The sequence below is a fragment of the Streptomyces sp. NPDC058375 genome (assembly GCF_042723425.1).
Classification (GTDB): Bacteria; Actinomycetota; Actinomycetes; order Streptomycetales; family Streptomycetaceae; genus Streptomyces; species Streptomyces durocortorensis.
Window position 1 is genome coordinate 1 of record NZ_JBHXJG010000026.1, and the last position, 45,663, is coordinate 45,663.

The following is a 45,663-nucleotide window of genomic DNA, read 5'->3' on the forward strand; positions in this document are numbered from 1 at the left end:
CTCCCGGGCGGCGGCCTCGCGTGCGGCCTGCTCGGGGTGGCGGCGACGCCAGTAGGGGTTGTCGTGCGGCAGACCGCCGGTCACCCGTGCGTCCCGCGCCGGAACGTCCCGCGCCGGAACGGCCCGTGCCGGAACGGCCCGTGCCGGAACAGCCCGTGCCGGAACAGCCCGTACCGGAGCGTCCCGCGCCCCGGCCGGGCCTCGGTCCGGGCAGGCTTCCCGGGCCCCCGGGCCGCTTCCGGTCGGCAGGGCGCGCCAGGAGTGCCGATGCCTCGCCCGGCGGCGGTCCGGCTGGATGCCCCGGCCATGGACGAGCTGCTCACGGCGGTGCTCGACCGGTACGGGCTTCCGGTCGCCTGGGAGGAGGTGATGATGCCGGCGCCGCACGCGGTGGGGCGCCCGTGGGAAACGGCGGGGGAGCAGTACATCGAGGTCGAGCACCTGTTGTCGTGGCACGTCTCCGGCGCACTCCGCGGCGCCTCGGCCGACCGGCCGCCCGCCCCCGGCGCGGGCCTCGCCCTGCTGGCCCGTGCGCCCGGCGAGACCCATACGCCGGCTTTGGAGGCACTCGCCGCGACCCTCGCCCAACCAGCCCTGCCTGTCCGCATGTTCGGCGCTGCCGTGCCCGCCGGGGCGCTGGAGGACGCGGTACGGCGGACCGGCCCCGCCGCAGTCGTGCTCCGGGCGCAGTCGCGCGGCACGGCGAGCCGCGCGCTCGTGGACCGGCTGGACGCGATCGAGTGGGGTGTACGGGGCGCGCGCAGGCGTCCCGTCGTCCGCGTCGCCGGACCCGGCTGGGCCGGACGGCAGCCGCCGGGGGCCCGGCAGCTGACCGGGCCGGCCCACGCGGTGGGCACCCTGGCCACGCTCCAGGGATGTCCGGCGGACGCTCCAGGGGCGTCCGCCGGCCCCGGCCCGCCCGACGCTCCCTGGGTCCGCCGTCAGCGCAGGAAGTCCGCCAGTCCCGTCAGGAGCCGCTCCACGTCGTCCGTGTCGTTGTACGCGGACAGCCCGACGCGCAGGCCGCCGCTCTCGCCGAGCCCGAGGTGCCGGGAGGCCTCCAGGGCGTAGAAGGACCCGGCGGGCGCGTGCACCCCGGAACGGGCGAGGGCGCGGTAGGCGGCCGCCGCGTCCCGGCCCTCGAAGGTGAGCAGCAGGGTGGGGGTGCGCTCGGCGGCCCGCGAGCGCACGGTCACCCCGCCCAGTTCGCGTACCGCCTTCTCGATGGACTCCCGCAGCGCGCTCTCGTGGGTGTCGATCGCCGCGTACGCCGACAGGAGCCGCTCGCGGCGCCCGCCGCGCTCGTCCGCCGTGTCCGTGCCGGAACCCAGGCCCGCGATGAAGTCCACCGCCGCACGTGTGCCCGCCATCGACTCGTAGGGCAGTGTGCCGAGTTCGAAGCGCTCCGGTACGGCGTCGGTGGACGGCGCCAGCTTGTCCGGGCGGAGGGTGTCGAGCAGTTCCGGCCGGGCGGCGAGCACCCCGTGGTGGGGGCCGAAGAACTTGTACGGGGAGCAGACGAAGAAGTCCGCCCCGAGCCGCTCCAGGTCGACCGCGCGGTGCGAGGTGAGATGGACCCCGTCCACGTACAGCAGCGCGCCGGCCCGGTGGGCGAGAGCGGCGATGGCCGGGACGTCGGGCCGGGTGCCGATCAGGTTGGAGGCGCCGGTCACCGCGACCAGCCGGGTCCGCCCGCTGATGTGCGCGCCGACGGCCTCCGGGGGCAGCTCGCCGGTCGCCGGATCGAAGTCGGCCCACCGCACCACTGCCCCCGCCCGCTCGGCCGCCTGCACCCACGGGCGGATGTTGGCATCGTGGTCCAGCCGGCTGACCACCACCTCGTCCCCCGGGCTCCAGGTCCTGGCGAGGGTGCGCGAGAAGTCGTAGGTGAGCTGGGTGGCGCTCCGGCCGAACACGATCCCGCCCGGGTCCGCGCCCAGCAGGTCCGCCATCGCCTGCCGGAATCCGTGGACGATCTCCTCCGCGTTCACCTCCCCGGGCAGGGCGGCGCCCCGGATCGACAGGGGCCGGCTCATCGCCTCGCCGATCGCCGCCACGACGGAGGCCGGGGTCTGTGTGCCGCCCGGACCGTCGAAATGCGCCGTACCGGACCGCAGGGCGGGGAACTGTGCGCGCACCACGCCGACGTCGTACGACAAGGAGTCTCCTCGATTCACTGCTCGGCTCGCCGGATTGCCGGATCTCGCCGTGATCATCGCAGGGCGGTGTCCGCCGGCGGAAGGTGTCCTGGGCCTGCGTCCCCCGCAGGTGCTTTCGGGGAGCACGCGGACACCCTGCTTACGCGCGGGCGCACGGCTCCCCGCCCGGACGTGCGCCCGAGCGCAGGAAATAGCCTCCCGGCGTATGGGGATACGCCGTCCCGCGGCATCGGGATGATCCTACGAAGAAATTGCTCGCACAAATGATCTCACCCCGGTTGTGCGATTTACCCCGCACCTCATTTGTCGCCCATGGATAAAAGCGTCGGACGATTTCTGCGAGTCGAGCGGGATTAAAGCCGTGCGATCGGGAAATAGATGATCTGGGCCGATGGGATCGGGGGAATCGGTTCACGCCACGGCCGGATTCCGTCGAAGCCGGGTGTCTGAGAGGTATCAGTGCGGGGCCATGGCCGCCCCAGGGTTCACCGAGATCCCCAGACCCTTCTGGCCTGCGCTGATGTGGAAAAGTTGGCCTCAATCTCCCGGTTGCGTTTCCTTGTGGGGGTCACATATGGACGAGCGTGCGAGCGCCGCTCATGGCGAAATTCATTCGGCCGACTATTCGGTTTCCGGGAAGAGGGCGGGAGGGAATTACCCTGCCCGCATTCTTCGTGCCGCCGCCTACCCTGTTCTCCTCCTCGCGGTCGTGTGCGTGGGCGTGTTCGCGTTGCGGCTGCGGTGGGATCCGGCATGGGTCAGCCCGCTTTTCCTGGTCGGCGCCATCGCCTATCTGGCTCTCCTGGAGCGGCTGATTCCGTACGACCGGAACTGGCATCCCGGAAAGGACGAATGGCGCTGGTACGGCATCTGGTTCCTGCTCACCATGGCCGGAAGCGGACTGGCACAACTGCTGGTCGTACTGGCAGTCGGCCTGATCTCGCCGCAGGAGCCGACGTATCACCTCGGGATCGAGATCCCGGGCGCCCTGTTGGCCGGATCACTCGTCAGCTACCTCGTGCACCGACTGGGCCACCGCAACGCCCTGCTCTGGCGGCTCCACGGGGTGCATCACGTACCGGAGAAGGTCAACGTCGCCAACAACGGGGTCAACCACGTGCTGGACATCGTGCTGGCGCAGAGCCTCGTCCAGCTGACCCTGGCCCTCGTCGGCTTCTCCCGTCCGGCCGTGCTGGTGGTCGGACTCTTCGTCGCCGCACAGGGCTACTTCGTCCACGCCAACATCGACGTCCGGATCGGCCCGCTCAACCATCTGCTGGCCGGCCCCGAGCAGCACCGGCTGCACCACAGCACCGAACTGTCCGAAGCCGGCCACTACGGCTCCGACCTGTCGTGCTGGGACCACCTCTTCGGCACCTTCACCTGGCGTCCCGGCCGCGAACCCGCCGCTGTGGGCCTCAGCGACCCAACGACCTTCCCCGCCACCGGCGAGATCCTCGCCGCTCTCCTGCACCCCTGGCGACGCGGACCGGCACCGGGCCCCCGGCCGGATTGACCGCCGCCCCCTGACGCTCCACCACCACTTGAGGAGTTCGAATGGCCGACGCGAACAACCGGGAGTTACGGAACAAGGTGGCGATCATCGGGATGGGCTGCCGCCTGCCCGGCGGCGCCTCGGACCACCGCACGTTCTGGCGGAACCTGGTGGAGGGCAAGGACTGCATCACGCCCACCCCGCCCGACCGGTACGACGTCCGTACGCTCGGCAGCCGGTTCCGCGACAAACCCGGGCGCCTCGTCGGCGGCCGCGGCGGATACATCGACGGCTTCGACGAGTTCGACCCCGCGTTTTTCGGCATCAGCCCGCGCGAGGCCGACCACATGGACCCGCAGCAGCGCAAGCTCCTCGAAGTGGCCTGGGAGGCACTGGAGGACGGTGGCCAGCGGCCCGCCGACCTCGCCGGCGGCAACGTCGCCGTCTACGTCGGCGCGTTCACCCTGGACTACAAGATCCTGCAGTTCGCCGACCTGGGCTTCACCTCGCTGGCCGCCCACACCGCGACCGGGACCATGATGACGATGGTGTCGAACCGCATCTCGTACTGCTTCGACTTCCGCGGCCCCAGCCTGTCCGTCGACACCGCGTGCAGCTCCTCCCTGGTCGCCGTCCACCTCGCGTGCCAGGCGCTGCGCCACGGGGAGACCGACCTCGCGCTGGCCGGCGGCACCCTGCTGCACATGGCCCCGCAGTACACCGTCGCCGAGACGAAGGGCGGGTTCCTGTCGCCCGGGGGCCGCTCCCGTACGTTCGACGCCGCCGCCGACGGTTACGTACGGGCCGAAGGCGTCGGCCTGGTCGCGCTGAAGCGGCTGGAGGACGCCGTACGGGACGGGGACCGCATCCACGCGGTGATCCTGGGCAGCGGCGTCAATCAGGACGGCCACACCAACGGCATCACCGTGCCCAACCCCGACGCCCAGGTCGACCTCATCCGCCGGGTCTGCGCCGAGGCGGGCATCACCCCCGGCGACCTCCAGTACATGGAGGCACACGGCACCTCGACCCCGGTCGGCGACCCGATCGAGGCGAACGCCCTGGCCCGTGCGCTCGCCATCGGACGGGCCCCGGGCGCCCGCGCCTACGTCGGCTCGGTCAAGACGAACATCGGCCACACCGAATCCGCCGCCGGGATCGCCGGGCTGATCAAGACCGTCCTGAGCCTCGAACGCCGCACGATCCCGCCCCACATCAACCTGGAGAACCTCAACCCCGCCATCGACCCGGCGACCCTGCCCTACGAGATCCCCGCCCGGCCCACCGAATGGCCCGCCCACGAAGGGCCCGCCCGAGCCGGGGTCAACTCCTTCGGATTCGGCGGCACCAACGCCCATGTCGTGCTGGAGGAGGCCCCGCCGGTTCCGTCGGACGACGGGACCACCGCGCCCGCCCGGCGGCCCTGGAGCATCCTGCCGCTCAGCGCCCGTCGCCCGGACGCCCTGGTGGAGATGGCGGCCGGGATCCGGGCCGAGCTGGCGGGGGACCACGGCCCGGCCCCGACCCTCGACGACCTCGGCCACACCCTGGCCCACCGCCGCCAGCACCTGCCCGAGCGGCTGTCCGTCGTCTACTCCTCCCGCGCCTCACTCGACGAGGCCCTGGCCGCCCACGAGCGCGGGGAGGCCCACCCCCGGATCGTCCACGGCAGAGCCCGGGACGCCGCCGACCGGCGGCTGGTGTGGGTCTTCACCGGCATGGGCCCGCAGTGGTGGGGCATGGGCCGCCAACTCCTGGCGGAGGAACCGGTCTTCCGGGACGCCGTGGTCGCCTGCGACCGGGCGCTGCGGGAGTTCGCCGACTGGTCCCTCATCGAGGAACTGACCGCCGACGAATCCGATTCCCGGATGGGCCGGACCTGGCTCGCCCAGCCCGCGAACTTCGCCGTGCAGGTCGGCCTCGCCGCCCTGTGGCGGTCCCACGGCGTGCGCCCCGACGCCGTGGTCGGCCACAGCACCGGGGAGATCGCCGCCTTCCACACGGCGGGCGTCTACTCCCTGCGGGACGCGGCCAGGATCGCCGTGCACCGCAGCCGCCTCCAGCACACCCTGGCCGGCACGGGCACCATGCTCGCCGTCAGCCTGTCCGAGGACGAGGCCGAGCGCCGGGTACGCCCCTACAGCGACCAGGTCTCCATCGCCGCCGTCAACAGCCCCACCGCGATCACCCTGGCCGGGGACGAGGCGGCGCTCACCCTGCTGGCCGAGGAGCTGCGGGCCGAGCAGCAGTTCGCGAAGTTCCTCACCGTCGAAGTTCCGTACCACAGCGTCGGGATGGAGCGCATCAAGGACGAACTGCTCGCGGAGCTGGCTCCGTTGGAGCCGCGACCCGCCCAGGTGCCGTTGTATCTCACCGGTGCCGAGGGCACCGCCCGGGGCGAGGAACTCGACGCCGCCTACTGGTGGAAGAACGTCCGCGACCGGGTCCGCTTCCGGTCGGCGATCGACCGCATCACCGAAGACGGCCACCACCTCTTCCTGGAGATCGGACCGCACCCGGTCCTCGGCCACGCCATCCGCGAATGCCTCGACGCGTCCGGGACGTCCGGGCTCACCCTGCCCTCGATCCGCCGCCGCGAGAACGAGCCCGAGCGCTTCGCCGCCTCCCTCGGCTCGCTCCACACCCTGGGCGTCCCCGTCGACTGGGACCTGCTCCAGCCCGCCGGCCGGCCCGTCACCCTGCCCCGCCACCCCTTCCGGCGCGACCGCCACTGGACCGAGCCCCGGCCGGTCGCCCAGGTCCGGCTGGGCCACCGCGACCACCCGCTCCTCGGCCGCCGTACCGACGCCACCGCGCCCACCTGGCTGGCCCGCCTGGACACCGAGGACCTGCCCTACCTCGCCGACCACCGCATCCAGGACACCGTGGTCTTTCCCGCCGCCGGCTACCTGGAGATGGCCGCCCAGGCCGTTCTTCGGCTCACCGGCTCCACCACTGCCGTCCTCGCCGACATCGACCTGCGCAAGGCGCTCTTCCTGCCCGACGGCGAGGACCGCACCGTGGAGGTGTCGCTCTCCCCGGAGAACGCCGCCTTCACCATCGCCTCCCCGACCGGGGACGACGGCGAGCGGACCGTCCACGCGAGCGGAATCGTCCGCACCGGACAGCGCCGCCGCACCACCCCGCCGCTCGACGTCCCCGCGATCCGGGCCCGGTCCCTCCGCCACCTCGAAGGACCCGACTGCTACACCGCGCTGGCCGCCCTCGGCTACCACTACGGCCCCGCCTTCCAGGCCGTGGAGGAGGTCTGGATCGGCGCCGGAGAGGTCCTCGCCCGGATCCGCCCGCCCCGCGCGATCGGCGACGACGCCGCAGGCCACCACCTCCACCCCGTCCTGCTCGACGCCTGCTTCCAGACGCTCCTGGCTCCGCTGATCCCGCCGACTCCGCCGACCCCCGAAGACCCCGTCCCGGACACCGGGATCAGGCTGCCGCTCTCCCTGGACGAGGTGGCCCTCGAACCCATCGGCGACCAGCCGTTCTGGGCCCACGCCACCCTGCTCCCCGGCGACGCCGACACCACCCTCGGGAACATCGCCCTGTACGCCGACGACGGCACGCCGCTCGGCCGCGTCCAGGGCTTCCGCGCCGCCGACGTGGCGAAGGCGGCCACCGTCGTCGCCCGCACCACGATCGACTCCTGGCTCGCCGAACCCGTCTGGACGGACTGCCCGCCGCTGCCGGTCGAGGGCGGCCTCCCGGAGGTGGCGGCCCCCGACGCGCCGCCGCAGGACGAGAGCTCCACCGGCGTACGCGGCGAGGCGGCGGTCAACGGGGGCCCACCGCGGCCCGCCTCCACGCCCACACCCACCGCACCCGCCCACGACTGGCTGCTCCTCGCCGACGCCACAGGCGTCGCGGAGGCCTTCGCCGCCCTGGCCGAGGCCCGTGGCGAACGGTGCCGCCTGGTCCGCCGGGGCGCGGCCCACACCGCCTCCGCCGAGGGCCGCACGTACACCGTCGACCCCACCTCCGACGCCGACCTGCGCCGTCTCTTCGCCGACCTCGACCGCGACGGCGGCCCCTTCCGGGGGACCGTCCTGCACCTGTGGAACCTCGACGCCCCCGCCCTCGCCGCATGCGACCGCAGCACCCTCCACGACCACACCGGCGCGGGCGCGTACTCCCTGATCGCCCTCGCCCGGCTGCTGTCCGCCCGGGGCGAGGCAGGCCGCCTGCACATCGTCACCCGAGGCGCTCAGCCCGCTTTGCCCGGCGAAGGGACCGAACCCCTCGGAGCACCCGCCTGGGGCATCGGCCGCGTCCTGCGCCATCAGGAACTGACCGAACACCCCGGCAAGCTCATCGACCTCGACCCCCGCAGGCAGCCCGGCCCGGACGGCGACCGCGCCGAGGCGGCGGCGCTCCTGGCCGAGGCACTGAGCGACGACGAGCAGGAGATCGCCCTGCGCGACGGCCGCCGCCGCACCGGCCGCCTCCGCCCCGCCGAGAGCCTCACCCGGCCCCTGCCGCTGCGCCTGCGGGCCGATGGGAGCTACCTGGTCACCGGCGCGTTCGGGGCGCTCGGCCGACTGCTGTGCCGGACCCTCGTACGACGCGGAGCCCGCCGGATCGTCCTGGTTGGGCGCACCCCCGTCCCCGCCCGGGAGAAGTGGGCCGGGACCGACCCCGCCACCGCCGAGGGCCGGGCCGTGGCCCTGCTCCGCGAGCTGGAGGCGCTCGGCGCGCAGCCCGTCCTCGCCACCCTCGACATCACCGACGAGGACGCCCTGACCGGCTGGCTCGACGCCCACCGGCAGAGCGGAGCGCCGCCCGTACGCGGGGTGTTCCACCTGGCCGGACAGGTCCGCGACACGCTCGTCGCCGACCTCGACCGGGCCGCCTTCGACGCCGTCCACGACCCGAAGACCATCGGCGCCCACCTCCTGCACCGGCACCTGCGGGACGAACCCCTCGAACACTTCGTGCTCTTCGCGTCGATCGCCTCCCTGCTGACCACGGCCGGCCAGACCAACTACGCCGCCGGAAACGCCTTCCTGGACGCCCTCGCCCACCACCGCCGCGCCCAGGGCCTGCCCGCGCTCAGCCTCGACTGGGGCCCCTGGGCCACCGGCATGATCGAGGAACTCGGCCTGGTAGAGCACTACCTGCACAGCCGGGGCATGAGCTCGCTCTCCCCGGACGCCGGCATGGCCGTCCTGGAACGCGTCATCGGACAGGACCACGCGCAGCTCGTCGTGGCCACCGTCGTCGACTGGCCCGTCTTCCTGGCCTGGTACTCGTCACCGCCGCCGCTGGTCGCCGACCTCGCTGCCGCCGCCGCGCCGCCCACGGACACCGCCTCCGGCAACGGGTTCCTCGACACCTTCCGCGCCGCCGGCGAGGAGGCCCGGCGCGCACTGGTCGCCGAGCGGTTCGCCGCGCTCGCCGCCACCGTGCTCCGCACCGGAACGGACCGCATCGACGCCACCACGGGCCTCGGCGAACTCGGACTCGACTCCCTCCTCGCCATGGAGCTACGCGCCCGTATCCACGCCGAACTCGGCGTCGCCCTGCCCGTCGTCGCCCTGCTCAGCGGCACCCCGGCCGGGGAACTCGCCGACCGGCTCCACGACGGACTCGCCGCCCTGGCCTCGGCGGAGGAAGACGACAGGGCGACGGGCGCGATCGAGCTCCACACCGACGAGCGGCAGTACCCGCTGACGCAGAACCAGAAGGCGCTCTGGTTCCTCAAGCACCTCAACCCCGACGGCTACGCGTACAACATCGGCGGGGCCGTCGAGGTGAACGTCGGCCTCGAACCGGACCTGATGTTCGAGGCCGTCCGCCGGCTCATCGCCCGCCACCCCGCGCTGCGCACCAACTTCCTCCTGGTGGACGGGCAGGCCGTGCAGCGGGTCTCCGAGGACGCCAGAACCGATCTCGCCCTCTTCGACGTCCAGGGCGAGGACTGGGAGACCGTCCACGCCACGATCGTCCAGGAGTACCGCAAGCCCTACGACCTCGCCCACGACCCCCTGATCCGCTTCCGTCTCTTCAAGCGGGGCCCGGACCGCTGGATCATCATGAAGGCCGTCCACCACATCGTCTCCGACGCCATCTCCACGTTCACCTTCATCGAGGAACTCCTCAGCATCTACGAGGCGTTGCGCCGCAACCGGGAGCCTCAGCTCCCGCCGGTCGAGGCCCGCTACCTCGACTTCCTCAACCGGCAGAACGCCTTCCTGGCCGGGCCCGAGGCGACGGGCATGCTCGACTACTGGCGATCCCAGCTGCCCGCCGAGGTCCCGCTCCTGGACCTGCCCGTCGACAAGCCGCGCCCGGCGGTCCAGACCCACAACGGGGCGTCGGAGTTCTTCGTCCTCGACGACGCGCTGAGCGCCCGCGTCCACGCCCTGGCCCGCGCGCACGGCGTCACCCCGTTCATGGTGCTGCTCAGCGCGTACTACCTCCTGCTCCACCGCTACTCCGGGCAGGACCACATCGTCGTCGGCTCCCCGGTGACCGGCCGCACGCGGCAGGACTTCGCCTCCGTCTACGGCTACTTCGTCAACCCGCTGCCCCTGCACGCCGACCTGTCGCAGGACCCGACCGTCGCCGAACTGCTGCAACAGGTCCGCCGGACCGTGCTCGGCGGCCTGGACAACCAGGAGTACCCCTTCGTCCTCCTCGTGGAGGAGCTGGGCCTCCAGCACGACCCCAGCCGCTCCGCCGTCTTCCAGGCGATGTTCATCCTCCTCACCCACAAGGTGGCGACCGAGCAGTACGGCTACCGCCTGGAGTACATCGAACTTCCGGAGGAGGAAGGGCAGTTCGACATAACCCTGTCCGCCTACGAGGACGAGGGTCGCTTCCACTGCGTGTTCAAGTACAACACCGACCTCTTCCTCTCGGAGACCATGCGCCGCATGGCCGCCCACTACAGCCGCCTCCTCGACGGGATGACCCGCGCGCCGGGCGAACAGCCCGCCTCCCGGCTGGAGATGCTCGGCGACCGGGAACGCGAACGGCTCGTGGGGGAGTGGAGCCGCCCGGCCCTTCCCGCCGCCGGGCACGGGGACGGATCCCGGGAAGAGCCGTTCGCCCCGGTCCAGGCGCTGATCGGGCGGATCGCCGCCGCGCACCCCACGGCCGTCGCCGTCACCATGCCCTCCCCGCACGGCGGGGCGCACCGCCTGACCTACGCCGAACTGGACCGCCGGGCGGACGACACCGCCGCCCGCCTGCGTACTCTCGGCGTCGGCGAGGGCTCGGTGGTCGTGCTGTGCCTGGAGAAGTCGCCCGAGCTGGTCGTCGCCCTCCTCGCCGTCCTCAAGGCCGGCGCCGCCTACCTCCCGCTCCGCCCCGACCAGCCCGCCGACCGGCTCGCCCACCTCGTGACGGCCACCGGCGCGGGCCTCGTCCTCGTCGCGGACGAAGCCGCGCCCGAGCAGACCGGGGCCCTGGCCGTCCCGACGCTCACCCTCACCGCACTCGCCGCCACCGCACCGCACCCCGACGACCCGCCGTGCGAGGCGGCCCCGGACTCACCCGCGTACATCATCACCACCTCCGGCTCCACCGGACGCCCCAAGGCCGTCCGCGTCAGCCACCGCAACCTCGCCTCCGCATACGAGGCCTGGCGGCAGGAGTACCGGCTGGAGACCGACGTCCGGACGCACCTCCAGATGGCCGAACCGTCCTTCGACGTGTTCACCGGCGACCTGGTACGCGCCCTCTGCTCGGGCGGCACGCTCGTCCTGGCCGACCGCGACCTCCTCTTCGACACCACCCGGCTCTACCGCGCGATGCGTCAGGAGCGCGTCGACTGCGCCGAGTTCGTGCCCGCCGTCGTGCGAGGCCTGATGGACCACTGCGCACGGGAAGGGCTGCGGCTGGACTTCCTGCGGCTGCTGGTGGTCGGCTCGGACGCCTGGAGCGTGGGTGAGTACCGCAGGCTGGCCGAGCTGTGCGGACCCGGCACCCGCCTCGTCAACTCCTACGGCCTCACCGAAGCCACCATCGACAGCGCGTACTTCGAAGGACCCGTCGACGACCTGGAACCCGGCGCGATGGTCCCGATCGGTCGGCCTCTGCCAGGCAGCACCCTGCACATCCTCGACGCCCACGGCGAACCCGTGCCGCCCGGCGTGCCCGGCGAACTCTGGATCGGCGGCCACGGCGTCGCCCTCGGCTACGCCGGAGACCCCGGGCAGACCGACGAACGCTTCGTGACCCGTACGCTCTCCAGGGCCGCCGACGCCCGCCCCGAACGGCTCTACCGCACCGGCGACATCGCCCGCTGGGACGCACACGGCCGGGTCCACCTGCTCGGCCGCACCGACGGGCAGGTCAAGCTGCGCGGCCACCGCATCGAGATCGGCGAGATCGAGGCGCATCTCGCCCAATGGCCCGCGCTCGCCCGCGCCGTCGTCACCGTACGCACCGACACCGGGGGAGACGCGGCCCTCTGCGCCTACTGCGTACCGGAGACCGGAGCGACCCTGGACGTCCGGTCCCTGCGCCGCCACCTGGCCCGCTCCCTGCCCTCGTACATGATCCCGTCCCACTTCACCGAGCTGCCCACCCTGCCGCTGACCGCCAACGGCAAGGTCGACACGGCCGCGCTGCCCGCCCCACGGGCCGAGGCCGGCGACCGGCCGCACGAAGAGCCCGTGACGCTGTACGAGGTCAGCCTCGCCCGGCACTGGAAAACCCTCCTGGGCCGCGAACGGGTCGGCCTGGAGGACGACTTCTTCGAACTCGGCGGCAGCTCGATCAAGCTGATCGAGCTTCTCCACCACCTGCGCACCGAGTTCGGCGTCGGCGTCCCCGTGAGCAGGCTCTACCAGGTCACCACCCTCCACGGCATGGCCGCCACCGTCGAGGACGTCCTGCTCGGGGCGAGCGCCGAGGACCTGCCCTTCCTCACCTTCAACGCCGGGCAGCACCCCGCCCTCTTCTGCTTCCCGCCCGCCGGCGGCCACGGGCTCGTCTACCGGGGCCTGGCCGCCCACCTCCCCGACCACACCGTCATCGGCTTCAACTACCTCCCCGGCGACGACAAGATCGCCCGGTACGCCGACCTGATCGAGGCCGACCGGCCCGACGGACCGTGCCTGCTCCTCGGCTACTCCCTCGGCGGCAACCTCGCCTTCGAGACGGCCGAGGAACTGGAGCGGCGCGGCCGCCACGTCGCCCACGTCGTCATCCTCGACTCCCGCCGCATCCTCACCGCCTACGAACCGGACGCGTCCGGCATCGCCGCCTTCGAGGCCGAACTCGCCGACCACGTACGCAAACACACCGGCTCCGACGCCGTCACCCGCGAGACCCTCGCCCACGCCGCCGAATACCTCGCGTTCTGCGGGCGCACCCCCAACACCGGCACCGTCGCCGCGACGGTCACCGTCATCACCGACGAGGAGAAGGCCGCCCTCTACGCCGCCGGGCAGCACGGCACCTGGCACGGCAGCTCCACCGGCACCACCGCCGTCCTGCGCGGATCCGGCGTCCACGCCGAGATGCTCGACGCCAAACACCTGCCCCGCAACGCCCAGTTGGTGCGCTCCGTCCTGACGGGAGACGCGGCCCATGACGGATGACCACGCCCCCGACTCCACCGGATCCACCGACTGGACGACCAGGGAACGCACCCCGGGCACCCCGCCCCGCGTCATCGTCATCGGCGCGGGCGTGGCCGGTCTCTCCACCGGCTGCTACGCGCAGATGAGCGGCGCCAGGACCCGCATCTTCGAGAAGCACGTCCTGCCCGGCGGCTGCTGCACCGCCTGGTCGCGCGAGGGGTACCTCTTCGACTACTGCATCGAATGGCTCGTCGGCACCGCGCCCGGCAACGACGCCCACCAGGTGTGGAACGAACTCGGCGCGTTCGACGGGAAGACCGTCACCAACTTCGAGCTGTTCAACAAGGTCGAGGACGAACACGGCCGGTCGGTGACCTTCTACAACGATCCCGACCGCCTGGAGGCCCACCTCCTGGACCTCTCACCCGCCGACGCCCCGCACATCCGCGCCTTCACCCGGGACCTGCGCCGCTTCATCGACATCGAGCTGTACCCGTTCCTGACCGCGCCCGCCCTGCGGACCGTACGGGAGAGGGCGCGGACCCTGCGCACCGTGCTGCCGGCCTTCCGGCTGTTCTGGCGGACGGCCGCCACCCCGATGCACGTCTTCGCCGACCGGTTCCAGGACCCACTGCTGCGCAAGGCGTTCCGCAACATCTTCTTCCAGGACCCGGGCGGCTTCCCGCTGCTGCCGTATCTCTTCAACATGGCCGCCGCCCACCACGGCAACGCGGGCTTCCCGCAAGGCGGTTCGCTCGGCCTCGCCCGCTCGGTCGAGGAGCGCTACCGGAGCCTCGGCGGCACGATCACCTACCGGGCCCGCGCCGAACGGATCCTGGTCGAGAACGACCGGGCGATCGGCATCGAACTCCGCGACGGCAGGCGGTACTTCGCCGAACACGTGGTCTCCGCCTGCGACGGCCACACCACCGTCTACGGGCTCCTGGGCGGCCGGTACACCGGACCCCGCATCGACAAGCTCTACACCGACCTCCTCCACCGCCCCGGCACCCTCTTCCCCGCCGTCGTCTCCGCCTTCGTCGGTCTGCGCGGCGACCTCGATCCCGACGAGGCGCACAGCACCACGCACCTCCTCGGCCCGGAGGACGCGGCCCACCTCCCCGGCGCCCTGCAGGACAGCCTCGTCGTGCAGGCCCGCTCCCGCTACTCCGGCGGCTTCGCCCCACCCGGCTGCTCCGTTCTGCACTGCACCTACTTCAGCGACTACGCCCACTGGAAGGACCTGCGCACCAGGGACCGCAAGGAATACCGCCGGCGCAAGCGCGACGTCGCCGACTTCGTCCGGGATTTCCTGGAGCGCCGCACCCCCGGCATCGCCGACCGCATCGAGCTCGTCGAGGTCGCCACCCCCGCCACGACCCACCGCTACACCGGCAACCTGGGCGGCTCCATCCTCGCCTGGAAGGCGTTCTCCGACGCCGACGACGTCGCCGCCCGCCTGGTCGGCAAGGACCGGATGCGGCTGCCCGGGCTGAGCGGATTCTCCATGGCCGGCCAGTGGGTCGGGATGGGCGGCCTGATCCGCGCCGCCTCCACCGGCCGCTTCGCCGTCCAGTACCTCTGCCGCGAACTCGGCCTGGAATTCCGGGCCTGGGAGAGCAAGGGCGCCGAACCCTGGCACCCCGGGAAGCTGGGGCGCCTGCCCCAGCTCGACCGGTGGTCGGCACGCGAGAGCGAGGGCTCATGAACAACGGAAAGAACCGGGCCCGCGAAACGATGATCATCATCGGGGCCGGGCTGGGCGGCCTCTCCACCGGCTGCTACGCCCGGATGAACGGCTACCGCACCCGCATCCTGGAGATGCACGAGATCCCCGGCGGCTGCTGTACCGCCTGGGAACGCGGCGGCTTCACCCTGGACGCCTGCGTCAGCTGGCTCCTCGGCAGCGGCCCCGGCAACGAGATGCACCAGATCTGGCTGGAGCTCGGCGCCCTCCAGGGCAAGGAGATCCGCCACTTCGACGTCTTCAACATCGTGCGCGGCACCGACGGCCGGGCCGTCCACTTCTACTCCGACCCGGACCGCCTCGAAGCCCACCTCATCGGCATCTCACCCGCCGACGCCCGCCTCGTACGGAAGTTCTGCGGGCAACTGCGCAGCTTCCGCAAGGCCTTGGCGGTCTACCCCTTCCTCAAGCCCGTCGGACTGATGGGGCGCCGGGAGCGCTGGCGGATGCTCGCCTCGTTCCTGCCGTACTTCAACGCGGTGCGCACCACGATCACCGTTCTGATGACGGACTTCTCGGCGCGGTTCAAGGACCCTCTCCTGCGGGAGGCCTTCAACTTCATCCTGTACGAGAAGCACCCGGCCTTCCCCGTCCTCCCGTTCCACTTCCAGCTCGCCTCGCACGCCAACCTCTCCGCCGGCGTCCCCGAGGGCGGCTCCCTCGGCCTCGCCGAGTCGATCGAGGCCCGCTACCGCCGGCTCGGCGGCGACATCGCGTACAACACGAAGGTCGAATCGGTGATCGTCGAGGACGACCGGGCGGTCGGCGTCCGGCTCAGCGACGGCGGCGAACTCCGCGCCGACATCGTCGTATCGGCCTGCGACGGCTACACCACGACCATGAAGTTCCTGAAGGGCGAGTACCTCGGCGAGGACTACCGCAAGCTCTACACCGAGACCATCCACGAACCCGGCATGGTCTTCCCCGGTTACTTCACCCTCTTCCTCGGCCTCTCCCGCCCCTTCCCCGGGGGCGACCCCTGCACGACGTACCTCATCGACGAGGCGATGGCGGCCGAGCTGACCGGCATCCGCCACCCCAGCATCAACGTCCAGTTCCGCAGCCGCCATTACCCCGAGCTGTCGCCGGACGGCACCACCGTCGTCTACGCCACCTACTTCTGCGACATCGCCCCCTGGCGGGCCTTGGACGAAGGCCCCGAACAGGTCACCCGCACCCGCGGCGGCCAGGAGCTGCACACCCTGCCCGTACGGCACGGGCGCGGCTACTACGCGGCGAAACGGCGGGCCCGCGAAGCGCTCGTCGGCTTCCTCGAACAGCGTCACCCCGGACTGCGGGACGCGATCGTCGTCCGCGACGTCTCCAGCCCCCTCACCCAGGTCCGCTACACCGGCAACTACGACGGCACCGTCCTCGGCTGGCAGCCCTTCGTCGAGAGCGGCGAGAGGCTCGAAGAGCTGATCAAGAAGCACGGGCCGGGCCTCCCCGGGCTGCGCGACTTCTACCAGTCCGGCGTCTGGGCCACCACCGGCGGCCTCATCCGGGCAGCCGCCGCCGGACGCCACGTCATGCAGTTCGTCTGCCGCGACGACGGCAAGCCCTTCACCGCGTCGCTCGACCTCACCGCACCTCCACCGACCCACCGGGTCGTCCCCGTGCCCGTCCGCCCCACCGCACCGACGGAGGAGAGTAAGCCATGAAGATCGCGAAGTGGGTGGTCCGCGAGCACGTCGAGGGCGTCCCCGACGTGGACCGCGTCTACGAGAAGGTCGTCGAGAACGTCGACGTCACGCTGGCCCCCGACGAGATGCTCCTGCGCACCCTGTACGTCTCGGTCGACCCCTACCTCCAGGGCATCGCCCTCGACACCCCCATCGGCCGGCACATGGGGGCCGACTCGATCATGGAGGTGGTGGAGGCGGGACCGCGCGCCGCCCACCGCGTCGGCGACCTCGTGCAGGGCTTCGGCGGCTGGCAGACCCACGTGGTCTCCACCGGCGCGGCCGAACTCTGGCAGACCGGCACGTTCCCCATGGTCTTCCCCGCCTACCGCAGGCTCGACCCCCGCTGGTACGACGACGCCCTGCCGCTGCCGACGGCTCTCAGCGTGATGGGCGGACCCGGCATGACCGCCTGGGGAACCCTGAGCAAGTACATGACGATCAGCCCCGGCGAAACCCTCGTCATCAGCGGGGCCTCCGGTGCGGTGGGCGCCCTCGTCGGCCAGCTCGCCGCGCTGGCGGGGGCCCGGGTGATCGGCACCACCTCGTCCCCGGAGAAGGCGGACTACCTCACCGGGCTCGGCTTCGACGCGGTGATCGTCTACCGCCACGGGGACGGCGCGGACACCGTGCGCGAGGCGCTGGCCCGGGCCGCCCCCGAAGGCGTCGACCGGTACTTCGACAACCTCGGCGGCACGGTCACCGACGCGGTGTTCCCCATGCTCAACATCGGGAGCCAGGTGGCGGTGTGCTGGCAGTGGGCCACCCAGGTCGGCAACGAGGACACCGGCCCCCGGCTCCTGCCCTACCTGATGTTCCCCCGCGCCACCGTCCGCGGCATCTTCTCCCTGGAATGGTTCACCGAACGCAACTGGCAGGACCTCCACACCGAGCTGGGCGGCCGGGTCCGGCGCGGCGAGGTCGTCTGCGACCACACCCTCCACCACGGCTTCGACACCATCCCCGCCGCCTACGGCAGCCTCTACGGCGACCGGGCGGGCAACCGCGGCAAAGTACTCGTCGAGCTCTGACCCGCAGCGCCAAAAGCGCCCGGACAGCCCCTCCCAGGAGGCATGTTGACCACCAGCGAGCCCACGTGTCCCGCCCCGGTACCGATGCACCGCCTGCACTTCGAGAAGCCCGGGCCGCCCCGTCGCACCGAACTGCCGGGCGGCGCCCCCGCCTGGCGGGTCAGCCGGTACGCCGACGTCCGCCAGGTGCTCTCCGACCCCCGGTTCGGCCGGGCCGGGCTGTACGCCGCCGACGCGCCGGCCCTCTCCGACGTACCGGACCTCGTCAACGACCCCGACCTGATGTTCAACCAGGACGGCCCCGACCATCTGCGGCTGCGCCGCACCCTGCGGCGCGCGTTCACCCCGAGGGCCGTCGCCCGCTGGCGGCCGTGGATCGCCGGGATCGTCGAAGAGCTCCTCGACCGGCTGGAAGCGCGACCGCAACCAGCCGACGTGGTGGCGGAGTTCGCCCTCCCGCTGCCGGTGGCGGTGATCAGCCGGCTGATGGGGCTCGACGAGTCCGCGTGGGACCGGCTGCGGCACTGGAGCGAACACGCCTTCTCCGACGGCACCCACGAGGGCGATCAGGTGGCCGCCGCCCGCAAGGAGTTCAGCGCGTTCGGCGCGGACCTCCTCGCGGAGCGGCGCCGGGCCCCGGGCGAGGACCTGATCAGCGGTCTCGTCGCGGCGGCCGACGAGGAAGGGGACGTGGCCGAGGCGCAGTTGGTGAGTCTGGTGTGCGGGCTGGTCGTCGGCGGCCACGACAGCACGATGACCATGCTCGGCAACGCGCTGCTCTACCTCCTGGGCGAACGCCGCGAGACCTGGTCCCGCATCGGCGCCGGCGAGGAGGCGGCGGGGCGTGTCGCGGACCGGCTCGTCCACCTCGTCCCGCTGGGCGACGACCGGGGCAGCGCCCGCCACGCCGCCACGGACGTCGAGGTCGGCGGGGTCACGATCCCGGCCGGCGCGATCGTGCTCGCCGACTGCGGTATCGCCAACCGCGACCCGGAGGTCTTCCCGCCCGCCACCCTCCACGACCTGTTCGCCCCGCTGGAGGCACCCACACTCTCCTTCGGCGCCGGCCCCCACTACTGCCTCGGTGCCTGGCTGGCCCGCACCGAACTCCAGCTCGCCCTGCACCGCTCGGCCGCCCGCTTCCCGGACCTGCGCCTGGCCGCCCCGATGGACACCGTCGCCTGGCGGACCGGGACGACCTCCCGCAGTCCGCGGCGGCTCGACGTCAGGTGGTAGCCCCGCTCCGGTGGGCGCCCCCGAGGACCCGCCGCACCACCGCGATCTGCTCGGCGGCGGCCCTGCGTGGGAGCGTGAGGTGGGGGAGCGTCCCGTCGAACCCGTGGAACGCGCCGGGCCACAGGTGGAACTCCGTCGACACTCCGGCGGCGATCAGCCGGAGCGCGTACTGGGCGCACTCGTCACGGAAGACCTCCAGCTCCCCGACGTCGACGTACGCGGGCGGGAGCCCCGACAGGTCGGTGGCGCGGGCCGGAGCCGCGTACGGGGAGACGTCGTCACCGCCCGCCGACGGGCCGAGCAACGCGGCCCAGCCGAACAGGTTGTTGGCGCGCGGCCAGGTGACGGCGTCGGTGAACTCCCGGCTGGAATCGGTGGTGTTGCGGTCGTCCAGCATCGGGCAGAGCAGCAACTGGAAGGCCAGACGCGGGCCGCCCTGAGCTCAGGCGAGCAGGGCGGTGGCGGCGGCGAGACCGCCGCCCGCGCTGATCCCGCCGACCGCGAGGCGCTCCGGGTCGATCCCGAGCGCCCCGGCCCGCTTGGCCGTCCACCGCAGCGCGCGGTAACAGTCCTCGACGGGCGCCGGGTGGGGGTGCTCGGGCGCGAGCCGGTAGTCCACCGACACCACGGCGCACCCCGCCTCCAGGACGTAACGGGAGACCCGGGCGTCGTCCGTCTCGGGCGTCCCGAGCACCATGCCGCCGCCGTGGATCCACACCAGGCACGGAAGCGGCCGGGGGGCGGCCGCGCGCGGCCGGTAGACCCTGACCCGTACCGGACCGGGGCCCGGCAGCCGGTGATCCGTCACCAGGACCCCTTCGGCGGGCGGCGGGAAGCCGGCGCTCGCACGGGCGGAGCGCACGGCGGCCAGCCCCTCGCGGTCCAGCCCGTCGAGGACCGTGGGCGACAGCGGTTCGGCGGCCAGCGCCGCGGCCATCTCGGGGTCCAGGCGTGGGTCGTAGGGCATCGGGTGGAGCCTTTCTCCTGGCGGTGGGGGGGGCGTGCGGGGGCCGGTGCGGCAGGGTGCGCCGGTCGCCGCCCGCGCACCCCCCTGCACCCCGGCCCCGCCGTCAGCCGCGGGCGACGGCGATCGAGCCCCCGAGCCGCTCGCCGGCCTCGTAGACCATGTACGGCACACCCCGGTCCGTCCCGAAGCTCGGCGCGGCGGCGCGGCCGTTCTCCGGTGCCGCACTGCCCGAGTCGTAGAAGACACCGAGGTGGGTGCGGCGCGAGAAGTCGTTGCCGACCTCGGTGATCAGGATGTTCCCGCCGTTCTCCTTGCCCGTGTGGTAGACGACGTACGTGCTGCCGCCCCGGGTCAGCAGGTGCCCGCCGCTGATGTTGTTCGCGCCGACGTCCGAGTGGCGGATCAGCGGCTGCTGGGCGAAGGTCCAGCTGCGGCCGTCCTTAGACCAACCCCAGCCGACGTCACGGTGGTTGGACTGGTTGTTGACCATGAACAGCATCACGTACCGCGCGTCGCGTGCGGGCAGGTCGTGCCGGAACACCCGGGCGTAGGACGTCTCCGTGGTGCCCGCCGGAAGCATGTCCTTGGTGAGCACGGTCCGGTCGTAGGCGAAGGTGATGCCGTCCTTCGACCGGGCGAGGCGGGTGGTGTGGTTCTCGCCGTGGAAGTAGAGCCACATCTCCTTGACGTCCTCGTTCCACAGGACGTGCGGCGAGGAGACATGGCTGACCTTGTAGTGCGGCTGCCAGTCGTTGGAGACCAGCGGGTTCGCCGTGTACTCCGTGAACGGGCCCTCCAGCCTGTCGCCGTACGCCAGGCAGATGCCGCCGGGCGCGTCGTGCGGCGCGTAGTAGAGGTAGTAGCGGCCCAGCGGGTTCGCCAGCCGGTCGTAGACGCCCCGGATGCACGGGAAGATGATCTCGCCCGTCGGGTTGTACTTCAGCTGAGAGAGCGTCAGCAGCGGCTTCACATAGCGGTAGTTCGGGAAGCCGCCCGGTGCCGCGGCGGCGGTGCCCGCCCCGGTGCCGGTGGTGATCAGTCCGGCGGTGGCCGCCGTGCCCGCCACCGCGCCGCGCAGGAAGATCCGGCGGCTCGGCCGGAACACGCCGGATGCGGCCGGGGTGTTGTCCTCGTGCTGGGTCATGTCGTTCTCCGTCCCGAAGAGATGAGCGATCCGGAAGAGGTGAGAGCTCCCGGAGAGGGGAGAGCTCCCGAAGAGATGGGCGATCACAGATAGCTGGCGGCGGTGACGCAGAACCCGCCGAGCGCAACGGCCCAGACGTACGGCAGCGTCCGCAGCATCACCTGCTGCGGTGTCACCCCCGCGTACTGCGCGCTCCACACGGTCTGCGTGCTGGTGGGGTCCGAGACCCCGAACACCTGGTTGTACGAGGTGGCCAGGCCCAGCACCGCGACGGCCGGGTAGATGCCGGCGGCGATGAGGACACCGGCGATGCCCGCGCCGAGGCCGTAGACGTTCAGCGGCCCCCGGTAGAGGCAGAGCGGCACGAACAGAGTGAAGACCAGGACGAACAGCACCGGGTTCTGCGGGCTGACCGCCTTGACCAGTGGCTCCAGCGACTCCACCGCACCGGGCAGCTTCACCGCGGCGAGCAGGATGCCGATGGCGATGAACAGCACGATCGGGGCCGCCGCGACCTCGAACGAGCCGTACAGCGTGCGCAGCAGCCGCTTGTTCATCTCGCGCGGCCGCGTGGTCGTGACCAGCGCGAACAGGACACCCGCCAGCATCGACGGCAGGATCGCCACCTCGAAGCCGAGGGCCAGGACCAGCGGGACGACCGGGGTGAGCAGCGCGTACCACGGTGCGTCGCCCAACTGCTTGCGGCGCGAAACGGACTTGGTCGAGGCCGACTTGAGCGACCAGGTGTGCTCGACGCCCCGCCTGCGCGTCTCGACGAGGACGAACAGGACGGCGGCGGCCAGCGCGAACGGGAACAGCTTGAGCATGAAGCCGCGCACGGTCTCGACGGGCAGCTCCAGCGCGGTGGAGAAGAACTGCCAGATGGGCAGCTCGAAGGGCATGCCGGCGGCGATGCCCATCAGGATCGTCCCGGCGGCGGTGACCTTGGGGATGCCGACGGCGATCATCGCGGGGATGCCGATGATCCCGGCGAGCATCGCGGCGGGGGCCGAGCCGGTGACCGTGCCGACCAGGGTGGAGACGGCGAGGACGCCGAGGGCGACCACCACCGGCCGGTCCCCGCCGAACTCGACGATCTTGCGCACCAGGGTGCCCGCGATACCGGTCTCGTCCAGGAGCTTGCCCAGCCAGGAGCCGAGCAGAATGGCGATCATCGTGGCGGCGAGCGCCGGAGCGCCCTGCTGGATGACTGTGTCCAGCACGCTGTTCTCGCCGGTCAGCGGGGCGCCCGCGACGAACGCGATGACGACGGCCAGGATGACGAGCGCGAAGGCGGTGGGCAGTTTGCGGGTGAGCATCGCGGCGACACCGGCCGCCATGACAAGAAGGATGACGACGCCCATGGCGTTACTTCTCTCTTCCGTACGAGGATCCGGTCGCGGACCCGTGCCGCGGCTCGGCCGCGGTGGCCAGGGCGGCCGTCAGCAGGAGCGGGCTGCGGCCCAGGCCGCAGATGACGCGGGCGTGGGCATGGGCGGCGATCTCGTCGGCCCCCGCGACATGGCCGTACAGCGTGTGCCGTCCGGCCCGCAGCACCACATGGTTCAGGGCCTGCTTCAGCGACTTCTTCGCCGGACCGTGATGCAGCCGCTCGTGCACCGCCTCGTGCGCGACCGCCGCGGCCCGCACCGAACCGGCCGGATACCACTCCCGCCAGCCGAGCACGTCGATCAGCTCATCGGCGAGCGCCAGCGTGTCGGTGAACAGCTCGACGGTCGGCACGGGTCGCGAGGTGTAGCGGGCCAGCAGCCCCTTCGCGAGGCCTCCGTCGCTCTCCACGATCCGGGCCGTCGCGGCGACGGGCGGGAGCGCGGCGCCGAACGCGTCGGCCGTACGGGCCCAGTGGCGCAGCAGCTCCGGATCACGCCCCTCGTGGGTCGGAGTGTTGGCGAGCAGCCGTACGCCGAACGCGACGTCGTCCTCCGCCTCCAGCTCCCGGACGGCCGCCAGCGCCGCCCGGTCCAGCAGCGCGGCGCTCATGTGCGCACCTCCAGCACGGCGACGACCGGTTCGTCGGCGGCGCGGGCGCGCAGCTCGCTGCGGGCGAGGGCCAGCAGCGGATCCGGGTCGATCACCCCGGACAGGTCCGCGATCCGTGAGCCGAGCAGCAGACGCAGCGCCGGGGCCCGGACGCCGCCGTCCCCGTACGAGGTGGCCTCCTTCACCAGCCCCGCCAGGACCTCCGGCGCCTGGCCCACGGTCGTCGTCTCCACCCGGGCGTCCGGCGCGTGCAGCCGGACGACACCGTCCGCGTCCACGACCCGCACCGGGTGCCGGTCCGCCCGGAAACGGCGGTGCACCTCGGTCCCGTACACGGTGTGGGCCGGCGTCCCCGCGAGGACCCGCACCGAGGCCGGGTCGGTCCGGAGGCTGTCGGCGGCGGCGCGCAGCCGGTCCGCCTCGTCGGCCCGGTGGGCGCGGTCCTGGGTGCGCAGCTCGGTGGCCCCGGTCGCCACGGCCCGTACGGTGCTGGTCTGCGGGTCGACCGTGACCTCGACCTCCACCCCGTCGGCGGCGGCCCCCTGGGCGATCACGGCGGCCTCGGCCTCCGCGCGTACGGCGAGGATCTGCTCCTGGCCCGCTCCCGGAATGATCCGCTCGACCTGTTCCCGGATGAGGGCGAGCGCCACGCCGATGGGGCTGATCACCTCGTTGTGCTGGGCGATCCGGCCCTCCTGGCCGGTGACAGCCGCCAGATGCGGGGTCACGGAGGCCGCGCCGCCGCCCCCGCCGACGAGCAGCGCGGTGTCCTTGTCCAGCCGGTAGTCGCGCATCAGCGTCTCGACCACGGACTTCACCTGGTCGGTGCCCGCGTCCAGGAGCTTCGTCGCGGCCGTGGCGACATCGGTGCAGAGGGCGGCGGCCAGCGGGGCGATGGCGGCTTTCGCCACGGCCGGGTCGCAGCGGGCGAAGTCCCCCTCCGGCACCCGGCCCAGCGCGTTAGCCGCGCACGTCATGGTGATCGCGAAGCGGCCCCCGGCGGCGTCCAGCACCGCGTAGTCGGCCGGGTCGTCCGCCATCGGCCGGATCGTCGTGAGCGTCGCGCCCTCCAGATCCTCGGGGCGCGCGAAGCAGGCGTACGGCAGCCCGGCGATGTGCGCGCTGCGCGGCCCGACGCCGACGACCTTGCCGCCGTCGACCCGGACCATCGAACCGCCGCCGACACCGACGGTCCGCACGTCGAGCGCCGAGAGATACGACGTCCGGCCGAGCATCGTGGCGTGCCGGACGGCGACCTTGCCGCGCCGCACCACGCTGATGTCCGTGGACGTGCCGCCGGTCTCCAGGAACAGCCCCTCGCTGATGCGCTCCTGCATCAGCGCCCCGGCGACGCCCGCCGCCGGCCCGGACAGCACGGTCAGCAGCGGTCTGCGCCGCATCTCGTCCAGCGACATGACCCCGCCGTCGCACCGCATCACCATCAGCGGCGCGGTCACGCCCGCCTTGGTGATGGAGGCGTCGACGAGGTCGGCGGTGGCGAGCATCCGCGGCAGGATCGCCGCGTTCACCACGGCGGTACGGGTCCGCTTGTGGAGCCCGTAGAGCGAGGTGATGTCATGCGCGGCGGTCGTCGGCAGTCCTCGCTCCTGGGCGGCGGCCGCGACGGCGTCCTCACCCTCGGGCCGGTCGACGCTGAACGGCTGGCTGGCGACGACGACTTCGGCGCCCTCGCGGACGACCGCGTCGAGCGCGGCGTTGACGGCCGGTGCGTCGTCGGGGTCGGAGACATGCCCGTAGGCGAGCGGCAGCCGCTTGCCGGGCGTCAGCTCCAGTTTGCGGAACGCGGCCAGCCGACGGGTGAGCGTACCGCCGGGACCTGCGCCGATGCCGATCAGTCCGACGGTGGCGACGTCACCCTCCAGCAGGGCGTTGGTAGCCTGTGTGGTGCCGTGGGCGAGGAACGTCACGTCCTCGGGCGTGTGGCCGGTCTGCTCCAGCAGACGGTCGAGAGCCTCGACGATGCCGTGGGCGACGCCGTCCTCGTGATGGTGGCTCGTCGGCACCTTCACCTGCCCCAGCAGGTTCAGGGTCGTGGCGTCTACGGCCACGGCGTCGGTGAAGGTTCCGCCCACGTCGATGCCGACGCGGATGCGGTGGGTGTTCATGGCTGGGCACCTCCTTGTGCGGGTGGCAGGGCGAGGGCGGCGGGTCCGGACGCTCGGAAGAGGTCCGGGGCCTGGGGCCGGGCGGGTACAGGTGGAGCTGCGCCCGCCCGGCGCTCCGCGCTCACCCCTGGGGGGCCGTGCGGTGAAGCGGGTGTGGGTGGTGCGGTGAAGCGGGTGATGCGTCGTTCGCGCGTATCTCTCGCGCGGACGGGGTCAGTAGCCGCGTACGTCCGGCCAGTGGCGCTGCACGCCGTCCCGCTCCAGCAGCGCGGCGAACGCCTCGAACCGCTTGTCCTCGGCCTGGACCCGGTGCGGTTCGACGTTCTCGGCGACACAGTGCGCGGCCAGGGCGCCGGCGACCTCGCCGATGTTCCATTCCACCGGGTGGAGCCGGTAGCAGCCGTTGGTGATGTGCGTCGTGCCGATGTTCTTGCCGGCCGGCAGCAGGTTGCGGACGCGGCGCGGGACGAGCGCGCCGAGTGGGATCTCGAACGGCACCGAACCGATGTCGACGTAGTTGTCGCCGCCGGTCGAAGGGTGCAGGTCGATGCGGTAGTTGCCGACGCCGACCGAGTCCCGGTAGCGGGTGCCGCCGTACGGTCCGACGATGTCGATCGACACGTCGTGCTCGGTGACCGTGGTGACGGCCTTGATCCGGCGCGACTCCCGTACGTAGGGGGCCTTGGCCAGACCGTCCGGGGTGCCGGTGACGTCCGGGCGCAGCCGCAGACCGGGGAAGCCCGTGCCGCCGTCGGCGCGCGGGGCCTCGGTCTGGAGCCAGTACAGGACGGACAGCGACAACTGTCGGGCCTCGGCGAGCGCGGCGGCCGATGCCTCGTCGCCGCCGCCGATGAGCGGCTTCAACCAGTAGTCGTTGAGCGGCCAGTTGACCAGCGTGATGTCGGAGTCGAAGGCGCCCGGCCGGTGCAGCTTGCGGGCCAGGATCCGGCGGAAGCCGAACAGCTCCTTGTCACCCGCGTCGGCCGACTGGTCGGCGTTGACGTCCAGCGGGTCCAGCTCCGGGTTGGGGACGAAGGTGCGCGGGACGGCCTCCAGGGTGCGCGGGTCGGGGGCGAGGAAGCCGAGCAGCGGCCCCGGCCAGAAGTCCGGCTGATAGGTGCGCCAGAAGTCGTAGTCGGCCGGGCGCTCGATGGTGTGGTCCTCGCCCTCGTGGTGCGAGAGCGCGAAACAGACCGTGATCCCCTGCTGGTTGAGGGGCTGGGCCTCCTCCGGCGCGTGCGGCTCGTCGAACTCGCTCCGCGCCTCGGCGCCGATCACATGCTCCACGCCCGCGAGTTCGAGCAGTTCACCGGTCTCGGTGGCGTCGATGACGTAACGTGCGCTGATCGTACGGCGGTTGCCGCCGCGCAGGTCGGCCAGGGTCACCGACCGTACGGTGTCGTCGTCGCCCGCATCGGCGGTCACCGGCCGGTGCTCGGTGAGCAGGGTCAGCAGGCCCGAGGAACGGTACGGCGCGATCATGGCCTCCATGACCGCGAGCGCCACCCGCGGCTCGTGGCACAGCTTGCTGACGCGGCCCGCGCCCGGGTTGAGATGGCGCAGCGCCAGCGCCTCGGAACGCATCGGGTACCACTGGCGGTAGTAGTCCCGGATGGAGTCGCGCAGCGTGCGGTACGAGGCGGTGGTGCCGAACTCCTCTACCCACGGGTGCTCGTCCGGCGGAACCGCCTGCGAGGTGAGCTGGCCGCCGATCCAGTCCGTCTCCTCGGTGAGGACGACGGTGCGCCCCGCCCGGCAGGCGGCGAGGGCGGCGGCCACGCCGCCGAGTCCGGCGCCCACGATGAGGATGTCGGGTTCGGATGTCACGGTTCTCCTTGAAGTGCTGGGTGTACGTGGTGCGTTGGCGGCCCTCTCCCGGGGCCGGGTCGAAGACGGTCAGAGGCGTTCAGGGGTGCACGGGCGCCGGGCCGGCCGTCGAGCCGGGCCGGAAGGCGCAGGCCACCAGGGGCTCCGTCGCCTCCTCGCCTGCGACCAGCGCGGCGAGCATCCGCACGGCGGCCGCGCCCAGTTGGGGCCGGGGGACGTCGAAGCCGGTGGGCACGGGCCCGTCCGCCAGATCGGGCGGAGGGCTGCCGAGCAGGGCGAGCGAGGCGTCGCGCGGGCAGTCGATGCCGACGAAGTGCGCGGCCCCGTGCAGGGCACGCCAGGCGTCGCCGGTGTCGGTCTCCTCCGCGACGAACGCGGTCACGCCCTCGTCGAGCCAGCCGCGCAGCCGCTCGGCGGTCAGTTCGCGCTCGGGGTCGGCGGAGCGGAAGACGGTGTCGGGACCGCCGGGCAGTCCCGCCTCCTCCAGGCCCTTGAGGAAGCCGTGCTCACGGTCGGTGGAGGCGGGGGCCTCGTCGTCCTCGCGGACGAGCACGATGCGCCGGTGGCCGAGGGCTGCGAGGTGCGCGACGACCTCCTGGCTCGCGCTGATGTAGTCCGCGCCGACCCAGGCCAGCCCCTCCAGCTCGTCCCGGCGGCCGAGGTGGACCACGGGGAAGCCGTCGGCGACCAGCCGCAGCAGCTCGTCGGCGGGGGCGTGGCGTCCGAGGAACAGGCAGCCGTCGGCGAGCCGCACCCGGTTCAGCGCGTTCGGACCGGCGGCCCCCGCGCCGCCGGTGCTGGAACCGGTGAAGAGCACCAGGTCGTAGCCGCGGGCCGCGGCCTCCTGCTCGACGCCGACCAGGAACGGGTAGTACGAGTGCTGTACGTCGGTGGGGAAGGTGGACGTGAAGCTGAAGACCCCGAGCAGATTGTTCCGCGCGGCGGCGAGCCGGCTGGCGGCCGGATCCGGTACATAGCCCAGGGCCCGCACCGCGTCGAGCACCTTCTGCCGGGTCTCCTCGGAGATCGTGACGCCCTGCTTCCGGGCCCCCAGCACCAGCGAGACGGTGGCCTGCGAGACCCCGGCGAGCCGGGCGACCTCGGCCTGGCGCGGCCGGGACGTACGGCCCGCGGGGGCGGGCGCACGGCCCGGCCGGGACCGCTTCCTGGGTTCTTCCACGGTGTTCCTCCGGATCACTAATGCGTATTAGTAATGCGCATTAGTGAGTACTGTGAACCTCCGTCCGGATGGGGTCAAGGGATCGCGCAAGACTTCTTTCGGCCGTGTGGGCGCGGGGCCCGGCGTACGCCGGACCCCGCGGAGCTCATGAGCGCAGGGAGCTCACCAGTCGTGCACGGTTCCGTCGTGGAGCCGGTTGACCGGCAGATACGCGGGCGCGTACGGGTGGGCGGCGGCCAGCTCCTCGTCCAGCTCCACGCCGATGCCGGGGGCCTCGCCGGGGTGGAGGTGGCCGTCGGTGAAGGTGTAGGCGTGCCGGAACACCTCGTCGGTGAGCGGGGTGTGGCCGGAGAACTCCTGGATGCCGAAGTTGTGCACGGCCAGGTCCAGGTGGACGGCGGCGGCCATCCCGACGGGGGAGATGTCCTCGGGGCCGTGGATCGCGCTCTTGATCTGGTACTGCGCGGCGAAGTCGAAGAGCTTCCGCAGCGGGGTGACGCCGCCGAAGTGGGTCACCGCCGAGCGCACGTAGTCGATCAACTGCTCGGTGATCAGGGCCTGGTAGTCGTACACCGTGTTGAACACCTCGCCCACGGCCAGCGGCGTGGTCGTGGACCGGCGGACCAGGCGCAGGGCCTCCTGGTTCTCGGCCGGGGTGCAGTCCTCCAGCCAGAACGGCCGGTAGGGCTCCAGGTCCTTGCCGAGCCGGGCGGCCTGGATCGGGGTGAGCCGGTGGTGGGAGTCGTGGAGCAGCGGCAGTCCGGGGCCGAACTCCGCGCGCACCGCCTCGAACACGGTCGGCACATGGCGCAGATACGCCGCCGTGTCCCAGTCCTCCACCAGGGGGCGGGCCTGCTGATGGAGGACCGGCGCACCGGTGTCGTCGGTGTCCGACACCCCGTACACCGCCTTGAGTCCGGGGATGCCGGACTGGATGCGGACGGCGGGGTAGCCCTCGGCCAGCCGGGCCCGTACGGAGTCGAGCAGTTCGGGTATGTCCCGGCCGTTGGCGTGACCGTACGTCCCGATCCGCTCCCGGCTCGCGCCGCCCAGGAGTTGGTACAGCGGGAGCCCGGCGGCCTTCGCCTTGATGTCCCAGAGCGCTACGTCGACGGCGGCGATGGCGGCCATCGTCACCGGGCCGCGCCGCCAGTACGCGCCCCGGTACAGCGACTGCCAGGTGTCCTCGACACGATGCGGATCGAGCCCGATCAGCAGCGGGGCGACATGGTCGGTGAGATAGCTGACGACCGCCAACTCCCGCCCGTTCAGGGTCGCGTCGCCGAGGCCGGTGAGCCCTTCGTCGGTCGTCAGCTTCAGAGTGACGAAGTTGCGGCCGGGGCTGGTGACGACGACCTTCGCGTCGACGATCTTCATGCGTGTGTGCTCTTTCCGCAGGTGGGGGTCGGAGGTCGGGGGAGTGGAGGGTTCAGCCCTTGGAGGCGCCGGACGTCAACCCGGCCACCAGATACTTCTGGCCGAGGACGGCGGCCAGGACCACGGGCACGGTGATGAGGGAGGCGGCGGCCATCAGGCCGCCCCAGTCCGTGCTCGCGTAGGAGATGAAGTTGAACAGCGTGACCGGCACGGTCTGGGTCCGGTCGTCGGAGAAGACCAGCGCGAACATGAAGTTGTTCCAGCTGAAGACGAAGGCCAGCAGGGACGCGGTCGCGGTGCCCGGAGCGGCCAGCGGCAGCGAGATCCGCCAGAACGCGCCGAAGGCGCTCAGCCCGTCGGTACGGGCGGCCTCCTCCAGCTCGACCGGCAGCCCCGCGAAGAAGCTGATCATGATCCACATGATCAGCGGGACCGAGACGAACATATGGCTGAGGACGAGCACCGTGTAGGACCCGACCAGGCCCATCCGCGCGAACAGGTAGTACCAGGGCACCAGCAGCGAGATCGCCGGGACGATGCGCGCAACGAGGATCACCGAGCCGGTGCGGTGCATGGAGAACCGCCCCACCGCCCAGGCCGCCGGCACCGCGATCACCGCGGAGAGGAGCGTCGAAACCACCCCGACCAGCAGCGAGTTGCCCATCGAGCGCACGATCTGCCCGGCCTCGACGACGGCCCGGAAGTTGTCCAGCGTCGGCGTGAACCACAGCCCGACCGAGGGATCGGTGACCTGCACATTGGTCTTGAAGGCGGCGGCGAACATCCACACCACCGGCAGCGCGAAGACGAGCGTCACGAACGTGATGGCGAGGCCGCGCAGCCAGGAACCGTAACGCCGGCCGCGCCGGGTCCGCGCGGGGGAGAGGGTGGCACTCATGCGTTCTTCCTTCCGCCCCGGCGGCGCAGCAGCACCACGACACCGATGATGAACAGCGTGAACAGGACCAGGACGGCGGCGGCCAGGCCGTACTCCTGGTAGTCGAAGGTGAGCCCGTAGGCGTAGACGTTGAGGGTCTCCACCTCGAAGTCCGAACCGCCGCCCGCGCCCTTGGTGGCGTAGAGGATGTCGAAGGTCTTCAGCGCGTCGACGGCGCGCAGCACCAGGGCGGTGGCGAGCGTCGGCCCGAGCATCGGCAGGACGACGTACCGGAACCGCTGCCAGGCGTTGGCCCCGTCCATCAGGGCGGCTTCCTCCGGCTCCTCGGGGAGCGTGGTCAGCCCGGCGAGGAGCAGCAGCGTCATCATCGGCGTCCACTGCCACACGTCGATGAGCATCAGCGTCGGCAGCGACTGCCCGACCGAGCCCAGGAACTCCTGCCGGGGTACGCCGACCGCCTCCAGCAGGTGGTTGGCGATGCCGTTGGTGGGGTCGAGGATGAGCAGCCACAGGATGCCGATCGCGACCGGCGTGGCGAGCAGCGGGATGATGAGCACGGTCCGCACCCAGCGCATCCCCCGGAACGGCTTGCGCATCAGCATCGCCAGGGCGAGCCCGAGCACCGTCTCCAGCACCACCGCGCCGACCGTGAAGACCAGGGTGCGGCGGGCGGCGGGCCAGAACCGGCGGGTGTCGCCCAGCGCGTCGATGAAGTTGCGCAGCCCGGTGTGGGCGCTGTCGGCGTTCACCGCACCGAAGGCGTCGGTGAGGCTGAGGTTGAGCGTGAAGACGAGCGGAAAGACGATCATCAGGCCGACGAAGAGCACGGCCGGGGCGAGCATCGCCCACTTGAGCCGCCGGTTGGCCTGCTCGAAGGTCCGCTGCCGCCGCCCTGCCCCACGCGGCGTCGGACCCGGCTTGCCGGCGGTGGCGCCCCGGTCGGCTGCTGCGACCGCCTTGGTCCCCGTGGTCTCCGTGGTCCCGGTGGTCTCCGTGGCGGGCATCAGGACTCCTTGTGACGGTTGTCGCGTACGAGGAACTCGGCGAACTCCGCGTCCGCGTCGCGCACGACCGGCCGCACGGACTGGCCGAGGATGCCCGCGACCAGCGGGCGGCCGACGATGTCCCGGGCCCGGCCGACCTGGAGGACGCGCGGCCGGTCGTAGCCCACGCCGCGCTCCGCGTTGAGCCGCATGGCCTCGGCCAGCTCCGGCGGAAAGGCGGACAGCGTCTTCGGGTCGGCCCACACCGAGGAGCGGGCGCCGGGTATGCCGTCCTTCTGGAGCGCGGCCGACATCTCGGGACCGGCCGCCCACCGGATGAACTCCCAGGCCTCGTCGCGCAGTCGGGAGAAGGTGTTGATGCCGAGACTCCAGGACGGGATGTTGTGCGGCTTCGCCCCGGCCGGCCCGGCGGGGAAGGGCGCGAAGCCGACCCTTTCGCGTACCCGCGACACCTTCGGGTCGAGGAAGCTGCTGTAGATCGCGTCGGCGTCGACGAAGAAGGCGGCCTTGCCCTGCGCGAAGATGGGCATGGCCTGTTCGAGGCTCATGTTGGTCGCCCCGGGCGGCCCGGAGCCGGCGAGCAGCCGGCCGTAGAACTCGTAGGCGGCGACGGACTCCGGGCTGCCGATGCCGGACTTCCCGTCCACGACGAAGTCCCCGCCGTACGAGTAGAGGAAGCTCGACCACTGGGAGACCGCGCCGCTGCGCTGACCTCGGCCGACGTACCCGTAGAAGCCGTCCTTCCGCCGGGTCAGCTCCCGCGCGCCCTCCATCAGCGCCTCCAGGGTGCGCGGCGGCCCGCCCAGGTCCTCCACCAGGTCCTTGCGGTAGTAGAGGGCGGGACGCTCGGTCACCACCGGGACGCTCAGGACCTTCCCGGCCGTGACCGACGCCTGGCGCGGGGCCTCCTGGAAGTCGTCCCAGGCGAACCGGGCGTCGTCCGCGACCCGGTCGCTGAGGTCGGCGAGCCAGCCGTTGTGGCCGAACAGCAACTGCTCCTGGAGCGCGCGGACCATCATCACGTCCACATCGGTGCCCGACGCGTTCAGCTTCACGTTGTAGCTGCTGGCGAGCTGGTCGGCGGTGAGCAGCGTCATCGAGACCCGCCGCCCGATCCGCTCCTCGAATTCCGCGGTGCGGCGCTTGATCGCCTGGGACCAGACGTGGTTGATCGCCATGATCCGCAACGGTGCGTCGGCCGAGGGCTTGGCGCCCCCGCCCGAACAGGCGCTCAGCGCGCCCGCCCCGGCGGCCGCCGCGGCCCCCGCGGCGAGCCTGCCGAAGGCACGCCGGCTCAGGGGCTGGCTGCTCGTGGACATCCTCGTCCTCGTTTCTCTGCGGTACGTACGGGTCGCGGACGAGCCCTGCCGACCCCGGCGGGACCGAGCTGGTCCGACCTGGTCCAACTGGTAGGACCAGTTGGTCTACGCGGGACCGTAACAGCAGGGAAACCTCCCGGACCAGACCCTGAAGCCAAGATTCCACGGACCGGACGGACGAATTCCGCTCAGGGCGGGGTGGGACGGGACGGGGAGCTACCGCCCCGGAGGCGTCCGGCGGCCCTCGGCCTGGTCCAGCAGCGTCTCGATGTGGTTGCGCGCCATCGTGTCGACCTGGACGTCGAGATCGGCCCCGTACGTCCGCAGGCCCAGCATCAGGTGCTCCCGCATCCGCGCGCACGCGAGGTCCACGTCCCGCGCCTCGACCGCCTCGAAGATCTCCGGGTGGTGCGGTACGCCGGGCTCGCCGATCGACGGGTCGGAGTTCGAGCGGAGCATCATCTCGAACATCATCCCGCTGATCGAGGAGAGCATGATCCGCAGCACCGGGTTCTTGCTGGCCACGGCGATGGCGTCGTGGAACTCCATGTCCGCCTGGGCCTTGACCACGACATCGGTCGCCGGCTCCAGGGCGTCCCGGGCGGCCCGCATCGCCGTGATGTCCGCGTCCGTGGCCCGCTCGGTCGCCAGCCGGACCATCTCGACCTCCAGCGGGATCCGCGCCTCGATCAGCTGCCGGACGGTGGGCCGCCCCGCCCGGTACAGCGCGTCGTACCCCCGGGCCTGACCCGAGGACTGCTCCTGGACGAAGGAACCACGCCCCGGGGCGACTTCGATCAGATGCTGGGCCTCCAGCCGCCGCAGCACCTCGCGCACGACGTTCCTGCTGGCCCCGAACTGGGCGGCGAGCTCCCGCTCGGAGGGGAGCTTCGTCCCGACGGCGATCCGGCCGGAGCGGATGTCGTGCTCCAGCTCACGGGCGATGCGCTCCGTCAGGAGCCCGCGCCGGGCGGGGTCCGCGGCCGGACCCGGCCGCGCGGACCCCGACGGGGAGGAGGGGGCGGACTGCTGCATGATCGCAGCGTACAGGCCGGTCGGGCCCCGCACCCGGCCCCCCGGGGCGGGGCCGACGGCGACGGCTGCCTTCATGTCCTGGCCCGCCCTGGGATCGGTCGGGGGCGAGGACCTCCCGTACGTGCGCGAGGACATCGCTTGGCCCCGGTCTCGAAGGTGACGAACGGGGGGACCTCCCGTACGTGCGCGCGAGGACATCGCCCGGGCCATCGGCGAGTACGAGTACGTGGTCATGATGGCCAGGCCCGACCAGCAGAAGGCTGCCCGGCGGCGCTGTGGCTCGCAGGTCGAGGTCATCCCTCTCGCGGTGGACGACATGTGGGCCCGTGACACCGTCCCGGTCCTCGTCGAGCGGAGAGACAAGGTCGTCGGGGTCGATGTCCACTTCAACGGCCGGGGCGACAAACAGGAACACACGAACGACGCCCGCGTCGGCCGCGCCCTCCTGTCGGAGTACGGCGTACCGCGGGTGGAGGCCCCCCTCATCGCCGAAGGCGGCTCCTTCGAGACCGACGGCGAGGGGACCTTGCTGATCACCGAGAGCTCGATCGTCAACGAGAACCGCAATCCGGTGCCGGAGGAGAGGGCGGCGCAGGTCCTCGGCCTCGTGGCGGGCGAGCGGGCGCAGGGCCGATGGCTACGGGAGACCGGGCCGTGGACGCCGAGCCTCGCCGCCATGGCACAGCTCGGAGCCTCGCACGACCGCACTCCGGTTTTCGACGTCGAGCCTCACCCGCGCCCGGGGTTCGGCGACGGCGAGGCCGACTGCAGCGAGCTCCACGAGCTCGCTGACGAAGCTCTCGGTCCCGTCGGCTTACGAGCTGGCGCGCGGACCGGGCTCGCGCTGGTTGGCCCGGGCCACCACGCGGTCGTTGCGCGCGCTGCCCCAGGCTCGGACGAGCCTCGCGATCGGGTTGTGCGGCACCCCGGCCTCGGCACCTTGGCGTAGCGGGCCTTCTCCCGACGCGGACGGCAGGAGCCGGGCGGCGAGGCCGCTGAGCCGGGTCGTCAGCCCGGGCGCCACACCGTGCGCGAGCTGGGCCGCCTTGGCGGGCGCGGTGAGCACCAGGCGGGCGCGCCGCTGGATGACCGCGTCGACGATCCTGCGGGCGGCCCGCTCGGCGTCCATCGACAGCAGCGGTGTGCCCGCAGCGGTGCTGAACCAGCCGAACTCGGCGTCCACGTCTCCGCCGAACTCGGCCTGTCGGTGCGATCCGGTCCGCATCAGGCCCGGGTGGACGGCGGTGACGCTCACGCCGGATGCCGCCGCCTCGGCGTGCAGCCCCTCGGCGAGCGCCCCGACCGCGGCCTTGGCGCACGAGTAGGGCAACAGGTGCGGAACACCGAGCAGACCACCGACCGATCCGATGAGCCCGAGCCGCCCACGCGTCTCCTTGAGGTACGGAAGCGCTTCCAGCGAGGTGTGCAGAGCGCCGTAGAACATCGTGTCCATGGCGTCACCGAACTCCGCCGCGCCCACCGTCTCGACGGGCGCGACCTGGATGACCCCGGCGTTGGCGATCACGAGGTCGAGGCCGTCACGCTCGTGGACCTCGCGCACCAGGGCACGCACGGCAACGCGGTCGCGCACGTCGCAGACGGCGGTGCGCACGGGCGCCCCGGTGTCCTCCCGCAGTTGTGCCGCCGCCCGCTCCAGTTCACCGGCATCGCGGGCGGCGATGGTCACGATGCACCCGCGCTCCACCAGTTGTCGGGCCATGAACAGCCCGAGGCCCCGGGAGCCGCCGGTAACCAGGGCGCCTGGGCTTTTGGTCCTGTGGGAGAGACGGGTGCGGTTGGTCATCTGATCGCCCTTCTGCAGGTGCACTCGACGGGCGCGGGTCTACGCCTGGAGCGGATATGCCCCGAGTGCCCGCGAGCCGTCGGCTGTAACGACCCGCTTCGCCGCCCTCGAACGAGACCTCACGGAACGGACCGTGCCTGTTGTGGCTCGGTTGGGCCGGCGTGAGTCCGGTAGCAGAGGTGTCCGTGTTCGGGAGCGCCGCGATTCCCCTCGGCCCTCATCCTTCTTATCATCGACTCGATCGCCGGTATCGGCGCTCTGTGGACCATCGGAACCATGCTGGTGGCCGTGGCCGTGGCCGTGGCCGTGGCCGTGGCCGTGGCCGGGGGCGGAGGCGCGGGCTTGGGGGGCTCTCTCGACGCGGCAGAAGGGCAACTCGACGCGGACGATCGCTTGCTCCGGCGCCTCGGCGTTCCTGTGTCAGTCGAGGACGGTGGCGGCGGGCGGGTTCCAGCGGCGGGCGCGGGGCGACGCGGAGGAGACGCCGTACGCCTCCTTGAGCTGTTCGGGGATGGCGTAGTGCATCACGCGTCCACGGGTGAGTGAGGACAGTTCCAGGAGGGTGGTCAGGTGGCCAAGGCGGTCCAGTGCTCGGGCACCCAGCGGGGAGCGGTCCTCGATCGTCTCCAGGACACCGAGGAGATGAGGTACGGCCTTGACGACGGTGTCCCATGACGTGCGGGGCACCTGGAGCCAGTCGGCGCAGGTGTCGCCGGTGAGGTGACGGATGAGCGCGGAGACGATGGGGTCGAAGAAGGTCCCGGGTACGACCTCCTCATAGAGCTCGATGAGCTGCCGGGTGAGCAGCGCGCCCTCCTCGGAGGGGCCCATGTGCCGGATCATGTACAGATCGAGGAACGCGCGGGCGTCGTCCAGGGTATGGGGGACGGCTTCCTGGCTGACGCCCAGCATCGCGCCGACCACGCGCCAGGCGTAGTAGTAGGCCTCCGCGCCTTCCTCGGACATGTGGATGCCGAGGCGGTGCAGGCTGTCGAGGACGAGGAGCGAGAAGAACATCTGCCCGCCGATCATGTCCTCCTGGCAGATCGGCGCCCCCAGCGCGTCGGTGTCCCAGCGGTTCTCGCGTTGGAGGTGATGGCGGATGGACGCGTGCAGGAGGCGGACCTTCTGGGCGGCGGGGACGAAGCGGCCCCCGGCCTCGAAGGCGTCGGGTTGCATCAGGTAGACGGTGAACTGGCCGGTCTCCGCCATCCGTTTGGAGGGGTACTTCAGTCCGTGGGTGGCCGATAGCAGCTTCGCCACGTGCGGGACCACGTAGCAGGCCGGCATGGAGGCGAACGACAGGGCTGTGGAGATGTGCACGTTGTTGTCGATGAAGAACAGCCGGGCCTTCTCCATCACCCCCCAGTCGACCCAGTCCGGCGGGGTGCTCGTGGCCTGGAGGTATTCCCGGGCGACACCGGGCAGTCCGTCCGGAAGAGGCGCGCCGGCGGTGGAGACATAGCGCATCAGGGTGTTGAACTTGCCCACTTCGCCCCGTTCGAAGAGCGCCGCGACGGTGGCGTCGGCCAGCTCGTCACCGCCTTGGCGCAGAACGTTCATCGAGGCTTCGGTGTAGTTCATGACGTAGTTCCTTGTCTTCGGGGGGTGAGCGGCGGGCGGGGATCAGGACAGGCGGACGGTCGCCGAGTTCGCCAGCGCACCCAGGGCATCGGCCGCATAAACCGGCATGTCCAGGTCACGGAGGGCGCCCAGGGCTTCCTCGACCCGCGCCGTGATCATGTCTTCGACGAGAGCGGGGGTTCTCAGCCGCCACATCACTTCGCGGACAGCGTCCAGCCCGGCCTCGTCGAGGGAGCGCCGGCCCAAGAGGTTCCGGAGTCGTGACCGGTCGTCGTCACCGGCGATGCGCCAGGTCTCCGCCAGCAGCGCCGTCGGCCGTTGCCCGCACAGGTCGTCCGCGTTGGCCTTACCGGTGCGCTCGGGGTCTCCGAACAGCCCCAGCAGGTCGTCCCTGAGCTGAAACGCCTCGCCCAGTGGCAAACCGAAGGCGGAGTAGCCCTCGCGCAGCCGCCTGCTGGCTCCGGCCAGCGCTCCACCGATCAACAAGGGCTGCTCAACGGTGTACTTCGCGGTCTTGTACCGGACCACCTGCAGCGAGGCTTCCGTGTCCGGTTCAGCCCCGGTACGCAGGATTTCCAGGCACTCGCCCGCGATCAGCTCCCGGCCCAGGACCGACCACAGCGGGCGGGCCCGGCCCAGATAGGCGGCAGGCAGACCGCTGGTGGCGAACAGCTGCCCGGCCAGCCCCATCAGCAGGTCCCCGATCAGCATCGCCAGCGACCTGGCGGCGGCTGCGGAACGAGGGCGGCGACGCACGACCCCGCGCAGAGCGACATGCGCGGTGGGGCGGCCGTGCCGCAGAGCGCTGTCATCAATGAGGTCGTCATGCACGACCGCGGCGGCATGGATCAGCTCCAGGGACGCAGCCGCCCGCAGCAGCGCGGAGCTGTCCGGCTGCCCCGCCGCCCGCCAGCCCCAGTAACAGAACGCGGCCCGCAACCGTTTGCCGTCCGCGACGGCCGCTTCCACCTGGGCCGCCACCGGAGCGAGGGAGGGATCGATCTCCGCGAACAGGTCGGCTTCTCGCGCGACGAACGGATGCAGTATCTCGTCGACCCGGGCCTTGAACGCGGCAGCGTCCCACCGGTCAGACATCTTCGGCGGCCCGCCGCGCGACCGCATGCCGGGCCAAGAGCTCCAGATAGGCAGGGGGCGGAGTCACATACCGGTCAAGCACCAAGCGCCCGCGCGCCATCAGTTCATGCTCAGCCTCCGCCGCCAGCTCGGCAGCATCCGAGCGGCGCAGCAGCCCCCGCACCGCGCCGAGTACCGAACCGATCGCGCTCACGGCCAGATCGGATGCCCCCGCCACGAGCAGGACCGCCCGCTCGTCGAAGGATTCGCCACGGCCTGCTTCGTGCGTCATACCGCTCCCCGCCCCCCTGCGTCCGAGGCGCAGGTCACGCCCCCTGTCTCCAGGATCGCGACGCACCGGGCACCAGAGGGGGCGAAACCACGATCGAGTGAACGATGCGCTCCGATGTGCGAGCGGAGGCGGACCGGCTGCCGGCCGGGGGCGCGGCCCACTACGGGTACAAGCGGGCTCGTCGTTGCATGGGTTGAGCTGGGAGTACGCAACCGCTCGCGCAGGCGTTGATCCGCTTGTCCATGGACGCCCGCACCGCCGTGGGCCGAGGCCGACGCGGCGGGACGGTGGCCATGAGGGATCAGCACGACCGCCAATCTGCCGGTCACGGTCCTCAGTTCGACGCGGAGATGGTCCGCCGGCGTGCCATTGCAGGTGGGCACCCTGAGGGCGAGGAGCCATACGTCGAACCTCGCGAAACGAGAGCACGGAGCGGGGAACGCCGCCCGGAAAAGTGAGCACATCTCGCCGTGGGACGGGTACGGACGCGGCTGGCGGGTAGCCGGGCGACAGCCGCACATATCCGGATGCGGAGGTTCCGTCGCGGCGGTCCGCCTTCACGTGCCGGTTCCGACAGGGAAGAGCTAGGTGACCTCATCATGAGCCCAGCAGGACGGCAAGCTCCCAGCACCAGCGATGAGCCGGTGGGCGTGCTGGTCTCGCGTGCCTCGCAGCAGATCTCGGAACTGGTCCGCGAGGAAATGCAGCTGGCACGTACGGAGATGACGCAGAAGGGCAAGCGCTTCGGTAGGGGTGGAGGCCTGTTCGGCGCTGCGGGAATCATCGGGATCCTGGCGGCCCAGGCTCTGGTGGCGACCTGCATTGCCGCACTCGCCCTGGCCCTGCCCCTGTGGGCGGCGGCCCTCATCGTCACGGTAGTGCTGGCCGCAGCGGCCGGAGGGGCCGCCCTTGCGGGGAAGAAGCAGATCGCCCGGGCCGGAACCCCGGCCCCGGAGCAGACCATCGACAGCGTCAAGGCCGATGTGGCCGAGGTCAAGGAGAGGGCCCACCGATGAACGACGAGTCAGAGAACGCGATGGGTTCGCCCACCCCCGAGGAACTGCGTGAGCAGGTCGAGCGGACGCGCGACGAGCTCGGTCAGACCGTCGAGGCGTTGGCGGGCAAGGCCGACGTCAAGGCGCAGACGAAGGAGAAGGCCGCGGCGGTGAAGGAACAGGCCGTATCGGCCACCGCCCGGATCCGCGAGAGGACGGCTCAGGCCGCACAGGCGGTGAAGGACAGGGCTCCGGACTCCGTACAGGAGAAGTCGGCGCAGGCCGCCACGCAGGTGCGCGAAAGTGCGGCCCGGGCGGGGCGGTTCACGGCGGACCGTACCCCCGACCCGCTGCTGGAGAAGGCGGGCCGGGCCGCGAAGGTCGCCCGCGCCAACCGCGCCCCGCTCCTCGCGGGCGGCGCGCTGCTGGTCGCCTTCCTGCTGATACGCCGCAAGGGGGGACGCGACAAGTGAAGTCGAAGCCGAAGTCGTACAAGATCGCCTACAAGCCGATGGGGTTCGCCCTCGGAGCGGTCAGCGGCTTGATCGCGAGCGCCGCGTTCAAACAGACGTGGAAGCTGATCGAAGGCGAGGGCGACGCCCCCGACGCCCTCGACGAGGACCGCCCATGGCGGCAGATCCTCCTCGCCGCCGCCGTGCAGGGCGCGATCTACGCTGTGGTCAAGGCCACCGTCGAACGCTCGGGCGCCCAGGCGACCCGGCGCGTCACGGGCACCTGGCCGGCCTGACCCGCGGCGGCCCGGCCGGCACCACCGCGGCTGCGATCAGTCACCCTCACATCGGCCGGTTCCGGCGCCGCTTGGGGCAATCTGGAGCGGGAACTCGCCCCGGTGCCGGGCTTCGCAAAGGCCTGGTAGATGGTGTGGGCGCTGGGCGGCCGTTGCGCCGCGCGGCGCCCCACGGGGGCCTCCCGTCGGGCCGGTGTCCTCAGGTGCGGGGGTGGCCCGGCGGCGGCGTTTCGGCTTCGCGGCTCGGGCGGGTCTGACCCCGACAGGACGCGGCGCAGCTCGGTGCTGATCCGGCGCATCCGCAGGGAGGCGTTCTCCGTGATTCTCCCCGGGTACGTATTGATCATGTAGCGGCCGCGGCAGGCGAGGAACGTCTTGCCCTTCCTCATGGTCGGGGACGGGCCGCAACAGGCTGGGCGATCAGCAGGGCCAGGTCGCCGGCGCCGACGTCCGGGCGCATGTCGCCGTCGGACTGGGCGCGGACGACGAGTCGGTCGAGGATCTGGCGTAGCCGGCGGTTCTCGGGGTCCTTCTGGAGCTCGGCCCAGGCGCCGGCGAACCAGACGGACAGCCGTGGCCAACCGCAGTTCAGCTCCAGCCTGATGGGGCGGGCGGTCTGCGCTCACGGCACCGCCCCGAGCAGTGTCATGCCAGGTCGTCGGGGGTGAGGTCGGGGCGTAGCCGGTGCCAGGAGGGGTGGCGCAGGCGTCCGGCGCGGGTGCGGGAGGTGTAGCGGACCTCTCCGACGAGCCGAGGGAGAGCCCACCGGGCCCCGGCCACCGGCGGGGCCTGCGCGAAGGGGCAGGCGTCGATGGTCGCGACGTGAAGGAGGCCGGCGAGGCGGGTGCGTTCGGCCTCGCTCCAGCCGCTGCCGACGCTGCCCGCGTAGTGGAGGAGTCCATCGCGCCGCTCGCCGACCAGAACCGCCCCGGGCAGACCTGCCAGCCGTCCGCGCCCGGGTACCCACCCGCCGATCACGACGTCGGCGATGCGGTGGACCTTGATCTTCACCCAGGTCTTCGACCGTGTCCCGGGCTCGTACCGGGAGGTGAGCCGCTTCGCGATCAACCCCTCCAGCCCGGCGTCCCGGGCCATTTCCCATGCCTCGGCGCCGTGCCCGGTGATCGCCGCGGGTGTCGACCAGGCGGGCCCGGCCAGCCCGAGACCTGTCAGCAGTTTCCGTCGCTCCGCGTAAGGCAGGCCGGTCAGGAGCCGGCCGTCGAGGTGCACGACGTCGAAGAGCATCAGGTGCGCGGGCACCCGGGCCGCCATGCGCGCCACCTTCGCAGGGGAGCCGGCGAGGCCCATCCTCTGCTGGAGGCGCTCGAAGTCGCTGCGGCCGTGACCGTCGAGTGCCACGACCTCGCCGTCCAGCACGGCGCTCCGCGATCCGAGGGCGTCGGCGAGGGGGAGGAGTTCGGGGTAGGCGGCGGTGATGTCCGTACCTGAACGCGCGCGCATGAGGATGGTTCCGTCGCCCGGCAGGTAGACCATGGCCCGCTGGCCGTCCTGCTTCACCTCGAACGCCCACCGGTCCGCCACGCCGGTTGGTGGCAGGGGGCCGGGTGTGGCGAGCATCGGCTCGATCCTCGGCAGGACGGGAGGAGGGTCAGGAGGCACTGCGCTTCTTGGCGGCCGTCTTCTTCGCAGGCTTCTTTGACGCCGTGGATTTCTTCGAGGCGGCCGTCTTCTTCGCCGACGCCTTCCGGGTGGTCTTCTTCGACGTCCGCATCTCGTGCACGGTGGCGTCCTTACCGTCGTCGCTGCGGGATTCCTTCGCGGCCTTGACGGAGGCGTTCAGGGCGGCCATCAGGTCCACGACCTCGCCCTTCTCTTCCTGCCCGCCCTCGGCCGGGGCGGGAAACGGCTTACCCTTCGCCTTCGCCACGATGATGTTCTCCAGGGCCTCGCGGTATTCGTCGTGGAAGCCGGCCAGGTCCTCGATCGTCATCCGCTCGGCCAGCTGCAGGGCCTGCTCGATCTCCTCCTCGGCGACCTCGACCTCGCGCGGGGCCAGCTCCTGCGGGTTGCGGACCTCGTCGGGCCACTTCATGGAGTGCAGCACGATCGCGCCCTCCCTGATCCGCAGCAGGCCCAGGCGCTCACGGCCGTGCCACGCGAACTTGGCCACCGCGACCTTCGAGGACCGCTCCAGAGCCTTGCGCAGCAGGGTGTAGGGCTTGGCGGCGACCTGCCCGTCGGCGGCCAGGTAATAGGAGTCGCTGATGCGGACCGGGTCGATCGTGCCGGCGTCGACGAACGCGGCGATCTCGATCGCCTTCGCCGTCGGCAGCGGCATCTGCTCCAGTTCCTCGTCCGTCACCGGAACGGTCTGGTCCTTCGCGATCTCGTAACCCTTGCCGATCTCGTCCTGGGACACGACCTCGCCGTCGATCTCGCAGACCTTCCGCGTCCGCACCCGGCCCATGTCCGCGAGGTGCACCCGATGAAAGTGCACGTCATGGTCCTCGGTCGCGGACACGATCTTCACCGGGATCGTGACCAGCCCGAAACTGATCGCACCAGCCCACAGCGGTCGCGGCACTTCTTCCACCTCCAGGGCCCTTGCACCGCCGCTCGGCGAGGGAGGGCCGGGAACGCCCGGTCGGAAGCCCCCGGGCTGCTACGTCGTACTCCTGATCCTCACGCGGGGCAGCGGAGCCCGCATCTCCACCCAGCGCCGACAGCTGGTGAACGGCCCGTGCCCCCGCGCCCGGATGAGAGGCCGGACAGCGCTGCCACATAGCGGACAAGGGGCGTGCCTGGACGCTGCTCGCCCGAAACAGCGCCCCGGGCAAGGTGTGGCCGGTGCGGGTTGGTCGTGATGTCGGAGAGGTCGCTGGGGGTGTGGGTGGTTCGGGCAGGCTGAGTACGGCGAGGCGTGCGGCGCGCACGTGCGGCCGTGGGGCCGTCGCTGAGGATCTCCCGGCACGTGTTGGCGAGCGTGCAGAACGAACGGGTCGAGCACACGCGCGAACGCCGCCGCCAACGAGCGGAACAGGAACGAGCGGATCAGGAACGAGCGGAACAGGACTGGGCCCTGCTCAATGCCGGCATCACACACCACCCCACTGGCCCTGACATTCTTCCCCGGCCGGGTGAGCACAGGGCACTGGCTCTGTTCACGACTCGTGAACAGAGCGAAGGTCGAGCGTCCTGGCGTGGGGTCTGATACGGGGGCAAGTGTCCGGCTGGTTGGATCGGGGAAAACGGAGCCCCCCGAGGGCTATGACGGGATGGTCATGAACTGGCAGCACTTCGCCCAGCAGATAGCGGCGATGGCACGCGATCTTCTGGAACAGGACTCGGTGGCCGGGACGCTGGATCGGATCGCGGCGTCCGCGATGGAACTGGTCGAGGGCTGCGACGCTGCCGGGGTCATGATCATGCGGGGCGACCAGGTGCAGACCCTTGCGGCGACTGGGCAGATGGTCGACGAGAGCGACCGGTTGCAGGAGCGCCTGCGGGAGGGGCCGTGTTTCGACGCGGCCCGTCGCCGGGACGGGGAGCGGTTCTACCGCATCGCCGATATGACCGCCCTGCACCAGCGGTGGCCCGCGTTCGCCGCTCCAGCCGCCGAACTGGGGGTCGGCAGCATGATGGGCATCCTGATGTTCACCGACGAGGAGAACCTCGGCGCCCTGAACCTGTACTCCCGGCTCCCGGGACGGTTCACCGAGACCAGCGAGACGGCCGCGTGGGTGCTCGCCTCCCACGCCGCCGTGGCCCTGTCCAGTGCACGCAACCACGCCCAGCTCACCGAGGCCGTCGCGACCCGGCATGTGATCGGCGAGGCCATGGGCATCCTCATGGCCCGCCACCACATCCCCGAGAACGAAGCCTTCAACGCGCTGCGCCGCTACTCGCAGGACCACAACGTCAAGCTCCGCGAAGTCGCCCGCCAGGTCACCGAACTCGGAACCTTTCCCCGCGCGAAGTAGCCCCCCGGGGGGCGGCTCCCATCGGCACGTGACCGAACCGGGGGAGCCTTGGCCGGCCCGGCCCCCTGGGGAACGTCGCCGTTCCGGCCTGTCCCCCGGAGTTCCCCGGTACTGCCTGGGTGACACACCCACCGGGCGGAGTCGGTGCGGACGGGGCTCCCTGGCGGTCGACTGGCCCTAAAAATCGAACGTAGGTTCTAATGAATGGATGGACCCATTCCCTTACCCCGACGACCTGATCCACGCCCAGCGGGAGTGGCACGCCGCCTACCGCGCCCTCGCCGTACCGCGCCCGCGCCATGCCACCGAGCTGCGCCGCCGCCTGCTCCATCTGTCGGTCAGGATTCACTGGCATCCGTTCTGGTCCACCCCGGCCGGCTGGACGCCCGCGGCCCGGGTGGAGCTCCGTCGGCTGACCCTGGAGGACCGGCAGGGGGACGCGGCCTGACCGATGCGTGATGTGCCGCCTGAGCTGGAGCGTCTGCGGGCGCTGGATACGTGGCTCGCGCGGCCCCCGTACCGGTCCGCGAGTAGATCGCCGCCATCCAGCGCCAGGCGGCCACGCAGGGGCCGGCCCCTGACGCCCCGTTCGGCAAGGCTCTTGTGCTGGGTGACGACAGAGGTCAGGCCGCCTGGTCGTAGGCAGGACCGTTCTCGGGAGGCGAGGTGTCGGTGTCGTCGGTCTGCGCGATCTGGTGGAGGCGGAGCTTCTGTGCGGTGCGCAGGATGGCCCAGGTCGCGAGCAAGGTGCCGGTCATTGCCCAGGAGTCCTGTCCCATGATCCCCCGCGTTTCGTCGTGTGCTTCTTTGCCCGACCTCGACTCTTCATGTGTCGAACGCGAGGGGCGGCCCGCGCAGGGCGACGTCCCGGCGCCGTGCCGGACGGCGTGGGGATCGGGCGGGGAGAGGGCGGGGGCGCGGGCCGAGGCGGGCGCTTCGTCCTTCCCGGCTCGGAAAGCCGCGCGCGACGCGGCTGCGACCGCGCTGGGGTGACGGTGATCACGGATACCCGCGGGGGAGAGCTGCGTAGGCTCGCGGTGTTGTTGTGGTGGGGCTCGGGGGCGGCGAGCGGGCCCTCCCGGGGCACCTGGCGAAGCGTCAGGAAGTCAGGAAGTCAGCAAACGGTCAGCATGCGTCCCGGACGTGTCCCGGCTTGCTGACCTGCGACCTGCAGTGCGGCGCCTGAGCATGATTCTTGGGCCGGAACGGATGGTGCACGACACATGGCCCGACAGCTCGCCCGCGGTATGGGGTCCTTCTTAGACCGTGTCCTACATGGTCAGTTTGAGGAATCGTTTGTAGCAGCAGAGAGCGGCTGCCAGTCCGAGAAAGGCCAGGTAGTTGCCTGGTTTTTGCTCGTAGCGGTGGTTGAGTCTGCGGTAGCCGGTCAGCCAGGACATGGTGCGCTCGATGACCCATCTGCGGCGGCCGAGCCGCTCGCTGGATTCG

At 71.8% G+C, this 45,663-nt stretch carries 31 protein-coding genes and 4 pseudogenes; 14 read left to right on the plus strand and 21 right to left on the minus strand.

Annotation, left to right across the window (positions count from 1 at the left end; all coding sequences use genetic code 11):
• Positions 1–142 precede the first annotated feature (142 nt).
• Positions 143–870, plus strand: a pseudogene (locus tag ACFWM7_RS07045) (transcriptional regulator); the annotation flags it as partial.
• 71 nt (positions 871–941) lie between these two features.
• On the opposite strand, the gene ACFWM7_RS07050 reads toward ACFWM7_RS07045, so the two are convergent.
• Positions 942–2,159: a cysteine desulfurase-like protein gene (locus ACFWM7_RS07050; RefSeq protein ID WP_383256074.1), complete on the minus strand. Its 1,218-nt coding sequence runs from the start codon at positions 2,157–2,159 to the stop codon at positions 942–944.
• 574 nt (positions 2,160–2,733) lie between these two features.
• Between ACFWM7_RS07050 and ACFWM7_RS07055 the strand changes: the two genes are divergently transcribed.
• The 6 genes from ACFWM7_RS07055 to ACFWM7_RS07080 are packed head-to-tail and all read left to right on the plus strand — an operon-like array spanning position 2,734 to position 18,898.
• A complete protein-coding gene (locus ACFWM7_RS07055) occupies positions 2,734–3,675 on the plus strand; it encodes a sterol desaturase family protein (protein ID WP_383256076.1) in 942 nt (313 codons plus the stop codon).
• A gap of 41 nt (positions 3,676–3,716) precedes the next feature.
• The gene (locus tag ACFWM7_RS07060) at positions 3,717–13,220 is read left to right on the plus strand and encodes an amino acid adenylation domain-containing protein (RefSeq protein ID WP_383256078.1); all 9,504 of its coding nucleotides are present in this window, start codon (positions 3,717–3,719) and stop codon (positions 13,218–13,220) included.
• On the plus strand, positions 13,210–14,910 hold the full coding sequence (locus tag ACFWM7_RS07065) for a phytoene desaturase family protein (RefSeq protein WP_383256081.1): 1,701 nt from the start codon (positions 13,210–13,212) through the stop codon (positions 14,908–14,910). Before ACFWM7_RS07060 ends, ACFWM7_RS07065 begins: the two co-directional genes overlap by 11 nt.
• A complete protein-coding gene (locus ACFWM7_RS07070; protein WP_383256083.1) occupies positions 14,907–16,610 on the plus strand; it encodes a phytoene desaturase family protein in 1,704 nt (567 codons plus the stop codon). The genes ACFWM7_RS07065 and ACFWM7_RS07070 overlap by 4 nt, the downstream gene beginning before the upstream one ends.
• A complete protein-coding gene (locus ACFWM7_RS07075) occupies positions 16,607–17,662 on the plus strand; it encodes an MDR family NADP-dependent oxidoreductase (protein ID WP_383256085.1) in 1,056 nt (351 codons plus the stop codon). Before ACFWM7_RS07070 ends, ACFWM7_RS07075 begins: the two co-directional genes overlap by 4 nt.
• Before the next feature lie 45 nt (positions 17,663–17,707).
• Positions 17,708–18,898: a cytochrome P450 gene (locus tag ACFWM7_RS07080; RefSeq protein WP_383256132.1), complete on the plus strand. Its 1,191-nt coding sequence runs from the start codon at positions 17,708–17,710 to the stop codon at positions 18,896–18,898.
• Here the strand turns inward: ACFWM7_RS07080 and ACFWM7_RS07085 are convergent.
• The 12 genes and pseudogenes from ACFWM7_RS07085 to ACFWM7_RS07140 form a co-directional block, all read right to left on the minus strand.
• Positions 18,888–19,865, minus strand: a pseudogene (locus ACFWM7_RS07085) (alpha/beta hydrolase). The gene ACFWM7_RS07080 and the pseudogene ACFWM7_RS07085 sit on opposite strands and share 11 nt — an antisense overlap.
• A gap of 103 nt (positions 19,866–19,968) precedes the next feature.
• Positions 19,969–21,009 (minus strand): hypothetical protein, encoded by a 1,041-nt coding sequence (locus tag ACFWM7_RS07090; RefSeq protein ID WP_383256087.1) that lies wholly within the window; start codon positions 21,007–21,009, stop codon positions 19,969–19,971.
• Positions 21,010–21,092: 83 nt separating this feature from the next.
• A complete protein-coding gene (locus tag ACFWM7_RS07095; protein ID WP_383256090.1) occupies positions 21,093–22,373 on the minus strand; it encodes a TRAP transporter large permease subunit in 1,281 nt (426 codons plus the stop codon).
• A gap of 4 nt (positions 22,374–22,377) precedes the next feature.
• The gene (locus tag ACFWM7_RS07100; protein WP_383256092.1) at positions 22,378–23,010 is read right to left on the minus strand and encodes a hypothetical protein; all 633 of its coding nucleotides are present in this window, start codon (positions 23,008–23,010) and stop codon (positions 22,378–22,380) included.
• Positions 23,007–25,136, minus strand: a complete 2,130-nt coding sequence (locus ACFWM7_RS07105; protein WP_383256094.1) for a hydantoinase/oxoprolinase family protein — start codon at positions 25,134–25,136, stop codon at positions 23,007–23,009. The genes ACFWM7_RS07100 and ACFWM7_RS07105 overlap by 4 nt, the downstream gene beginning before the upstream one ends.
• 213 nt (positions 25,137–25,349) lie before the next feature.
• Positions 25,350–26,963 (minus strand): FAD-dependent oxidoreductase, encoded by a 1,614-nt coding sequence (locus tag ACFWM7_RS07110; protein WP_383256096.1) that lies wholly within the window; start codon positions 26,961–26,963, stop codon positions 25,350–25,352.
• 79 nt (positions 26,964–27,042) lie between these two features.
• Positions 27,043–28,143 carry a LacI family DNA-binding transcriptional regulator gene (locus tag ACFWM7_RS07115; protein ID WP_383256098.1) on the minus strand — a complete coding sequence of 367 codons (1,101 nt, stop codon included), beginning with the start codon at positions 28,141–28,143 and terminating at the stop codon, positions 27,043–27,045.
• Between the two features lie 162 nt (positions 28,144–28,305).
• A complete protein-coding gene (manD, locus tag ACFWM7_RS07120) occupies positions 28,306–29,520 on the minus strand; it encodes a D-mannonate dehydratase ManD (protein ID WP_383256100.1) in 1,215 nt (404 codons plus the stop codon).
• Between the two features lie 52 nt (positions 29,521–29,572).
• A complete protein-coding gene (locus ACFWM7_RS07125) occupies positions 29,573–30,418 on the minus strand; it encodes a carbohydrate ABC transporter permease (protein WP_383256102.1) in 846 nt (281 codons plus the stop codon).
• Positions 30,415–31,422, minus strand: a complete 1,008-nt coding sequence (locus tag ACFWM7_RS07130; protein ID WP_383256104.1) for a carbohydrate ABC transporter permease — start codon at positions 31,420–31,422, stop codon at positions 30,415–30,417. The genes ACFWM7_RS07125 and ACFWM7_RS07130 overlap by 4 nt, the downstream gene beginning before the upstream one ends.
• Complete coding sequence (locus ACFWM7_RS07135; protein WP_383256106.1) at positions 31,422–32,741, minus strand: ABC transporter substrate-binding protein; 1,320 nt, start codon at positions 32,739–32,741, stop codon at positions 31,422–31,424. Before ACFWM7_RS07135 ends, ACFWM7_RS07130 begins: the two co-directional genes overlap by 1 nt.
• A 216-nt stretch (positions 32,742–32,957) precedes the next feature.
• Positions 32,958–33,776, minus strand: coding sequence for a FadR/GntR family transcriptional regulator (locus tag ACFWM7_RS07140; RefSeq protein ID WP_383256108.1), 819 nt, complete (start codon positions 33,774–33,776; stop codon positions 32,958–32,960).
• On the opposite strand from ACFWM7_RS07140, the pseudogene ACFWM7_RS07145 reads away from it, so the two are divergent.
• Positions 33,775–34,347, plus strand: a pseudogene (locus ACFWM7_RS07145) (agmatine deiminase family protein); the annotation flags it as partial. The gene ACFWM7_RS07140 and the pseudogene ACFWM7_RS07145 overlap by 2 nt on opposite strands.
• Positions 34,348–34,590: 243 nt before the next feature.
• Here ACFWM7_RS07145 and ACFWM7_RS07150 read toward each other — a convergent pair.
• From ACFWM7_RS07150 to ACFWM7_RS07165, 4 genes are all read right to left on the minus strand, one after another.
• Positions 34,591–35,580 carry an SDR family NAD(P)-dependent oxidoreductase gene (locus ACFWM7_RS07150; RefSeq protein WP_383256110.1) on the minus strand — a complete coding sequence of 330 codons (990 nt, stop codon included), beginning with the start codon at positions 35,578–35,580 and terminating at the stop codon, positions 34,591–34,593.
• Between the two features lie 420 nt (positions 35,581–36,000).
• On the minus strand, positions 36,001–37,164 hold the full coding sequence (locus ACFWM7_RS07155) for an oxygenase MpaB family protein (protein WP_383256112.1): 1,164 nt from the start codon (positions 37,162–37,164) through the stop codon (positions 36,001–36,003).
• Between the two features lie 42 nt (positions 37,165–37,206).
• A complete protein-coding gene (locus tag ACFWM7_RS07160; protein WP_383256114.1) occupies positions 37,207–38,259 on the minus strand; it encodes a polyprenyl synthetase family protein in 1,053 nt (350 codons plus the stop codon).
• Complete coding sequence (locus ACFWM7_RS07165) at positions 38,252–38,530, minus strand: polyprenyl synthetase (RefSeq protein WP_383256116.1); 279 nt, start codon at positions 38,528–38,530, stop codon at positions 38,252–38,254. Before ACFWM7_RS07165 ends, ACFWM7_RS07160 begins: the two co-directional genes overlap by 8 nt.
• Before the next feature lie 329 nt (positions 38,531–38,859).
• Between ACFWM7_RS07165 and ACFWM7_RS07170 the strand changes: the two are divergent.
• The 4 genes and pseudogenes from ACFWM7_RS07170 to ACFWM7_RS07185 all read left to right on the plus strand — a co-directional run.
• Positions 38,860–38,988 (plus strand): annotated as a pseudogene (locus ACFWM7_RS07170) (YihY/virulence factor BrkB family protein); the annotation flags it as partial.
• Positions 38,989–39,129: 141 nt separating this feature from the next.
• Complete coding sequence (locus ACFWM7_RS07175) at positions 39,130–39,546, plus strand: phage holin family protein (protein ID WP_383256118.1); 417 nt, start codon at positions 39,130–39,132, stop codon at positions 39,544–39,546.
• A complete protein-coding gene (locus ACFWM7_RS07180; RefSeq protein WP_383256120.1) occupies positions 39,543–39,998 on the plus strand; it encodes a DUF3618 domain-containing protein in 456 nt (151 codons plus the stop codon). The genes ACFWM7_RS07175 and ACFWM7_RS07180 overlap by 4 nt, the downstream gene beginning before the upstream one ends.
• Before the next feature lie 38 nt (positions 39,999–40,036).
• Entirely contained in the window at positions 40,037–40,273 is a 237-nt protein-coding gene (locus tag ACFWM7_RS07185; RefSeq protein WP_383256135.1) for a DUF4235 domain-containing protein, read from the plus strand.
• 645 nt (positions 40,274–40,918) lie between these two features.
• Here ACFWM7_RS07185 and ACFWM7_RS07190 read toward each other — a convergent pair.
• Positions 40,919–41,851 (minus strand): ATP-dependent DNA ligase, encoded by a 933-nt coding sequence (locus ACFWM7_RS07190; protein WP_383256123.1) that lies wholly within the window; start codon positions 41,849–41,851, stop codon positions 40,919–40,921.
• A 31-nt stretch (positions 41,852–41,882) separates the two neighbouring features.
• Positions 41,883–42,818 carry a Ku protein gene (locus ACFWM7_RS07195; protein WP_383256124.1) on the minus strand — a complete coding sequence of 312 codons (936 nt, stop codon included), beginning with the start codon at positions 42,816–42,818 and terminating at the stop codon, positions 41,883–41,885.
• Between the two features lie 697 nt (positions 42,819–43,515).
• On the opposite strand from ACFWM7_RS07195, the gene ACFWM7_RS07200 reads away from it, so the two are divergent.
• The gene (locus tag ACFWM7_RS07200) at positions 43,516–44,214 is read left to right on the plus strand and encodes a GAF and ANTAR domain-containing protein (RefSeq protein WP_383256126.1); all 699 of its coding nucleotides are present in this window, start codon (positions 43,516–43,518) and stop codon (positions 44,212–44,214) included.
• A gap of 208 nt (positions 44,215–44,422) precedes the next feature.
• Positions 44,423–44,662, plus strand: coding sequence for a hypothetical protein (locus ACFWM7_RS07205; protein WP_383256128.1), 240 nt, complete (start codon positions 44,423–44,425; stop codon positions 44,660–44,662).
• Positions 44,663–44,837: 175 nt separating this feature from the next.
• Here ACFWM7_RS07205 and ACFWM7_RS07210 read toward each other — a convergent pair whose 3' ends face one another.
• Positions 44,838–44,972 carry a hypothetical protein gene (locus ACFWM7_RS07210; protein ID WP_383256130.1) on the minus strand — a complete coding sequence of 45 codons (135 nt, stop codon included), beginning with the start codon at positions 44,970–44,972 and terminating at the stop codon, positions 44,838–44,840.
• A 513-nt stretch (positions 44,973–45,485) separates the two neighbouring features.
• On the minus strand, positions 45,486–45,663 hold a 178-nt coding region (locus ACFWM7_RS07215; RefSeq protein ID WP_383256137.1), incomplete at its 5' end, for a transposase.

Bases quoted from the DNA above. Each gene is read 5' to 3' on its own strand.
- ACFWM7_RS07155 (WP_383256112.1), bottom strand. From the start codon at position 37,164: ATGAACTACACCGAAGCCTCGATGAACGTTCTGCGCCAAGGCGGTGAC.
- ACFWM7_RS07205 (WP_383256128.1), top strand. From the start codon at position 44,423: ATGGACCCATTCCCTTACCCCGACGACCTGATCCACGCCCAGCGGGAG.
- ACFWM7_RS07090 (WP_383256087.1), bottom strand. From the start codon at position 21,009: ATGACCCAGCACGAGGACAACACCCCGGCCGCATCCGGCGTGTTCCGG.
- ACFWM7_RS07060 (WP_383256078.1), top strand. From the start codon at position 3,717: ATGGCCGACGCGAACAACCGGGAGTTACGGAACAAGGTGGCGATCATC.
- ACFWM7_RS07185 (WP_383256135.1), top strand. From the start codon at position 40,037: ATGGGGTTCGCCCTCGGAGCGGTCAGCGGCTTGATCGCGAGCGCCGCG.
- ACFWM7_RS07210 (WP_383256130.1), bottom strand. From the start codon at position 44,972: ATGACCGGCACCTTGCTCGCGACCTGGGCCATCCTGCGCACCGCACAG.
- ACFWM7_RS07105 (WP_383256094.1), bottom strand. From the start codon at position 25,136: ATGAACACCCACCGCATCCGCGTCGGCATCGACGTGGGCGGAACCTTC.
- ACFWM7_RS07065 (WP_383256081.1), top strand. From the start codon at position 13,210: ATGACGGATGACCACGCCCCCGACTCCACCGGATCCACCGACTGGACG.
- ACFWM7_RS07160 (WP_383256114.1), bottom strand. From the start codon at position 38,259: ATGTCTGACCGGTGGGACGCTGCCGCGTTCAAGGCCCGGGTCGACGAG.
- manD (WP_383256100.1), bottom strand. From the start codon at position 29,520: ATGAAGATCGTCGACGCGAAGGTCGTCGTCACCAGCCCCGGCCGCAAC.
- ACFWM7_RS07070 (WP_383256083.1), top strand. From the start codon at position 14,907: ATGAACAACGGAAAGAACCGGGCCCGCGAAACGATGATCATCATCGGG.
- ACFWM7_RS07135 (WP_383256106.1), bottom strand. From the start codon at position 32,741: ATGTCCACGAGCAGCCAGCCCCTGAGCCGGCGTGCCTTCGGCAGGCTC.
- ACFWM7_RS07095 (WP_383256090.1), bottom strand. From the start codon at position 22,373: ATGGGCGTCGTCATCCTTCTTGTCATGGCGGCCGGTGTCGCCGCGATG.
- ACFWM7_RS07130 (WP_383256104.1), bottom strand. From the start codon at position 31,422: ATGCCCGCCACGGAGACCACCGGGACCACGGAGACCACGGGGACCAAG.
- ACFWM7_RS07165 (WP_383256116.1), bottom strand. From the start codon at position 38,530: ATGACGCACGAAGCAGGCCGTGGCGAATCCTTCGACGAGCGGGCGGTC.
- ACFWM7_RS07055 (WP_383256076.1), top strand. From the start codon at position 2,734: ATGGACGAGCGTGCGAGCGCCGCTCATGGCGAAATTCATTCGGCCGAC.
- ACFWM7_RS07200 (WP_383256126.1), top strand. From the start codon at position 43,516: ATGAACTGGCAGCACTTCGCCCAGCAGATAGCGGCGATGGCACGCGAT.
- ACFWM7_RS07075 (WP_383256085.1), top strand. From the start codon at position 16,607: ATGAAGATCGCGAAGTGGGTGGTCCGCGAGCACGTCGAGGGCGTCCCC.
- ACFWM7_RS07100 (WP_383256092.1), bottom strand. From the start codon at position 23,010: ATGAGCGCCGCGCTGCTGGACCGGGCGGCGCTGGCGGCCGTCCGGGAG.
- ACFWM7_RS07125 (WP_383256102.1), bottom strand. From the start codon at position 30,418: ATGAGTGCCACCCTCTCCCCCGCGCGGACCCGGCGCGGCCGGCGTTAC.
- ACFWM7_RS07180 (WP_383256120.1), top strand. From the start codon at position 39,543: ATGAACGACGAGTCAGAGAACGCGATGGGTTCGCCCACCCCCGAGGAA.
- ACFWM7_RS07140 (WP_383256108.1), bottom strand. From the start codon at position 33,776: ATGCAGCAGTCCGCCCCCTCCTCCCCGTCGGGGTCCGCGCGGCCGGGT.
- ACFWM7_RS07175 (WP_383256118.1), top strand. From the start codon at position 39,130: ATGAGCCCAGCAGGACGGCAAGCTCCCAGCACCAGCGATGAGCCGGTG.
- ACFWM7_RS07190 (WP_383256123.1), bottom strand. From the start codon at position 41,851: ATGCTCGCCACACCCGGCCCCCTGCCACCAACCGGCGTGGCGGACCGG.
- ACFWM7_RS07150 (WP_383256110.1), bottom strand. From the start codon at position 35,580: ATGACCAACCGCACCCGTCTCTCCCACAGGACCAAAAGCCCAGGCGCC.